Annotated in this window: 55 protein-coding genes and 2 pseudogenes (1 of these 57 cut by a window edge); 31 read left to right on the top strand and 26 right to left on the bottom strand. The window is 66.6% G+C overall.

Going from position 1 to position 55,942, the window contains the following annotated elements; translation table 11 throughout:
* The 8 genes from AC1RS9_RS05105 to AC1RS9_RS05070 form a co-directional block, all read right to left on the bottom strand.
* Positions 1–173, bottom strand: partial view of a 5,10-methylenetetrahydrofolate reductase gene (locus tag AC1RS9_RS05105; RefSeq protein WP_131941890.1) — the 5' end (the start) only. 820 nt of this gene lie to the left of the window's left edge; only the first 173 of its 993 coding nucleotides appear in the window; its start codon is at positions 171–173; the stop codon falls past the left edge of the window.
* Between the two features lie 187 nt (positions 174–360).
* A complete protein-coding gene (locus tag AC1RS9_RS05100; RefSeq protein WP_074040841.1) occupies positions 361–882 on the bottom strand; it encodes a 2'-5' RNA ligase family protein in 522 nt (173 codons plus the stop codon).
* Between the two features lie 116 nt (positions 883–998).
* Positions 999–2,321, bottom strand: a complete 1,323-nt coding sequence (locus AC1RS9_RS05095; protein WP_074040842.1) for a hypothetical protein — start codon at positions 2,319–2,321, stop codon at positions 999–1,001.
* A gap of 260 nt (positions 2,322–2,581) precedes the next feature.
* The gene (locus AC1RS9_RS05090) at positions 2,582–4,327 is read right to left on the bottom strand and encodes a pyruvate dehydrogenase (RefSeq protein ID WP_074040885.1); all 1,746 of its coding nucleotides are present in this window, start codon (positions 4,325–4,327) and stop codon (positions 2,582–2,584) included.
* Between the two features lie 220 nt (positions 4,328–4,547).
* Positions 4,548–5,579, bottom strand: a complete 1,032-nt coding sequence (locus AC1RS9_RS05085; RefSeq protein ID WP_160126269.1) for a Dyp-type peroxidase — start codon at positions 5,577–5,579, stop codon at positions 4,548–4,550.
* 437 nt (positions 5,580–6,016) lie between these two features.
* The gene (locus AC1RS9_RS05080) at positions 6,017–6,604 is read right to left on the bottom strand and encodes a copper resistance CopC family protein (protein ID WP_074040843.1); all 588 of its coding nucleotides are present in this window, start codon (positions 6,602–6,604) and stop codon (positions 6,017–6,019) included.
* Positions 6,605–6,629: 25 nt separating this feature from the next.
* Positions 6,630–7,325, bottom strand: coding sequence for a copper chaperone PCu(A)C (locus AC1RS9_RS05075; protein WP_074040844.1), 696 nt, complete (start codon positions 7,323–7,325; stop codon positions 6,630–6,632).
* Between the two features lie 338 nt (positions 7,326–7,663).
* Positions 7,664–8,221 carry a hypothetical protein gene (locus tag AC1RS9_RS05070; RefSeq protein ID WP_131941892.1) on the bottom strand — a complete coding sequence of 186 codons (558 nt, stop codon included), beginning with the start codon at positions 8,219–8,221 and terminating at the stop codon, positions 7,664–7,666.
* Positions 8,222–8,341: 120 nt separating this feature from the next.
* Here AC1RS9_RS05070 and AC1RS9_RS05065 point away from each other — a divergent pair.
* Positions 8,342–8,566 (top strand): annotated as a pseudogene (locus AC1RS9_RS05065) (ethanolamine utilization protein); the annotation flags it as partial.
* 167 nt (positions 8,567–8,733) lie between these two features.
* Here the strand turns inward: AC1RS9_RS05065 and AC1RS9_RS05060 are convergent.
* The 4 genes from AC1RS9_RS05060 to AC1RS9_RS05045 all read right to left on the bottom strand — a co-directional run bounded on the left by AC1RS9_RS05060 (position 8,734) and on the right by AC1RS9_RS05045 (position 11,236).
* Positions 8,734–9,864, bottom strand: coding sequence for an NAD(P)/FAD-dependent oxidoreductase (locus AC1RS9_RS05060; RefSeq protein WP_171969873.1), 1,131 nt, complete (start codon positions 9,862–9,864; stop codon positions 8,734–8,736).
* A 299-nt stretch (positions 9,865–10,163) separates the two neighbouring features.
* Entirely contained in the window at positions 10,164–10,640 is a 477-nt protein-coding gene (locus tag AC1RS9_RS05055) for a hypothetical protein (RefSeq protein ID WP_144767686.1), read from the bottom strand.
* Positions 10,641–10,694: 54 nt separating this feature from the next.
* Positions 10,695–11,006, bottom strand: coding sequence for a type II toxin-antitoxin system RelE/ParE family toxin (locus AC1RS9_RS05050; RefSeq protein ID WP_074040848.1), 312 nt, complete (start codon positions 11,004–11,006; stop codon positions 10,695–10,697).
* Entirely contained in the window at positions 11,003–11,236 is a 234-nt protein-coding gene (locus AC1RS9_RS05045) for an addiction module protein (RefSeq protein WP_083603968.1), read from the bottom strand. Before AC1RS9_RS05045 ends, AC1RS9_RS05050 begins: the two co-directional genes overlap by 4 nt.
* Before the next feature lie 141 nt (positions 11,237–11,377).
* Here AC1RS9_RS05045 and AC1RS9_RS05040 point away from each other — a divergent pair, with 141 nt between their 5' ends.
* Together AC1RS9_RS05040 and AC1RS9_RS05035 are read left to right on the top strand one after the other, a co-directional pair.
* Complete coding sequence (locus AC1RS9_RS05040; RefSeq protein WP_074040850.1) at positions 11,378–12,148, top strand: hypothetical protein; 771 nt, start codon at positions 11,378–11,380, stop codon at positions 12,146–12,148.
* Between the two features lie 68 nt (positions 12,149–12,216).
* Positions 12,217–12,564 (top strand): histone-like nucleoid-structuring protein Lsr2, encoded by a 348-nt coding sequence (locus AC1RS9_RS05035; protein ID WP_235006243.1) that lies wholly within the window; start codon positions 12,217–12,219, stop codon positions 12,562–12,564.
* A gap of 8 nt (positions 12,565–12,572) precedes the next feature.
* Here AC1RS9_RS05035 and mobF read toward each other — a convergent pair whose 3' ends face one another.
* The gene (gene mobF / locus AC1RS9_RS05030) at positions 12,573–16,094 is read right to left on the bottom strand and encodes a MobF family relaxase (protein WP_074040851.1); all 3,522 of its coding nucleotides are present in this window, start codon (positions 16,092–16,094) and stop codon (positions 12,573–12,575) included.
* A 416-nt stretch (positions 16,095–16,510) separates the two neighbouring features.
* Between mobF and AC1RS9_RS05025 the strand changes: the two genes are divergently transcribed.
* From AC1RS9_RS05025 to drmB, 6 genes are all read left to right on the top strand, one after another.
* The gene (locus AC1RS9_RS05025; protein ID WP_074040852.1) at positions 16,511–17,551 is read left to right on the top strand and encodes a DNA cytosine methyltransferase; all 1,041 of its coding nucleotides are present in this window, start codon (positions 16,511–16,513) and stop codon (positions 17,549–17,551) included.
* A gap of 320 nt (positions 17,552–17,871) precedes the next feature.
* Positions 17,872–18,570 (top strand): hypothetical protein, encoded by a 699-nt coding sequence (locus tag AC1RS9_RS05020; RefSeq protein ID WP_235006245.1) that lies wholly within the window; start codon positions 17,872–17,874, stop codon positions 18,568–18,570.
* Entirely contained in the window at positions 18,567–20,099 is a 1,533-nt protein-coding gene (locus tag AC1RS9_RS05015) for a DISARM anti-phage system protein DrmE domain-containing protein (protein WP_074040853.1), read from the top strand. The genes AC1RS9_RS05020 and AC1RS9_RS05015 overlap by 4 nt, the downstream gene beginning before the upstream one ends.
* Positions 20,087–21,796 (top strand): nuclease-related domain-containing DEAD/DEAH box helicase, encoded by a 1,710-nt coding sequence (locus AC1RS9_RS05010; protein ID WP_239279600.1) that lies wholly within the window; start codon positions 20,087–20,089, stop codon positions 21,794–21,796. Before AC1RS9_RS05015 ends, AC1RS9_RS05010 begins: the two co-directional genes overlap by 13 nt.
* Positions 21,793–25,293: a helicase-related protein gene (locus AC1RS9_RS05005; RefSeq protein WP_074040855.1), complete on the top strand. Its 3,501-nt coding sequence runs from the start codon at positions 21,793–21,795 to the stop codon at positions 25,291–25,293. The genes AC1RS9_RS05010 and AC1RS9_RS05005 overlap by 4 nt, the downstream gene beginning before the upstream one ends.
* Complete coding sequence (drmB, locus tag AC1RS9_RS05000; RefSeq protein WP_074040856.1) at positions 25,290–27,215, top strand: DUF1998 domain-containing protein; 1,926 nt, start codon at positions 25,290–25,292, stop codon at positions 27,213–27,215. Before AC1RS9_RS05005 ends, drmB begins: the two co-directional genes overlap by 4 nt.
* A gap of 184 nt (positions 27,216–27,399) precedes the next feature.
* On the opposite strand, the gene AC1RS9_RS04995 is transcribed toward drmB, so the two are convergent.
* The 3 genes from AC1RS9_RS04995 to AC1RS9_RS04985 all read right to left on the bottom strand — a co-directional run bounded on the left by AC1RS9_RS04995 (position 27,400) and on the right by AC1RS9_RS04985 (position 31,345).
* A complete protein-coding gene (locus AC1RS9_RS04995) occupies positions 27,400–27,837 on the bottom strand; it encodes a hypothetical protein (RefSeq protein WP_074040857.1) in 438 nt (145 codons plus the stop codon).
* 873 nt (positions 27,838–28,710) lie between these two features.
* A complete protein-coding gene (locus AC1RS9_RS04990) occupies positions 28,711–29,595 on the bottom strand; it encodes a DNA-processing protein DprA (protein ID WP_074040858.1) in 885 nt (294 codons plus the stop codon).
* Positions 29,596–29,692: 97 nt separating this feature from the next.
* Positions 29,693–31,345, bottom strand: a complete 1,653-nt coding sequence (locus AC1RS9_RS04985) for a ParB N-terminal domain-containing protein (RefSeq protein ID WP_074040859.1) — start codon at positions 31,343–31,345, stop codon at positions 29,693–29,695.
* A gap of 565 nt (positions 31,346–31,910) precedes the next feature.
* On the opposite strand from AC1RS9_RS04985, the gene AC1RS9_RS04980 reads away from it, so the two are divergent.
* From AC1RS9_RS04980 to argS, 4 genes are all read left to right on the top strand, one after another.
* Positions 31,911–32,999 carry an ArdC-like ssDNA-binding domain-containing protein gene (locus AC1RS9_RS04980; protein ID WP_074040860.1) on the top strand — a complete coding sequence of 363 codons (1,089 nt, stop codon included), beginning with the start codon at positions 31,911–31,913 and terminating at the stop codon, positions 32,997–32,999.
* Between the two features lie 20 nt (positions 33,000–33,019).
* Positions 33,020–33,748: a DUF2637 domain-containing protein gene (locus tag AC1RS9_RS04975; RefSeq protein WP_131941896.1), complete on the top strand. Its 729-nt coding sequence runs from the start codon at positions 33,020–33,022 to the stop codon at positions 33,746–33,748.
* The gene (locus AC1RS9_RS04970) at positions 33,745–34,179 is read left to right on the top strand and encodes a hypothetical protein (RefSeq protein WP_074040861.1); all 435 of its coding nucleotides are present in this window, start codon (positions 33,745–33,747) and stop codon (positions 34,177–34,179) included. Before AC1RS9_RS04975 ends, AC1RS9_RS04970 begins: the two co-directional genes overlap by 4 nt.
* Before the next feature lie 569 nt (positions 34,180–34,748).
* Positions 34,749–36,425, top strand: a complete 1,677-nt coding sequence (gene argS, locus AC1RS9_RS04965; RefSeq protein WP_074040890.1) for an arginine--tRNA ligase — start codon at positions 34,749–34,751, stop codon at positions 36,423–36,425.
* Between the two features lie 91 nt (positions 36,426–36,516).
* Here the strand turns inward: argS and AC1RS9_RS04960 are convergent, their stop codons facing one another.
* The gene (locus tag AC1RS9_RS04960; protein WP_074040862.1) at positions 36,517–37,350 is read right to left on the bottom strand and encodes an SDR family NAD(P)-dependent oxidoreductase; all 834 of its coding nucleotides are present in this window, start codon (positions 37,348–37,350) and stop codon (positions 36,517–36,519) included.
* A gap of 141 nt (positions 37,351–37,491) precedes the next feature.
* Between AC1RS9_RS04960 and AC1RS9_RS04955 the strand changes: the two genes are divergently transcribed.
* The 6 genes from AC1RS9_RS04955 to AC1RS9_RS04930 all read left to right on the top strand — a co-directional run bounded on the left by AC1RS9_RS04955 (position 37,492) and on the right by AC1RS9_RS04930 (position 41,962).
* Complete coding sequence (locus AC1RS9_RS04955; RefSeq protein WP_074040863.1) at positions 37,492–38,049, top strand: TetR family transcriptional regulator; 558 nt, start codon at positions 37,492–37,494, stop codon at positions 38,047–38,049.
* Between the two features lie 105 nt (positions 38,050–38,154).
* Entirely contained in the window at positions 38,155–38,802 is a 648-nt protein-coding gene (acuR, locus tag AC1RS9_RS04950) for an acrylate utilization transcriptional regulator AcuR (RefSeq protein WP_074040864.1), read from the top strand.
* Entirely contained in the window at positions 38,802–39,785 is a 984-nt protein-coding gene (gene acuI / locus AC1RS9_RS04945; RefSeq protein WP_074040892.1) for an acrylyl-CoA reductase (NADPH), read from the top strand. The genes acuR and acuI overlap by 1 nt, the downstream gene beginning before the upstream one ends.
* A gap of 36 nt (positions 39,786–39,821) precedes the next feature.
* The gene (locus AC1RS9_RS04940; protein WP_074040865.1) at positions 39,822–40,463 is read left to right on the top strand and encodes an SDR family oxidoreductase; all 642 of its coding nucleotides are present in this window, start codon (positions 39,822–39,824) and stop codon (positions 40,461–40,463) included.
* 12 nt (positions 40,464–40,475) lie between these two features.
* The gene (locus AC1RS9_RS04935) at positions 40,476–41,429 is read left to right on the top strand and encodes a TIGR03571 family LLM class oxidoreductase (protein ID WP_074040866.1); all 954 of its coding nucleotides are present in this window, start codon (positions 40,476–40,478) and stop codon (positions 41,427–41,429) included.
* Positions 41,430–41,476: 47 nt separating this feature from the next.
* Entirely contained in the window at positions 41,477–41,962 is a 486-nt protein-coding gene (locus tag AC1RS9_RS04930) for a Dps family protein (RefSeq protein WP_074040867.1), read from the top strand.
* A gap of 79 nt (positions 41,963–42,041) precedes the next feature.
* Here the strand turns inward: AC1RS9_RS04930 and AC1RS9_RS04925 are convergent, their stop codons facing one another.
* On the bottom strand, positions 42,042–42,452 hold the full coding sequence (locus AC1RS9_RS04925) for a RidA family protein (RefSeq protein ID WP_074040868.1): 411 nt from the start codon (positions 42,450–42,452) through the stop codon (positions 42,042–42,044).
* A gap of 76 nt (positions 42,453–42,528) precedes the next feature.
* Here AC1RS9_RS04925 and AC1RS9_RS04920 point away from each other — a divergent pair, with 76 nt between their 5' ends.
* Positions 42,529–42,903: a winged helix-turn-helix transcriptional regulator gene (locus tag AC1RS9_RS04920; RefSeq protein ID WP_074040869.1), complete on the top strand. Its 375-nt coding sequence runs from the start codon at positions 42,529–42,531 to the stop codon at positions 42,901–42,903.
* A gap of 43 nt (positions 42,904–42,946) precedes the next feature.
* Here AC1RS9_RS04920 and AC1RS9_RS04915 read toward each other — a convergent pair whose 3' ends face one another.
* The 4 genes from AC1RS9_RS04915 to modA are packed head-to-tail and all read right to left on the bottom strand — an operon-like array spanning position 42,947 to position 45,809.
* Complete coding sequence (locus AC1RS9_RS04915) at positions 42,947–43,525, bottom strand: hypothetical protein (protein ID WP_143181275.1); 579 nt, start codon at positions 43,523–43,525, stop codon at positions 42,947–42,949.
* Positions 43,506–44,234 (bottom strand): ABC transporter ATP-binding protein, encoded by a 729-nt coding sequence (locus AC1RS9_RS04910; RefSeq protein ID WP_160126272.1) that lies wholly within the window; start codon positions 44,232–44,234, stop codon positions 43,506–43,508. The genes AC1RS9_RS04915 and AC1RS9_RS04910 overlap by 20 nt, the downstream gene beginning before the upstream one ends.
* Positions 44,231–45,043: an ABC transporter permease gene (locus tag AC1RS9_RS04905; protein WP_492920680.1), complete on the bottom strand. Its 813-nt coding sequence runs from the start codon at positions 45,041–45,043 to the stop codon at positions 44,231–44,233. Before AC1RS9_RS04905 ends, AC1RS9_RS04910 begins: the two co-directional genes overlap by 4 nt.
* Positions 45,021–45,809, bottom strand: a complete 789-nt coding sequence (gene modA, locus AC1RS9_RS04900) for a molybdate ABC transporter substrate-binding protein (RefSeq protein WP_074040873.1) — start codon at positions 45,807–45,809, stop codon at positions 45,021–45,023. The genes AC1RS9_RS04905 and modA overlap by 23 nt, the downstream gene beginning before the upstream one ends.
* 173 nt (positions 45,810–45,982) lie before the next feature.
* On the opposite strand from modA, the gene AC1RS9_RS04895 reads away from it, so the two are divergent.
* The 6 genes from AC1RS9_RS04895 to AC1RS9_RS04870 all read left to right on the top strand — a co-directional run bounded on the left by AC1RS9_RS04895 (position 45,983) and on the right by AC1RS9_RS04870 (position 50,899).
* Positions 45,983–47,071: a ThiF family adenylyltransferase gene (locus AC1RS9_RS04895; protein WP_074040874.1), complete on the top strand. Its 1,089-nt coding sequence runs from the start codon at positions 45,983–45,985 to the stop codon at positions 47,069–47,071.
* Between the two features lies 1 nt (position 47,072).
* On the top strand, positions 47,073–48,263 hold the full coding sequence (locus AC1RS9_RS04890; RefSeq protein WP_074040875.1) for a molybdopterin molybdotransferase MoeA: 1,191 nt from the start codon (positions 47,073–47,075) through the stop codon (positions 48,261–48,263).
* Entirely contained in the window at positions 48,260–49,216 is a 957-nt protein-coding gene (gene moaCB / locus AC1RS9_RS04885) for a bifunctional molybdenum cofactor biosynthesis protein MoaC/MoaB (protein WP_074040876.1), read from the top strand. Before AC1RS9_RS04890 ends, moaCB begins: the two co-directional genes overlap by 4 nt.
* Positions 49,209–49,622: a molybdenum cofactor biosynthesis protein MoaE gene (locus AC1RS9_RS04880; protein WP_074040893.1), complete on the top strand. Its 414-nt coding sequence runs from the start codon at positions 49,209–49,211 to the stop codon at positions 49,620–49,622. Before moaCB ends, AC1RS9_RS04880 begins: the two co-directional genes overlap by 8 nt.
* A gap of 136 nt (positions 49,623–49,758) precedes the next feature.
* Positions 49,759–50,262, top strand: a complete 504-nt coding sequence (locus AC1RS9_RS04875; RefSeq protein WP_074040877.1) for a peroxiredoxin family protein — start codon at positions 49,759–49,761, stop codon at positions 50,260–50,262.
* 358 nt (positions 50,263–50,620) lie between these two features.
* Positions 50,621–50,899, top strand: coding sequence for a nucleoside/nucleotide kinase family protein (locus AC1RS9_RS04870; RefSeq protein WP_144879737.1), 279 nt, complete (start codon positions 50,621–50,623; stop codon positions 50,897–50,899).
* A gap of 125 nt (positions 50,900–51,024) precedes the next feature.
* Here AC1RS9_RS04870 and AC1RS9_RS04865 read toward each other — a convergent pair whose 3' ends face one another.
* Positions 51,025–51,261, bottom strand: coding sequence for a ubiquitin family protein (locus AC1RS9_RS04865; RefSeq protein ID WP_074040879.1), 237 nt, complete (start codon positions 51,259–51,261; stop codon positions 51,025–51,027).
* Positions 51,262–51,263: 2 nt separating this feature from the next.
* Positions 51,264–52,322 (bottom strand): GTP 3',8-cyclase MoaA, encoded by a 1,059-nt coding sequence (moaA, locus tag AC1RS9_RS04860; protein WP_074040880.1) that lies wholly within the window; start codon positions 52,320–52,322, stop codon positions 51,264–51,266.
* Positions 52,323–52,533: 211 nt separating this feature from the next.
* Between moaA and AC1RS9_RS04855 the strand changes: the two genes are divergently transcribed.
* From AC1RS9_RS04855 to AC1RS9_RS04845, 3 genes are read left to right on the top strand one after another with little or no spacing between them, the layout of a single operon-like run.
* Entirely contained in the window at positions 52,534–53,127 is a 594-nt protein-coding gene (locus AC1RS9_RS04855; RefSeq protein WP_046454460.1) for a molybdopterin-dependent oxidoreductase, read from the top strand.
* Positions 53,127–53,885 (top strand): FAD-binding oxidoreductase, encoded by a 759-nt coding sequence (locus AC1RS9_RS04850; RefSeq protein WP_074040881.1) that lies wholly within the window; start codon positions 53,127–53,129, stop codon positions 53,883–53,885. Before AC1RS9_RS04855 ends, AC1RS9_RS04850 begins: the two co-directional genes overlap by 1 nt.
* Positions 53,882–54,172 carry a DUF6510 family protein gene (locus AC1RS9_RS04845; RefSeq protein WP_239279598.1) on the top strand — a complete coding sequence of 97 codons (291 nt, stop codon included), beginning with the start codon at positions 53,882–53,884 and terminating at the stop codon, positions 54,170–54,172. The genes AC1RS9_RS04850 and AC1RS9_RS04845 overlap by 4 nt, the downstream gene beginning before the upstream one ends.
* Here AC1RS9_RS04845 and AC1RS9_RS04840 read toward each other — a convergent pair.
* Both AC1RS9_RS04840 and AC1RS9_RS04835 read right to left on the bottom strand, forming a co-directional pair.
* On the bottom strand, positions 54,142–54,522 hold the full coding sequence (locus AC1RS9_RS04840) for an LmrA/YxaF family transcription factor (protein ID WP_235006249.1): 381 nt from the start codon (positions 54,520–54,522) through the stop codon (positions 54,142–54,144). The genes AC1RS9_RS04845 and AC1RS9_RS04840 overlap by 31 nt on opposite strands.
* A 73-nt stretch (positions 54,523–54,595) precedes the next feature.
* A pseudogene (locus tag AC1RS9_RS04835) lies at positions 54,596–54,781 on the bottom strand (TetR family transcriptional regulator); the annotation flags it as partial.
* Positions 54,782–55,185: 404 nt separating this feature from the next.
* Here AC1RS9_RS04835 and AC1RS9_RS04830 point away from each other — a divergent pair.
* The gene (locus AC1RS9_RS04830; RefSeq protein ID WP_074040882.1) at positions 55,186–55,677 is read left to right on the top strand and encodes a hypothetical protein; all 492 of its coding nucleotides are present in this window, start codon (positions 55,186–55,188) and stop codon (positions 55,675–55,677) included.
* The coding region (locus AC1RS9_RS04825) for a hypothetical protein (RefSeq protein WP_144658406.1) at positions 55,677–55,942 on the top strand (266 nt) is incomplete at its 3' end. The genes AC1RS9_RS04830 and AC1RS9_RS04825, both read left to right, overlap by 1 nt.

Here is a 55,942-nt window from a genome sequence, read left to right as displayed (position 1 = left end):
TAGAGGATGAGCGCGTCGACGTCGAGGCCGTCGAGACGCGTGAGGGTCGCGTCGGCGATCTCCTGCGCACGTTCGGCACTCGTCGTCGCACGCGGGGGCGTCATGGCGAACAGCAGCAGTTCACGTTCGTCGGTGACGAGGTCGGCGAAGGTGCGTTCGGCATGGGCGCTCATGACGATCGAGGCTAGGCCCGCACCTCATGAACCCCCGATTCGCGCGCCGACCCGTGAGACGAGCAGCCGTCTGCCGCGGACCGAAAGCAGCGGATCATGACCCGGAAACGCGTCACGGATGACGCGCTTCCGGGCGATGACGGCGGCTCTGAGGGGTGCCGCGGGGCTCCGCACGGCCGGGGCAACGTCAGGCTTGGGCGAGGACGTCGATCGTCGCGGTCGCGGGATCCCACCACCGCAGACGGTCGGCAACGAGGACGTCAGGCGCCGGCTCACCACCGCGGGCGTCGACGGCGGCCATGGCCTCCCCGAGTCGATCGCGCGGGATGCGCCGACCGAGCGTCACGTGCGGCGTCCACACCGGGTGGCGGACGAGCGGTGACGCCTGACGCAGCGCCGCCACCTCATCGGCGACGACACGGGGCGGCTCGGCGAGGTGCGCGAGCGTCACCCGTGAGCCCGCGCCGAACGCGATGAGGCCGCGCACGTCGAGACGGATCGGCAACGCGGCGGCGAAGAAGTCGCGGGCGCGTGCGATCACGTCGTCGGGAATCGCCGATGCGACGACGAGCGACAGGTGCGGCGCGTTCGTCATGCCACGGTGGTCGAGTTGTGACGGCAGGCCGAAGAATCGCAGCGCCCGCCACTGTTCCTCGACGGCGGTGGCGCTGCGCTCGTCGAAACTCAACTCGAGCGCACAGTCGGCCATGACTTGACGCTACCGAGGTCAGAGGATGAAGAACCACCCCTAGGTGCTCGGTTGAGCCCCAGGGGTGGTTTCCATGCGGATGCTCCGGCCGTCGTCAGGCCGCCGCGCGGCGTCCGTCAGGCCAGCGCGTCGCCGTCGCCGGAATGGTCGGCGGTGTCGTGACGCTCGCGGCGGTCGCGCCGCAGGGGAAGCTCGGCGGTGCGGTCGCCGCCGTCGCCGCGGCCGTCGACGTCATCGTTCGAGGCGGTCTCAGACGCCCGCTCCCGCGACTCGCGCTCGTAGCCGGGCCCCCGCCCGCCCTCCTGCCTGTGCGGCGGGTGGTGGCCGAGTTGATGCTCGACGAACTCGCCGACGGCGCCGACGCCGTCGTCGTCACTCGCGTCGACGCCGCCCGGGGCGAAGCGGTAGGTGTTGTTGCCGATCATGAACAGGATCCACAGGCCGATGACGCCCCAGACCGCCACGACCCACAGGGGGCGGGTGAGGTCGACGCCGCCGAAGTAGGCGATCGAGCGCACGGCGTCGACCCCCGCGCCGTTCGGCAGGTACGGGCCGACCGAGCGCCACGGCTCGGGCAGCACGTCGTAGGCGAACGCACCGCCGGCGGAGGGGTTGCCGAGGATGACGAACAGCAGGATCGCGAGGCCCACGCCGAGCGAACCGAATGCCGACGTCAGGCCGAACGTGAACGTGCTGACGGCGAAGACGAGCGCCATGCCCATGGCGGAGATCTTCCAGAACGGGCCGGGCAGCGCGTCGAGCATGTGCTGCGCCACCAGGGTGCCGACGATGCCCGAGAGCACCGCGTACCCGGCGAACAGCAGCAGACGCATGCGCGCCCCGACGGCGGTGTGCGAGCGGTTGCCGACGACGGTCGTCATCGACGCGGGAAGCAGGTAGGCGCCGACCATCCAGGCGAGGACGAGATAGAACGCGGCGGTTCCGCGGGCGTCGTCGGGCGCAGCCTTGACGACGTCATGCGTGACGAGGCCGCGCTTCGCGTTCTGTGACGTCTTCGTCGCGACGGTCTGCGCCACCTGAGCGCGCGAGGCGCCTTGAGCCGAGGCGTAGTAGAGCGTGTCCTTCGGGTTCTTCTCCGTCTTGCTCGGGTTGAAGACGTAGACGCCGACGGCCTCGTCCTTCTTCACCTGCTCGATGGCGGCCTTCTCGTCGGTGCTGATCGTCGCGAGCACGGGCTGACCGTCGATGGCGTTGAGCTTGTTCGCGATGTAGCCGGCGTTGCCCTCGGTGTGGCTGACGACGATGAACGGCGCCTTCTTCGCCTCCGGCTTGCCGAAGGCACCCATGTACGACAGCCCCATGAGGCCCTGCACGATCACGCACATGAGCGCGAGCACGATGAGGCGGGGGGCGAACTGACGGATCTGCTCGCGAGCGGTGGTCTGTGCAGGAGCAGACTCGTCGAGACGCTGCGCCATGGGCTTCCTCCGAAGGACGGGATGCGGGCGGTTTCGTGGGGGCCGGCCGCTCGCGTCGCGGCAAGCTGCCGGGCCGTGGTTCAACCGTACTTCCCCAGGCCCCATCCGGTCACACTACACCTGTAGTAACGCCTGGAGGAAATCGCAGGACCCAGACAGATTTCGCCTGGCACTCACACCGTGCGGCTCGCCACACCAGGACGAGACCGCTTTCATTCCTCGGCCTCGGCGCCCGCCTCAGCGGGCGGCGAGGAGCGCCGTCACCAGCTGCGCGGGATGTTGCGCAGGTTGGAGCGGCCCATCGCGACGGCTTCGCCGGCACCGCCGTTGAGCACGATGCGCGACATGGCCGTCGCGAACCCGAACACCTGGTCGCTCGTGATCTTCGGCGGGATCGACAGCGCCATCGGGTCGGTGACGATGTCGACGAGGCTCGGGCCCTTGTGCGAGAGCGCCTCGGCGTACGCCTTCTCGAGGTCCTTCGGGTTCTCGACGCGGATGGCGTGCCACCCCATCGCCTGAGCGATGGCGGCGTAGTTGACCTCGGGTACGTCAACGCCGAAGTCGGGCAGCTTGTCGACGAGCATCTCGAGCTTGACCATGCCGAGCGTCGAGTTGTTGAACACGGTGAGCGTCAGCGGCAGGTCGTAGGCGCGTGCCGTCAGCATGTCGCCCATGAGCATCGACAGGCCGCCGTCACCGCACATCGCGACGACCTGGCGGTCGGGGTGCGCGAACTGGGCGCCGATGGCCTGCGGCAGCGCGTTGGCCATCGAGCCGTGCAGCATCGAGCCGATGAGGCGGCTGCGGCCCGTCGGCTGGATGTAGCGCGCGGACCACACGTTGCACATGCCCGTGTCGGCGGTGACGATCGCGTCGTCCGCGAGGGCCTCGTTGAGCAGCGACGCGGCGTACTCGGGGTGGATGGGGGTGTGCTTCTCCACCTTGCGGGTGTAGGCGCCCACTGCCTTGTCCATGAGCTTCTCGTGCTTCTTGAGCGTCTTGTCGAGGAACTTCGAGTTCTTCTTCTCCTCGATGAGCGGCAGCACGGCGTCGAGAGTCGCCTTGACGTCGCCCTGGATCGGCAGGTCGACGGCCGTGCGGCGGCCGAGCACCTCGGCGCGCGCATCGATCTGCACGGTGCGCGTGTCGGGCAGGAACTGGTCGTACGGGAAGTCGGTGCCGACCATGATCATGAGGTCGGCGTCCTCGATGCCCTCGGCGGCGGCGCCGTAGCCGAGCAGGCCCGTCATGCCGACGTCGAACGGGTTGTCGTACTGCACGAAGTCCTTGCCGCGCAGCGAGTGCCCGACGGGCGCCTTGGCCTTGCTCGCGAGCCGCATGAGCTCGTCGTGTGCCCCGGCGGCACCGGCGCCGGCGAAGATGGCGACCTTCTCCGCCGCGTTGATCTCAGCGGCAAGCTTCTCGACGACTCCGGTCGGCGGCACGAGCACGCCCGGCTCGGGCACGGCGACGGGCGTCACGTCCGAGGTGGCGGGCTCGTCGGCGATGTCACCGGGCAGCGTGATGACGGAGACACCCTTGAGCGTGACGGCGTGCTGGATCGCCGCCTGCACGACGCGGGGGCTCTGCACGGGCGTCGAGATGAGCTCGGAGTAGACGCTGCACTCGGTGAAGAGACGGTCGGGGTGGGTCTCCTGGAAGTAGTCCTGCCCGATCTGCGCGCTCGGGATGTGGCTCGCGATGGCGAGCACGGGCGCGCCGGAGCGGTTCGCGTCGTAGAGGCCGTTGATGAGGTGCAGGTTGCCCGGGCCGCAGGAGCCCGCGCAGACGGCGAGTTCGCCCGTCACCTGCGCGTCGGCGGAGGCGGCGAAGGCGGCGACCTCCTCGTGGCGCACGTGGATCCAGTCGATGCCGCCCTTCGCGCTGCCGCCGGTGCGGCGCACGGCGTCGACGATGGGGTTGAGGCTGTCTCCGACGATGCCGTAGATGCGGCGCACACCGGCGGCCTGGAGCTGGGAGACGATCTGTTCGGCGAGCTTCATCGAGCTGACTCCTCCGGCGGCACCCGCCGCCTCGTTCGTGAACACGTTTTGATTTCAGTCAAGTACGCGCGGCAGATCCCGTCAACGAGGCTGCGATGTGAACTCTGGCATCCGCCACCGACAACCCCGTCATTCCGCGGTTTTCGACACCTCGCGGCACCCGTCAACGTGACGAAAGAGGCATTCGCAGGCACCCTGCCGACAAGGTGCACGCAACGCGTCACGCCTCGACGATGTTCTGGCCCAGGTATTTTCCGGGCCGCGGGGCGCTCGGCAGCAGGTACACACCGGAGCCGATGGGCGTCGTCCAGGTATTGAGGAGGTCGGCCTCGGCGAGGCGGCGCTGGATCGGCACGAACTGCGCGGCCACGTCGGCGCAGAACGCGACGAAGATCAACCCGCGGTCGCTCGTGCCGTCGGCGCGCGCGTCCTCGTAGTTGTAGGGGCGGCGCAGGATGCGCTCCCCCGTCTTCGCCGGCCGCGCCCGCGGCACGTGGGCCGCCGGGTTGATGACGCTGAGGCCCAGCTCGTCCGTCTTGTCCAGGTCGATCGGGTCGTGCGCTGACGTGCCCGTCAGCGGGGCGCCGTTCGTCAGCCGCCTGCCGATCGCGTTCTCCTGAGAGGTGCGATCGAGCGTCTGCCACACGTCGACGTCCATGCGGATACGGCGGATCACCATACCGGTGACGCCCTCCATCCACGGCGCGTCGGTGGTGGCGGCGTTCCACACGCGGTCGGCCTCGTTGCCGTCGACGTTCGGCTGCTCCTGCCCGTCGAGCTGGCCGAACAGGTTGCGCGTGACACCTGCATCGCTCGGGCGCGCGCCGGCGTGGAAACCGCGCTGCTGCCAGCGCGGCGTCGCGATGCCCTTGAGCGCACTGACGAGTTGCGTCGCCGCGTGGCTCACCCCGACCGGGTTGGCCGCGTCGATCTGGATGACGAGATCCGTCTGATCCCAAGGCTCCTCGAACCGATCGATCGGCATCGTGGGGATCGGCGCGAGCCACGACGGAGCCTTCGCCCGCACGCCGCGCAGCGTGAACACGCGCGGCCCGAGGCCGACGGCGATCGCGACGCCGCCGGCATCGAACGCGAGTTCATGCGCGATGTCGGGCAGCGGCGTCGACCCCGCGACGAAGCGCGACGCGGCGTCGTCGACGACGACGAGCGCACGACGCAGGTCGTCCTTGGTCGCATCGCGCGCGAGGTCGAGGCCGAGCCAGTGCGCGTGCGTGCCAGGCTGCGTCGTCACACCCGACTGACGCGGCGCACCGCTCGGCACGTGCCAGCGCGCCGGATGGGCCGACGCGCTGGCACGCGCGCCCTGAGTGGTCGAGGCATTCGAGGATCCCGAACCTACCGCCCCGGAACCTGGCCCAGCCCCTGGCGCCGACGCTCCCGACCCCGCGCGATCACACGCCGCGAGCGCAACGGCACCGAGGCTCGCGAACGACCCGGCGATCAGTCCCCGCCGCGAGGCCCCGCCCCCATCGGCTATTCCTGTACCCTTCTGCGATTTTCGTCCACCTTCGCGCGCCACCCCGGCCGTCGCCGCCGATGGGCCGGCTGGGCACTGCGGATCCACGCGAGACGGACCATCACCTGAACCCTCCTCGTCCTGACCGCGGCCCGCGCGGGGCACCTCCGTCGAGGCACCCCGCGCATCGTCACGACGCTGACGGCGAAGGCTCACTGGCCGCGACGGCGCCGCGCCATGAGCGCGACTCCGATGCCGACCACCACGACGACACCCGCCACCGCGGCGACGACGCTCCACGCGGCGCTGCCGTCAGCGTCCTCGTGCGCTTCCGCCGCAGGTGACGGAGCGGGCGAGTCGAACGTCGTCGTGGCCGTCGCGCGCGGCGACGACGACGCGGCGCCGACCGAGGACGACGCTGCCGTCGACGGCGCCGCAGTGCTTGCAGTGCCACCCTTCAGCGTGAACGTGTACGACCCGCTGATGGGGTGACCGTCGCTGGAGACGACGCGCCACGTCACGGTGTACGCGCCGTCACCGTGGCCCGCGAACGGGGCGCTGACGGTGCTGCCGTCGACCTTCGGCGTGGCCTTCGACGTCGATCCGTCCGGTGCCTTGACGGAGATCTGGTTGCCGACGGCGAGCGGCTTCTCGGCGAACGTCAGCTCGAGCGATGACGGCGCGCTCTTCACCGTCGCGCCATTCTTCGGCGTCGTGCCGGTCAGTTCGTCGTGGGCGGATGCGGCGGGCGCGAACGCGATCGTCGTGGCGAGCGCGAGGGCGGCATAAATCTTCTTCATCGTGGGAGCCTTTCGGGCCGTCAGGTCAGTGGGAGGGGGTGGTCGACATGCCTGGCATGGTCGAGCCGGCCGAGTGCGAACCCATGCCGCTCGAGTGGGCGTCGCCGGAGTGGGTCGCCTCCGACGAGTGCTGCGCGTGGCCGGAGCCCGCGTACTTCTCCTTCGCACCGTCATAGGCGCGTACGGGGAAGCTGACGTCGGTGTGCGAGCCGTCCTCGAACGTCACGGTCAGCTTCTGCGTCTCGCCTGCCTTGAGCGCGTGCGAGAGATTCATGAACATGAGGTGGCTGCTGCCCGGCTTGAGTTCGAGCGAGCCGCCGGCGGGCACCGTGAAGGACTTCGTCTCCTTCATCTCCATGCCCGTCGCGGTCTTCTGCGTGACGTGCAACTGCACCGGCCCGGCGTCACCGCGAGCGCCGGTGACGACGATGGGCTTCGTCCCGGTGTTCTTCAGCGTGCCGAACGCGGCGCTCATGCCCGAATCGGCGGCCTTCGCCCAGGTGTCTGACGGCCTGATGCGCGACGCCATCGTGGCGTCGGCGCTCGACGTGGCTGACGTCGACGTGGCCGGCGCCGACGATGCGGCGCTCTTGGAGTCGCCCGAGGTGCCTGAATCTTCCGACGAGCAGGCGGTGAGCGCTGCCGGCGCGGCGAGCGTCAGGAGGGCGACGGCCGTCAGACGGCGGGTGCGGCGGGTGGCGGACGTGATGGTGATGCTCATGGTGAGGTCTTTCGTTCTGGGTGCGACGTGGCGTCGCGGCGGCTCTCACGGCCAGGGGCATCGGTGGCGTCGCCGATGGATGCGACGAACGCTGCGGCGATTTCACGGCTGCCGGGCAACGCAGGACGCGCGGGGCGCCCGGGCCGCTCGATGCGCGACGGGGGTGACGCCGACATGGCGCGCGGCCACGGGCGGTTCATGCCGTCGTGCGCTCGTCAGGCCCCCCTGACACCAGGGGGCACCGCACCGGCACGATGCGGACGCTCGGTCGACAGCCGTGAGGCGCATGTCGACAGCCCTGATGGCCAGGCCCGTGAGAGAGGGAAAAGATCCGAGGATCAGTGCGAGAGAACGAAACTCACCGGTGGGGCGCGGCTGGCCCGCGGGGCGTGCAGCGTCACCAGGCGGGGCGCACGAATGTCGTCGAACACCGTGCAGGCCGTCGGAAATTCACCGAACGGCGCGAGCTGAATCTGCGGTACGAGGACGCGGATCGTCCAGGCGAGCGCCCTCTCGCCGTACGCGAGGAGCGCGGCGAACAGCCATGTCATGCCGATATGGCTCGCGGCCATCGTCGCGCTCGTGCCGTCGGCGCTGACGTCGGCGGCGCTCGCGTGGTGCGGCATCGTCATCGAGGCGGGCATGAGCGTCGACATCGCCGCGTGCAGCGCGAGCTGCGCGACTGCCATGACGCCGACGAGCTGCGCGAAACTCCAGCGTCGCCTGCTCACCGCGTGCATGATCGGCGTGCCGATCACCGCCAGGCAGATGAGGAGCAGCACCGGTGCGCGATGCCCGCCACCGGCGACGTGCGCGGCGCCCGCCGAGCACGCCGTCAGGGCAGCGACGAGCAGGCTGCGCACCCAGCGCACTTGCTGTTTCTGCCCGAGCTCCACCCAGTTAGTCTACGAGCAGCACCCAGCGCGCCCGCCCAGCCACGCTGTGAGGCCGGGTACACCGCGTCCTCGGCGAGCGTGCATGCGAGCCGCGAAACCGGTGCTCCTACAAGCCAGGACGAACCGCTGCTCGATGCGCGCAACACGCTCGTCGCCGCGGAGCTGGACATGCGCGTTGTCGCGGTGGCCGATCACGTGATCGATCTTGGACCCGGCGCGGGCGACGCCGGCGGGACCGTGGTTGCAGGTGGTACGCCCGCCTACGTCGCGGACAAGGGCGTCGGTGCTTCCGCGGGCTACCTTGCCGCCGCACTGCAGGCAGCCACCAACGTGACCCCATTGTGACGAGTGTGTCGCTGTGCGATCTGAACATCGCACAGCGACACACTCGACGAGGTCGTAGTCTCAGGCGGGGAGCTTAGAGGCCCAGGACGTCCACCTTCTCGATCGTGGGTTCGCTGAACAGTTTGCCGGCCAGAATCGCGGGTCCCCCGCGATTGGGGGGACACGCCCTAGCTCTGGGCCTCGCCGAGGCGCGCTTCGGGCGTGAGCTCGGCGCGGACACCGCCGCCGGTCGCAGCCTGGGCAAGAGCGCGACCCAGCGCAGGTGCCTGCTTGAACAGATTGTGACCAGCCACAAACAGGACAGAGTCTGCCTCCCACACGGCCACGCCGTCCTCACTCCACGGGAGGTCGGTCACCCAGCAGTGAAGGAAGTCGCGCGGCTCTGGGTGGAGACCGGGCAGCGCCCGTGTGACGTATTCGCGTGCGCGTTCGTCCAGCGATCGAATCGCCGCCGGGTCGATGAAAGTTCCGTCGTCGCGGACGCCGACGGTGTCGCTGAGTCCGACCGAATAGTTTCTGTTACCCGGTAGCGGCGTCGCGTAGACGCCGACTTCGCCGAAGACGCCGCTGCCGTCCTGCAGGCACGCGACTCGTGCCGGGGCGGCGGCTTTCACGTCGAAGGTCAGCCTGACGTGTGCGGCAAGGCGAACCGGCAGCGACAGGCCGACGCTGCGTGCCAGGCGGGCGGTTTCGCGGCCGGCGCACACGACCACCTTGGAGTAGACAGCCCGGTCGGTGACGCTGCGCACCTCGACCGTCCCGTCGGCGCGGGGATCGATGGAGATGACCTCACCGGTGGTGACCGCATCGGCGAGGGCACCCGTGAGTGCCTTGATCGCGGCTCGGGTGCGGATCGCGCCGCCCGACTCGTCGAGCACCGCTGGCCCCGAGTACCCAGCGAGCAGCGGCATCCGCTGGGCGACCTCGGCCGCGTCGATCTCGCGCGCTTCCACGCCGCCGACCTGGTCGAGCACCCGCAGCCGCGCCAGGGCGCTGTCTCCGATCGCCAGGACACCGTCTGATGAGACCAGCTCGACGTCGAAGTGTTCGGCCCACTCATCCCATATGCCGCGGCTTTCGCGCGCGAAGGCGACGAGTCGCGGGTCGTCGTGGGCATGCCGGAAGATCCGCGACTCGCCTGCGGATTGACCCGTCCCGGGCACACCAGCCTCGTACAAGCGCACCGACACGCCCTGCTCCCGCAGCGCGTACGCCGTCGACAGACCGACGATCCCGCCCCCGATCACCGCTACCTCGGGTGAACGCGTCGTGGCAACGCCGTCGTCAGTTCCTGTCATCGCGGTTCCCCGATCTGTTGGTGATTAGCGATAGGCCGCAAGAGAAGGGGTCGCTGTCACAACGTCAGCGGGCTGCGTAAGCCCGAAGTCACCGTGCGCAGCGACCCCTCCTCTCTGGGCCAGTACTCCCGGTTCTCGTCGGGAAGCACGTGATCTCGCGGTCTCTGCGTCTCCGCAGACCGGCCGTGCCACCTGCGTGCCACTCGTACCAAAAGGCTTGTTGCACTCGCCGAAACGGGTCGTGACACAGTACAAATTGTACTCGTCCCAGCTGGCGTCTGCACGTGCCCGTCGCGGATCTATCGCCGTTTCGGGAGGAAGGGCAGGTGCTGCACGTCGGGATCACCGGCGGCGAGGCCATCGACGGTGACCTCGTATCCGACGAGGTCCTGACTCGGCCACGATTCCCCGCTGAACAGCGAACGCACGGCGGCCAGGCGCTGCTCGAACTCGGCTCGGTTGTCGGCGCGGATCTCGAGCGAGTCGGTCTCGTCGGTGGCGCCGATGGGCCTGATCGTGAAGAGCGACTTCGTAATGCTCGATGCGTCCGTCCCGCTACCGATCAGGTCGTATTGGAGGCCGTGTTCTGTCAACGCCGTAGCGACACGGTGACGCACCCGCTGTTCGGCGGCGCCTTCGTCCGTTGCGTCGTCGATGGTCATCGTCTCGACCAGCACGAGAGTGCTGCGGCGCCTGCCGCCGATCGGACGCGCCTCGTATCCGAGGCCGCTCGCAACGCGGAGCGCCTCATCCACGTCATCGAGCGCGACCCGCACGGTGAGGAAGATCGTCGCCATGCTTTCAGGGTAGTTGCGGTCGCCGTCGGCGTGTCAGTCTCTTCCGCTCCAGTACAGCGGCATGCGCCGTTCGTGGGCAATGGCGACGATCTTCAGGGCCTCGTCGGTGAGGTAGTAGACGAGGCGGTAGTGCGAGTGAGGAACCTTGGCATGGCGAAAGACACGGCCAGCCGGCGTGTCGAGGATGGTCTCGGCTGACTCCGGCCATTCGAGGAGACGATCGATGACCCGGTCGACGTCGGTGCGGAACCTCGCGCCGCGGTGCTGTCCACCCTGGTCGTACCACTGGATCGCGTCGTCCAGCTCACGCACGGCATCGGGGTGAAACCCGACGCGGAGCGTCAAACGCTTCTCTCGGCAGCGCGGGCGTCGAGGTAGGCGTTCGCTTCCTCGCGAGAGAGCATCGTGACCGTGCCGTTCTCGAGTTCGTCAGCCCTGCGTGAAGCGACGGATGCCCAGGCTGCGTCGATGACCGCCTGGTCGGGGGCGTCGGCGTCGTAGAGGACGTCGGCGACCCGCGATCGCTCCTCGGGCGTGAGCGCCATCGCGGCTTGGATCACCTCAGCCACCGTCATGCCCCAATTCTACCGTGGCACCGTCCGGTTCAGCGAGGTTGACCCGGCCACGAGCGTGAGAGGAGTCGTCAGCCCTGCGTGGGGTGGTCGTCTCGTACCTCTTTACGCAAGTGAGCGGATAGATAGATGCGAGGACTGGTCATGGCTTCGGAGTTGGATCGTAAGGCATCGACGGTGGTCGGCGGCATGTCGCTGCGGGTCGAGAAGACAGGCCGCGCGCCCGAGGAGGCCGGCGGGAGTCGGATGCAGTTCTTGTACGAGGTGCGTGCCGGCGAGCATGTCTATCGAGGTACGGATCTGTATGCGGGTGTCGGGATGGATGTGTCGGCGTCGCGAATGGTCGGGGTGCTGGCGGGGTTCCTCTCTAAGGCAGGCGAGAGATACCGCTCGGGCATGTGCCCGCCGGATGACGCCTACCCGGAGTGGGTCTATGAGCAGGCGTATCTGAATGAGGACGAGCTGGCGATGGCGTCGTTCGAGCTCGAAGAGCCGGAGGTGTTCACCGGGCGGTTCGGTGAGCAGGAAGGGCCGTGGGCGTCGGTGGTGTTTTTGCAGGGCGAGGACGCGGACGCCGCGCTCTCGGTTCTTGAAGAGCGCGGTCCGGAGGCAGCGATCGCGCATTTGGCGCAGTGGGACTTTGGAGATGAGACGGAGCAGGCTGCAGCCGCGAACGGTCACGTCTACAAGGCGCCACCGGTCGGGACGTGGGATAGGGAGTTCCGCAGCGGCGCATATCACCTGTCGTGGAATCACTCGCTGGGACACGTGGGCTTGACCCGCAGTATCGCTGGCGCGGCCGAGGCGGCGACACCATCGGAGCGTGCCCGGCAGCTGGGCCCAGCGTCGCCGACGGTCACCGCCGGGGTGACTGGTCACAGCATCGACGCCCGCCCGGAGCCACTGGGCAGATGACCGCATATGGATAGGAACCCACTGGGGTGAGGTGCCGGGGCGTCGCAGAGATGCGACGCCCTTGTGGTGTGTCACGATCAACGCATGGCACGCAAAATGGTGTTCAGCTCGTTGATGACCTTGATGGCGCCGAGCTCGACGGGACCGGTGAGAGCATCACCTTCGGGCTGGATGGCCGCACGTATGAGATCGACCTGTCGACGGCACACGCGGATGAACTTCGGCAGGTGCTCACCCCGTACCTGACGGCCGCACGCCTGACGGGGCGTCGCCCAGCCGGGCGCCCGGCATCTTCTGTCGCGCAGGCTCGGAACTTGGGGGCGATCCGGGAATGGGCACGGGATCACGGATACACGGTGAGCGATCGGGGACGTGTCTCGGCGGCCATCGTCGCCGCCTACGACGCCACGTCCTGACGGAACGCTCACCGTCCGATTCCCTCTCGCGTGACCTCGGGCGTGGCCGGAGGCGTGCCACGGCGGCGGAGGCTGGTAAGGAAGCCGTCGATGCGTTCGTGATCGAGGCGCTGCTGCGTGGCATCCGGTTTCGCCCCGAGCGGGGTGTGGTCGGTGATCCCGTAGCGTTCCCGATAGGCGACGACCATGCGCAATACCGTCCCCCACGGCTCTCTCGCAGCTGAATCGGGACGAGGTTCGGGGCCGAGCGCCTTCAGCCAGGGAGGCTTCTCCGTGAGGGCGTCGTCCGCGAGGGCTTGGGCGCGCTGTTCGATGAGCGATCGTAGTTCGGTCAGCGCGCGGGTCATGTCCTCGGGCATGCTGCCGGATGCTTCGGGGATGAACCCGGCGATGAACCGTCGCCGGGTGCCGCGCCCGCGTCCGGGGCTGGTGCGCGTGGCGAGTTGCTGCACGCGGTGGCGCAGCAGGCTCGCCGGGTCATCGGCGTCAGTGAGCGGCCCGGCCTTCAGTGCGCGGTCGATCAGCCGTTCCGGTCGGTGCCCGGCGGCCTCTGCCCGGCGCAGCGTGGCGACGATGGACCCGAACGTTTCCGACTCTGTCAGCTCGTCGACGAGGCCGTGGTCAAGGCCCGCTCGCGCAAACAGTTCCGTGATGTGCTCCGCCTGGGCTTCCTGCGCGACGGTCTCGTACTGATCGGCGAGGTGCGCGATCGAGGACCAGGCTTGCTGCTCGGCCTCGATCGTCTCGTGCGCGGACCTCTCCGCCCCTTCATGCTGCAAGACCCCGTAGAGGATCGAGTGGGCGGTGGGCTCGGTGTCGGGGAGCTGGTGTTCTTCAAGGTGGGCCTGGTCGATGGCGACGTAGGCGGTGTTGGACGCCCGGCCGCGGGTCATCGCGACGTAGAAGTTCTCCCGCGTCATTGAAGACGAGTGCACGATCGCGTGCGCAGTGTCCACGGTTGCGCCCTGTGCGCGGTGGGCAGTGACCGCATATCCGAGGTCGACGTTGTCTGCCACGTAGCCAGCGGGGAGCACGACGGTGGTGGCGTGGCGGGCGTCGGCACGTGCGATGGTGAGGGAACCGTCGTCGTGGTGTTCGGCGACGCGCCACCGGTCGCCGTTCTTCACCCACGCCCCTCCGCCGGTGGTCAGGCGCCGGTCGTTCTTCCTGGTGATGATGATGTCTCCTGTCCCGGCGCGGGTGCCGTCTCGCAGACGGATGCCGTCGGGTGAGACGTGGCCGTCGAGGATGCGGTCGTCGCGGGCGCGGCTGTTCAGCTCGGTGACGGTCTCGTTGGTCTCCGCGATCAGGAGGCTGCTCTTGCCGTCGGCGATGTCCATGTACCAGGACCGGTAGGCGGCGTCGAGGATGTCTTCAAAGTCACCGCCGACGATCCGACCCTGATCGTCGTAGGTGTCGATCACGTCGGTCCGGCCCAGGCGGAGGTGCAGGGACGCCGTCTTCTCCCACTCGGCGTGGAATCGGCGCACGTCGGCCAGCTCGGGGGCATCACCGCGGTCCCGGACGAGCAACCCGAATGCCCCACCGGCATCGACCGCGGTCAGCTGCGCCCAGTCCCCGACGAGGACGACCTTCGCGCCGGCCTCGGCGGCGTGGGTGGCGATGCGTTCCAGGGCGAGGGTGCCAGCGAGGGAGGACTCGTCAATGATGACCAGCTGGCCGGGCTGCAGGTCCCATCGGCCGTGGTCATGTTCATGAAGCCACTTCGCAGTGTTGTCGGTTTCGATGCCCAGGTCCTCTGCAAGCACTTCCGCCGCAGCGGCCGAGGGGGCAAGTCCGATGACGGTGCCGGCGCCGTGCTTCTTCTCCCATGCGCGGCGCAGCGCTCCGAGGGTCGTGGTCTTCCCGGTTCCGGCAGGGCCGACGAGCACGTCGATGCTCCGCCCGGAGACGGCGATCTTCTCCACCGCGGCCTGCTGCTCCACCGACAGCCGGATGCCTCGGGCGTCTCGCCGGGAGACGACTGCGCTTACGGTGCGCAGCGGCACGGCGGGGGCGTTCGTGGCCTGTGAGAGTGCGAGGAGGGTGTCTTCGGCTTCCAGGATGCGGGTCGAGGAGAAGACCGTGTGATGCTTCGGACGGAACATGCTCGACCCGTCCGGACGAGTGAACTCCGCTGGCGGGACGACGAGCTCAGGCGGGGTCAGCCGCAGCGACGCAGTCTCGGCGGCGTCGACGATCATGCCGATGATCGTTTCCCGGTCGGTGGTGGACGCGAAGCGCAGTCCCATCGTCTGCCGGGATGCCTCGGCATGCAGATTCCAGCGCCGCCACGTCGACCGCTTCACCCCGACTTGCGCGACGACGACTTCACCGATCGCGGTGGCCTGGTCCAGCGGAAGATCATCTGCGCGCAGGGTTCCCCGGGCGGTGCCGGATTCGAGAAGATGCGTCGCCCACGTGGTGCATTCCTCGTCCAGCACGTGGGTCGCCCGTCCACGCCATTCCTCGGTCAGGTCAGCGAGGGAGCGGACTTCTTTCGCGGGACGGGTGGCGAGGGTCGCCTGCTGGCGCAACCGGATGATCGTCGTCTCTGACGGGTACTTCCCGTGACGCGTGACGTACTCGTCGATGAGCCGGTTCTTCTCCGTGTCGATCGCGGCCGACCGGGACGAGAACTCATCGATCAACGCGTCGCCCACCCCGGTGATCTCCCACGAGGGGTTGCGGTCCCGGCCGCGATCGCGAGCTTCCCACCCCAGCCCGAGGACACGGGTGAGGTGGTCGGCGAGCACCGCGTTGTAGTGCTCAGACAACGCGACCACGGCCGCGTGCATGGGCCGGCCATCCAGCGTCCGCCACTTCCCGTCCGCTGCCTGCACCCGGTTCGCGATCACGACATGCGTGTGCAGCTGAGGGTCGCCCGCGCGGGAATCGAAGTGATCGAACGCGGTCGCCACCGCGCCCCGCACGTCGACCTGCGCGACACCGTTCGTGCCTGTCCTGCTCGCCGCGACGTCACGCTCGATCAGATCGATGACTTCCCGGATTGCCGCGTGATGGGCCTGTCCGATCAGTGCCTGTGTGCCGCCGTCTGCAACGGCCCAGAGTACGGAGACCGATTTCGGGACGGAGAAGGTGTAGTCATACCCGGCGACGGTGCGCGGGCGCTTGCGTTCCTTCTCCTCACGGACGATGTTCTCCACCGCGGCTTCCCGCTTCTCAGCGTTCAGATCCTCGGACAACCTGCCAGTGCGGATCTTCACCCGCTCCCGCAACGGCTTGAACGCGAAGTACGCCCGCCCGAGCTGCTCACCCGTCGTCGGATGCTCACCCCGTCCCAGCAGATGACGAAGCTGGGCCTCCGTCACCACCTCACCGTCCGCGACGGCCGCATCCTCGAGACCGGTCAAACCAGTACCAAGCCAGAATCCCGGCGGGGTTCCCGCCTCCGCGTAATAGCGGGTCAGTGACGTCGCAAGGTCCCGCCCGGTGTCACCGGCCGCGATGCTCTTGAGGAGATACCGATACCCCTCCCCCGCACTGAGCACACGCATCGACACCGTCACACAAGACAGGTACGTGACCCGATCCCTTCGAGGGCCCCTTGAGGCGGCGGCCGGGGAGAGGGCCCGACGAGGTCTTCATGCGGAAGGTGAATCGGGGAACTGATCGGAGGTGCTCCTCGGAGTGTCCGACTGGTCGAGTAGGGAAGCGCGCAGGAATCGAAATTCACCACAGCTTTCCTGCCGCTAGCGCCCTGGCTTCCACCGGACAGTCCGAACAGCCCCGTTCCGTCTGTTCGCGTTAAGCTGCCCCATCCGGACCATTCCGGCGCGCTCTGGTAGGGGGCGAGGAAGCAATAGCCGACACAAGCAGAAGGAGCCTCACGACACGCCGACAGCGGTCTGATCTGAGTCGGCGATGCCGGTACGCTAGGCCGGAAAGGCCCAGTCGGGTGCCTGCGTAGCCGAAGGAGCGCCCGATGGTCTTGCCCCGCATCGTGAGCCTCTTCTCGGGTGCAGGAGGACTTGATCTTGGCTTCCATCTGGAGGGCTACGAAATCGCCTTTGCTGTCGATCGGATGGTGGCCGCGGTGCAGACGCATAAGCGCAACTTCCCAGCGACCATGTCAGTTGCGGCGGACATCACGATCCGGAACGAGGCGTCCGGCAGCCTCGCCGTCTTGGATGAGATCGCGAAGGCGCTGACGGATGGCGAGGCCATCGGAATCATCGGCGGGCCCCCGTGTCAGGGATTCTCACGCGCGAACTCGAACTCTCGCGCTGATGACCCCCGAAATCAAATGCCAACCTTCTACCTTGAGATCGTTCAGGCGCTGCAAACACGCTACGACGTGCAGTTCGTGCTCTTCGAGAACGTCATGGGCATCCGCGATGCGAAGCACTCGGTGACATTCCGTGGGATCCTGGCTCGCCTCAAAGAGTTGGAACTCACGGCGGGTGTCGCCGACCACTCGGCCCTCGACTACGGCGTGCCCCAGACACGGAACCGTGTGATCATTTCAGGATTCAAGAACGAGGCAGCCGCTAGCGCCTTCAAGCCGAAGACAATCTCCCGCGAGGGAGTCGACTTGACCGTGCGCGGCGCAATTGGTCACCTGCCTCAGCCAGTTTTCTTCTCGCGAAGCCTCTCAGCGGACGACATCCCGACACATCCGAACCATTGGACGATGACTCCGCGGTCCAAGAGATTCAAGGGCGAGACCGCTGCGCCCGCGCCCACTAGGAGCTTCCGACGCCTGTCGTGGGACAAGCCAAGTCCCACGGTCGCCTACGGACATCGCGAGATTCATGTTCATCCGGACGGAGCGCGTCGGCTCAGCATCTATGAGGCGATGCTCCTGCAGGGCTTCCCGAGGTCATTCGTCCTCGAAGGCACTCTCTCACAGCAGGTGGAGCAGGTCTCGAACGCTGTGCCACCGCCCGTGGCTCGTTCGCTCGCGGCGGCCACCTCGACTGCGCTAACCACGTCGGCGAGCGCTACCCAGACGGTCACAGCGTAGTCAGCTCAGCCGCTGCCTGCGTCCAATGTCGGCCGTCATCCCTACAGTGGAGGGGGGAGGAAACGATGAGTAAGGCGGAGAGTCGGCCTGGGCCGAACGTGCTCCTCAGTCTTGCTGAAAACCCTGACTCCGCCTCGGTTTGCTCGTCTTGGATTGGTCCCATCCTCGCGTTGGGAACGCGGCTTGCGCGGAAGGTTGATGATTTCAGAGGTCGACAGCTGATCATTGCAATCTCGGTTCCGAGTCGCGAGTATGCAGCGGCGCTCATTGGTTCCGGTTGGACTCTCGGAAGGCCGCCCACTCAGGTGGCGACTGATCCGTTGACGGTTCTGCGCGCGGCACTGCCGCAGGGCAACTATCGTGCCGTCAACGCGAACCACGTGATTTCAGGTAGGTTCCAGGGGTTGTCCGAGAAGGTCGTGCGAGACAAGCTGCGCGTTGATGTCACACTCGCAGGGCAGTGGGTCGTCGACATGCTGGAAGCAGTCGCGGCCACTGCCGAGGGCGACCCGGCCGAGCGGATGCCGCGACCGCGCATCGGGAGCATCGGTCGGATGACAGGTGTTGACCGAAACTGGGCGCGGCGTCTTGTCGCTCCTGCGGCGGACCTCGCAATCGTGGGCACGAAAAGCTGGATCAGCGACGACCTCGAAGCTGTTCTTGCCCGGGGTGATGATCCCGATGGCGACTCGCTGGCTACCCTGCTTCTGCCGAGGACCGAGAAATCGGCAACTTGGTTCTCGCGCATCTACTCGTCTTCGGGCCTTGCTGACCAGCTTCCGCTTTCGGATGACGTATCCCTCACGATTCTGGACGGCCAAGGTGCGATCAGATATCTCAATGACGTCCTAAGCCCGATCGTCGTGTGCGTCTTCGATCGATCCGTTGCTGACGAGAGTGCAGCGGAACAGGTCGTGCAGCTCAGAAACTCGCGCGGAGAGCCGATTGCGCTGTCGACACAGCTCGGTTGGGCTCCTCCTGCCGGTGTCGAGGCACTCGGATTCACGGTGGCACTATGACGTCGCGGATCATCGGACTCGATCAGCGATATACAGCCTCGGCTTCGCTGGTGCGGCATGGCGTCGAGATCATTGCTGTTCGGGACGAACTCGGTGCAAGGTTCGATTCGGCCACCCGCGGCCTTTTCCGACTGATCCAGCGGGATGGGCCCGGCGTCTGGGATCATCTTGCCGGTGCCGCGAAAGCACTGCGCTGGCGCCTCATCACCGACCCGATGCCGATAGAGCGCAATGCTCAGCTCACGGCTGCTGCGGGCGAGGTGGGTCGTCAGGCTCGGCAGCTGATCGGAGCCGTCGACGAAGATGCGCTCCTGCGAGAGATCGCTGACGCCGCGGCGGCACTCTGCACCCGCGACCCACTCGTAGGCGCCGTACTGCTTGAGTCGCTGACTGAGGTCGGAGTGGACTCGGCAATTGTCGTGACTGCGAGCAGTCGATCGCGAGAAGCCCTGGGCGAATGGCTCGGCTCGCTTGGGGCACGAGTTCTCACGCTCGGCGATCTTGAGCGCGCCGATGTTTCCGAGGACATCGCCTACTTCGTGGGTCCCCCGCGATTCTTCAAACCGACGGCGGTCACTGCGCCCCGCACGCTGGAAGTGACGTTTATCCTTCCGGCGTGGTTCGGCGATCGAAACGTCCCAAGGTCGGCGATCGCACAGTACGCCGAAGGCGGTATCCAGGTCGCCGCGCGCATCGTCGAGGTCGGCGATGCGCTGCCTGCGCCGCCGGAGCCTGCGATGTCGGAGACCGAGCCGATCCAGGAGGAGGACCTCCTTCCGCAGCCGGTCTGGGGGAGCCGGGTGAGTGAGGACCGTGCGCCGCACGCGGACGAGGTGGAAGCGCGCAAGATTCTTCTTTCGGGGAATCGCGCAATCTGGCTTGATGACGATGGTGAGCGCATCCGTGCGCTTGATCCGACACAGCCGCCTGGCGAGCGCGTCGGCTATTCGGAGGTGTCCGCGGTCGCTCCGGGCACGTACCTGCTTCTGCGTGAAGGTGAGGCTGAGCGGGAGTCCCTCCATGCGCGAGCATATACGCGAATCGGCCCTCGCGCGTCAGCAACCCAGGAGTCGCAGGCGTCCTGGAAGTCTGCACTGATTGAGCAACTTAGGGCGAGAGGCATCCGCGACTCCGAACGCGCCTTGCGTGCACTCGGTGTTCGCGCGGCCGGCCAGGTTCGCGCCTGGGCATCGCCGCACGTTATCCGTCCGCAGAGTGATGGCGATTTCGAGCGGCTCCTCGGATGGCTGGGGCTACCGATCCAGCCGCACTTCGGGCACGCCTCATTGCTAAGACATGAGGTGCATCGAGCCACCCGGGAGCTGCGTGACCGGCTGGAAGCAGCGGCGGATGCCGCGGACCTTCACGAGCTCGAGCGCGTCGGTCATATGACTCTCGACATTGCTGAGCCAGGCTTTCGGGGCATGTTCGTCACCCGCGTCCTTGCGATCGCGCCATTTACGGAACTGGTCGCCCGCTACGACGCTCGCGTGCCCTTTGCCGACGAGGGTGCTCAATGGCTCGAATGATCCCGGCCTACTGCACCGAGTCCGCGCCTCCAGGCGAGAAGGCCGTCTTTGTGGCACTGCGGGACGCAGCTGGGACTGAACACTGGACTGTGCTGCACTCACTTGGGATCGCGCAGCATGAGCGACAGGTCGAAGGAGAGGCGGACTTCGTCGTCGTCGCGCCCGACGCTGGCCTGCTGGTGGTAGAGGTGAAGTCGCACCTGTCGGTCGCGCGTAGCTCCGATGGCACCTGGCGCCTCGGTCAGGACCCTCCGACCGTGCGAGGACCTTTTCAGCAGGCGCAGGAGGCGATGCACAGCATCCGGGGCTACCTCCGGAGCAAACGGGTCGAGCTGCGGGACGTCCCGGTCCTGCACGCGGTGTGGTTCACGGGAGTGCGTGCGCGAGCGACGCTGCCCGACTCACCTGAGTGGCACTCGTGGCAGGTGCTTGATTCGAGCGACCTCCCGACCACAGCTCAAGCGGTTGAACGAGTCATGAGAGAGGGAGCGCAGCACCTCGCCTCGATGATCAAGTACTTCGGGTTTGGTGGATATGGCCCGGACCGGGCCACCACTGAACGGATCGTGGCTACGCTTCGTCCGCGGTTCGAGGTTGTGATGACTGCTGGGGACCGCCGACAAGCGCGAGAGGGTCAGCTCGCACAGTTCGTCGAGGAGCAGTACCGCGCACTGGACTCAGCCGCCGACAACAGAGGCGTCTTGTTCACAGGCCCCGCCGGCACAGGCAAGACCTTCCTCGCCGCTGAGTCGGCTCAGCGGGAGGTCGCTCAGGGGCGAGCAGGTCGACTTCTGTGTTTCAACCGCCTACTTGGGCGTAGTCTCCGCGAGAAGCTCATGGATGTCGTGGGGCTCCGCGTGGGCACATTGCACCAGGAGATGTTGCGACTCGCCGGCATGAGCGGCCCGCCGGCAGACGCCGATAGCGACTTCTGGGAGCGAGTGCTGCCCGAGAAGGCCCTTGAGGGCCTTGCTGAGCGGAGTGCGGAGGAGGTCGGGGACTTCCTCATCGTCGATGAGATTCAGGACATCGCGACTGGCACCTACCTCGACTTGCTCGATCTGCTCGTCAAGGGCGGGCTGCGCGACGGTCGCGTTCTCATGTTCGGTGACTTTGAACGCCAGGCGATCTATGGCAGCGAGGGGGCACGCGAGGTACTTCGCGCCCGATCGCCGCATCTGGCGTCGTTCCGGCTGTCCGAGAACTGTCGGAACCTGCCCCGCATCGGATATCAGGTGAATCTCCTCGGTCACTTGACGCCGGGGTTCAGAGAGTTCCGCCGAACCGACGACGGTATCGATCCGACGATCATCAAGTACGTCCGCGGCGAGGACCAGGCCGCCATATTGCGGAAGGTCGTAGGCGATCTGCGTGACGAAGGCTTCGATCTGACAGAGATCGTCGTGCTCAGCCCGCTTGGCGATAGTTCTGTCGCTGCGAGCACATCTGAGCCCTGGCTTCGTCAAGTGCTGAGTCCCGCAGACGGTTCGAAGCCGATCAAGGGGCGGCTCCGCTACGGCACCATCCACTCGTTCAAGGGACTGGACGCGCCGGCCGTCATCGTCACTGACCTTGATGACTCCGGTGGGCCGCACTTCGATGCCCTCGTCTACGTCGGGCTGACACGCGCGACGGATCGCCTGACCGCCCTGGTAGAAACGAAGACGCTACGGCGACTGGTTGGAGGAGAGGCATGAGCGGAATCGAAGCCCGTGAGACCGTTGAGGCGGCCCTACGGCGCGAGCTCTTCGGGCCTCTCGACGGTGATCCCGTGCGGGGGCAGCCGCTGACGATTAACGCTGGAGTCGTGCATTTCGAGACGACGGAGGCATCCCGGGGCCAGTTCCACGATGCGGACAGCGGCCAGGAGATTCTCACGAGCGGCACCCCGCTCAAGCGCTACGGCGTCGGAGTCTTATTCGCGGGCGCCACCGTCGGCGGCTCGCCGGTGGAAAGCGCCGTCGAGGAGGTTTCCGACGCCCTCGACGGAATCACCGGTATCGCGCTCTCCGAAGACGACCAGATTGGGCCGCCTGTCGAGATTCAGGGCCACGTCCGTCACGATGTCGCTGACTCGGATGACTTCGATCTCACGGATGCCAACACGTTCAAGCCGTCGGCGATGGCCGTCTCGTTTGAGACTCGCATGGCTGACTCGGGAACCCTCACAGTTGAGGTAGTCGGCGCGAGATACGAGAAGCTGACCGTGCACATCCCAGGTGTCGCCAAACCAGTCGATTGGTGGGTCAGACGCCCCTTCGAGGCGGTCGGCACGATCTCGGGTCGTACGGTTCTGCGGGAGACGAATCGGCTCAAAGTTATCGACGTCGTGCTCCTGAGCGGCGAAGGCGTTGTCCCTCTTGCGGTGCGAGTGTTCAGTCGTCCGGTCCCCGGGGCTGACGACCCGGCTCTCAGGATCGTGACCCTCGCAGTCGTCAACGATGCCCCTGGTTCCGGCCCGTCTGCGGCGGTCTTTCAGGTTGGCTTCAAGGTGTCGACTGTCGGCGACGCTGACATCGTCCCCTATCCGGAGGTCGAGCTGCCCGACCGGGACGAGGAGGAGCGATCACTTGACCTCCTCTACCGGAACCAGCGCACCTATGCGATCGGGCATGGCTGTGCAGCCGAATGGGGGGCAGTCAACGCCGATGGAGTTGTGCCGTTCGTGCAGGCCGCGGCTCTGCCTGCATATGAGGTCGTCAGCCTCTCACCGAACGTGTACCTGTCTGACGACAACGGGAATCCTGCCTTCGATGCCGATGGCAAGCGGCAGCCGGTGGCTGTCAGTATGGCGGCCCTGGCAAGCGGTAGCGAGGACGGCGCCGCCCAAGTGGAGCTTGTCCTCAGTCAGTACGAGAAGTGGATCGACCGGCGGGAGGCCGAGATCCCCGAGTTGCTTCCGCGCTATCAGGACGCCGCGAGTGAGCACATGCGTCGAGCACGAGCGGCGCTGACGCGGATGCGAACAGGCTGGAGCCTCGTGGCAGCGAACGATCGAGCTGCGCGAGCGTTTCGCTGGGCAAACGAGGCGATGCTGCTCCAGCAGGTCCGATCCGGATTCGAGCTGCGCGAGGCCAAGCAGAGCGGCGATGGTCGCTGGAGAGTCGAGGGAGCGCACCCCGCACTCACCGTGCCGACTGGCCGGGGATACTGGCGTCCATTCCAGATCGCGTTCCTACTTGCAGTGCTGCCCGAACTCGTAGAGCCAGAACGCCAGACTCGCAGCGACGTCGATCTGATCTTCTTCCCCACTGGTGGTGGCAAGACAGAGGCGTACCTTGGCGCGGCCGCCGTCAGTTTGCTCTCCCGGCGGCTCCGTAACCCCGAGGACGCCGGAACAGACACGCTCATGCGATACACCCTGCGTCTCCTCACGGCGCAGCAGTTCCTCCGTGCTGCATCGCTGGTCTGCGTGCTCGAAGACATTCGGGAGCAGAACTCTGACACCCTCGGTGCTGCTCCCTTTGGAATTGGGATTTGGCTGGGTGGCAGCTCAACGCCGAATACGTGGAAGCAAGCACTTGACAACTTGCGGGCTCTGCGTAGACGACCTCACGAGCAGAACCTTTTCCTTCTGCTGAGGTGTCCCTGGTGCGGTGCACAGATGGGCCCGCAGCCTAAGAAGGGCGGTGGACAGGAACCGATCGGGTACGAGGAAGCAGCGGGCAGGGTCGTGCTCCGCTGCATTGACGGCGAGTGCAAGTATTCACGCCGCGCTGGTCTGCCGGTCCATGTTGTCGATGACGATATCTATGAAGCTCGGCCCTCGATTGTCATCGGGACTGTCGACAAGTTCGCGATGATGGCGTGGCGCCCCAGGGCGAGGAATCTCTTCGGGCTTGACGGGAGTGGCGCGCGAAAGGTGTCTCCGCCCAGCTTGATCATTCAGGACGAGCTGCACTTGATCTCCGGCCCGCTCGGCTCAATGGTCGGAATCTACGAGCCCGTGATCGACGAACTCTGTACCGATCGCCGCGGCGCGAGTCCTGTGCTCCCCAAGATCATTGCCTCCACGGCGACGGTCAGACGATATGAGGACCAGATCAAGGGGCTTTTCGGCAGGGAGACCGTCGCGCTCTTTCCGCCGCACGGTCTTGAGGAGGGGCGATCCTTCTTCGCTGAACCCGCGACTTCGGCCGACGGAACCCCGGAACCAGGGCGGCGCTACATCGGTGTGATGAGCGCATCGCTCGGCTCGACACAGACGGTCCAGGTCCGCGTCGCCGCCGCAACCCTCCAGGCCGCGGTGGACATCCCGGAAGAGGACCGGGACGGCTACTGGACCAACCTCAACTTCCTCAACTCGCTCCGGGAACTCGGGAATACCGTCTCGCTCCTCCAGGCTGACATTCCCGACTATCTCACCGGGCTCCGCCGACGGGACGGGATCGTGCCACGGTGGCCTCACCGACAGATGGAACTCACATCGAGGCGGCGGTCAGACGAGATTCCAAAAGCGATCGAACAGCTCCAGGTGAGGTACGCCCCTGGGAAGGAGCGACAAGAGGCTATCGATATCTGTCTCGCCTCGAACATCATCGAGGTAGGTGTGGACATCGATCGGCTCGCGCTGATGACGATCGTCGGGCAACCGAAGACCACGGCGCAGTACATCCAGGTGAGCGGTCGGGTCGGCCGGAAGCAGGAAGTCAGCCCTGGACTGGTCATCACCATCTACGGGGCCGCGAAGCCGCGTGACCGCAGCCACTACGAGCGTTTCCGCACCTACCATCAACAGCTTTACGCGCAGGTGGAGCCTACTTCCGTCACTCCATTTGCCATGCCGGTCCTTCGCAGAGCGCTTCACGCTGCCGCGGTCGCCTATGTTCGGCAGACCGCTCCCGAGACACTCGGACCCGACCCGTTCCCTTCGACTGCCTACGACGAGGCCATTCGCCTGCTGCGTGAGCGAGCAGAAATCGCGGAACCCGACGAGCTCCCGGTCCTCGATCGTTTTGCGCGTGATCGCGCCCGTCAGTGGGGTGGTTGGGAGCGTACCGAGTGGGACGCCAACCCCCGTACTGGTGATCCGCTGCAGGGGCTCATGCGGTTCGCGGGAACCCTCCCTGATCTCGATAGGCGCGCGACGATCTGGGATGTGCCGACAAGCATGCGGAACGTCGATGCCGAATGCCGCCTGGAGATCAGTCAGGCGTACCTGTTCGAGGACACGGCCGCGGAGGAGCCAGCATGAGCACTGGAGCAATGCGCCGAGCGCAGCTAGTGACTCCATTCGGCGTGGGGGCCATGAGCGTGCTTGTGAATGGGACCTCAGTGATCACTGCTGGTCTTGATCACTGGTACGAGGTCGTCGACCAAAGCGCTCTCGCGATGGAGGAGTACCAGGAACACGACTGGCGGCTTGAGTCCCGCCTCAAAGTCTCCGAGTTCCGACTGCCACCGGACTACAGGCCGTCAGGCCAGGGCAGCGACTTGCGAAACGTCCGACTTACCGTGCCCGTGTTGCGCTTCCCCCGATGGTCGTTCTGCATCTATTGCAAGCGTCTGGAACTCAGCAAGCTCACGATGAAGACGCTCGTTGAGTGCCAGGACAAGGAGCATGCCGACAAGAAGTACAAGCCGAAGATGTCGCAGGTTCCGTTCGTGGCGATCTGCGCCCGAGGACACCTGGATGACTTTCCCTTTGACAAGTGGGTGCATCGATCGGCCAACCCATCATGTACGGGCACCTTGCGCCTCGTATCACGCGGAGGCGGCGGGCTCGAAGGGCAGGTCGTAACCTGCGATACCTGCAAGCAGGAGCGCTCGCTTCGAGGGGTCACCGAGGCCCGATTCGACAAGAACGGCGAGGAGCACACCAATCTCAGCGATCAGCTCGTTTCGCCCGAACAGCCCTATCTCTGCGGTGGGGCTCGGCCCTGGTTAGCGCAGCTTGACGGTGTTTGCGATCAACCGATTCGAGGCGCCCTGCGCGCTGCTGGAAACGTCTACTTCCCCAAGGTGGAGTCCTCGATCTATCTCCCTCGACGTGAGGGAGCCGTCAGCGAGGAGGTCCATCAGCTGCTCCGACACCCTGCTGTCAGCACGACCTTCAACAACGTGTTTCAGTTGAGTCTTGATGAGGTGTCGGGCGGGCAGCTACGGAAGCTGCTGGAGCGAAACGTCCCGCCCGAACTCTTCGCTCCCATTTCGGACGACGAGTTACTGGCGGCATACCAAGATCAGTTCGGCATCGGCGAGAGCAGCGGGGAGGAGCCAGTCGAGACTCCGGTCGACGCGGAGAGCCTGACGAGCGACGACATCTGGCGGCATCCGGAATACGTGAAGATTCGCGAGACACCGAAAGATGACTTCCTCGCGGCATCCGACCCCGGTCTTCACGCTGATCTAGCAAGCCACCTCTCTCGCGTGAGGTCGATCGATGTGCTTCGGGAGACGCGCGCGTTGCGGGGGTTTACGCGAGTTCGCGACGGCGAGCTGAAGCTGACGGAGGGGAAGGCGATGCTCAGGCGTGCCAGCTTGACCCCTGCACAGGATTGGCTGCCGGCCTATGTGGTCAAGGGTGAAGGAATCTACTTCGAACTCGATGGGACACGCCTTGCAGCCTGGGAGGGGCGTGCGGAGGTTCAGGCACGCGCCCAGCGGATCACCGATCACTACGGATCAGTGGCAAGCCAGCGCGGGTTGCAGGGGCGGACGATTAGCCCAAGGTTCGTGCTGCTGCATACGCTGTCGCATCTCTTGATCAACGAGTTCATCTTCGCCTGCGGCTACAGCTCGGCTTCGCTCCGGGAGCGTCTCTACGTCTCTGACTCGGCCGATCGGAACATGGCCGGCGTACTGATCTACACAGCGGCGGGCGACTCAGAAGGGACGATGGGCGGACTTGTTCGCATGGCACGCCCGGACAACCTGCGGCAAGTTTTTGCCTCTGCACTGGCGGACGCTCACTGGTGCTCGACTGATCCGGTGTGTATGGATGCAGGCGAGAAGGGGCAGGGACCGGACTCCTGCAACCTTGCGGCGTGTCACGCCTGTGGGCTCCTCCCCGAGACCAGCTGTGAGGAGTTCAATCGATTCCTCGATCGAGGTCTCGTAATCGGCACTCTGGACGACCCGAAGCTGGGCTACTTCTCCGACGCGTTCTCAGACTGAAGCGTTTCCGAAGGAAGATACCATCTGACGACCAGTCCCATCGCCACTCGGGGGCGGTGCTCATGCGCAAACTATGGGGCATCGAGTACGAGTCTGGTCGTATCGGCCCGCCCAGAAGTTGCATACTCGGAGTTATGGCTCTGGGCGGCCGTCAGAGTTAAGGAGGGCTGTCGGCCGGTGTCTCTCACTGCGCGAGCAAGGTGTGCCTTACGTCACCGGTAATGCGGCGGCGTTCGGCGACGGTGTGGGTCGGCGCCGTTCGACCTTCTGCGACGGCGATGCGGCGTTCGTTGCGGATGGCGGCGCGGACGGCGAGGTTCTCGTGGCCGCGGGCGATGAGGAGACGGATGGTCGCCGTCACGCCGTGGACGGCGAGTTTGAGGGCGGTCCACCAGAAGACGAGCATGCCGAGGTAGAGCCATTCGGTATGTCCGAGGCGGACAGCACCGTAGCAGCCGATCCCGACGACGAAGTACAGGGCGCCGAGGAGCACGGCGGGCACGCCCCAACGGTAGCCTCGCCGCGTGCGTAGGAGCGTGACGAGTCGATTGCTGGGGAGCCACCGCTGGCACCAGTTGTAGACGGCGGCGGCGGGGCGCATGGCGAGTGAGATGAGGAACATCAGGGGCCTCCTTCAACGGTCGAGCACATTCGTGCTCGGTTGTGTTGTTGGTGGCTGGGCCCCTTCGCACCGATGGTGCGTCCTGAATCCTGAAGCATGTAATTGCCCGCCGGGTGCTGTCGATGGTACCGGGTGTTGCATGGTGCCGCTAGGGCTTCCTTCTTGCGGTGCATCGGGTCCGTGCAGGGATGTTACAGGTCGCGGATGTGCGGGCGCGAGGCGTGCAGCACGCTTGGAGCTGCCGGGGCCTTTGCTGTGTGCAACATGCTGCGGGGGCTTCGTGTTGCGGGTGTGATGTGCGGGCTGTTGTGCGCGTGCGTGTTGCGGAGCACGTTCGCCTCGCCATCGCGTATGGCGGGCGCGGTGCCGGGGTGTTTCGGCTCCGGTCGCCGTTGTCGGCGGTGTGAGCGCCGGTGGTGGTGAGGCTCGATCCCTGTTCGGCCGTAGCGCGAGCTGTGGAGTTGCGCGCGTGGTGATTTCTCGGGCCCGGGTCGATGTCTCGGCAAGTTTCAGGCGCGGGCGCGCGTGCGGTGTCGGCTGTTTTATCGAGCGAGAGCGGGATCGCTGCGTAGCGGCGGCGAGGTCGCATCGACGCGGGCGCGGAAGAGGCTTCTGCCGCAATAATGCTCGATCGGCGTGTAAATGCAAGACGTGTATCCGACTGTGAGAAGAGCGGGTGCGGAGCGTGGTGGAGGAGGTCCGCGGGGCCGGTTTCGGGTCGAGCGGAGGCGGAGCTGGCGCCGGGTGCTGGGTGCGTGGGCTGGTCATGGTGCTGGCGGCGAGGGTCGGGCGCAGGGTGCGGTGTGAGAGGGGTTCGGGCGGTGCCGACCGTGGCTTGGTAACGCGGTCGGCGCCGTCCGGGGGTGCTGGCGGTTACTCGTCCACGGTGGGGGCGAGGTCGTCGGCGCTGGTGATGAGGCGGGCGATGCCCGCTTGGATGAGGAGGTGGCATCCCGTGCTGGTGGTGCTCGTGATCGGGCCGGGCACTGCTCCCACGGTGCGCGCGAGGCGGTGCGCGGTGTGCGCGACCTGGGGTGCGCCCGAGCGCGCTCCGGCTTCCACGATCACGGTTGCAGCGGCGAGCGCTGCAAGGATGCGGGTGCGTGCAACGAACCGGGAGCGGGTCGGTGCAACACTCGGCGGGGTCTCGGTGAGCACGAGGCCCTGCTCGGTGACCTGATGTAGCAGGCCGGTGTTGCCTGCCGGGTAGGGGCGGTCGATGCCGGATGCGAGGACGACGATGGGGTGTCCGGATGCGGCGAGGGTTGCGCGGGTGGCGACGGCGTCGATCCCGTACGCGCCTCCGGTGATGATGCTGCGCCCGGTACTGGTGAGGTCGTGGGCGAGTTCGGCGGCGGCGTGGTCGCCGTAGCTCGTGGCGGCTCTGGCTCCGGTGATCGTCACGGCTCGGGCGGGGGTGCCGGTGAGGAGGTCGAGGTCTCCGGATGCCCAGAGAGCGACGGGGCGTTCCGTGCCGAGGTCGTCGAGCCCGGTGGGCCATTCCGGGTCCGTGGGGATGAGTACCCGGTGGGTGCCGTCTGCGGCGCTGTCGAGGGCGTCGATCACGGTCTGTTCTGCGATGGCGGGCGGGAGCGTATCGAGGGTGTGCTGGACGACGGCGGGGCCGTTGGTGCCGGTGAGACGGACGGCGGGCGGGTTCGGTTCGCCGGGGATGGTCAGACAGGCCAGCGCGATGCGTGCGTAGCGTTCCTGCTGGTCGGGGTCGGCGGTGATGCGGTCGAGAATCTGGGTGCTCATGATGTCTGCTCCTGTGAGGTCGCGAAACGGAAAGAGGGAGCGGGGCCGGTCACCGACGGCGATGCGATGGCCGGCCCCTGTGGTTATTGACGGCGGGTCAGGCGGCGTCTGCGACCTCGGCCCCAGCGTCGGTCGCGTTGTCCTCGTCTGTGCCGCGTGCCTCGGTGGCGTCGGCGGCGTCCGTCTCGGTGGACGGCTCCTCGTCGTCGGCGGGGTTCTCGAGCGCGGTCACGTCCTCCGGCCCGTTCTCCTCGTCGTCGGCGTCACTGGTTGCCTCGTCCTCGTCCGTGCCGCTCTCCTCGTCGGCGGCATCCGTTTCCTCGGTGGGGGTCGGAGCGTCCTCGCCGGGGGTGGCGCTGTCGGGGTCGGTGATGAGGGTTTCGACGTCGGAGAGGGTGTATCCCCATGCGGCGAGCTGGTCGAGGTACTGGCGGATGGACTCGTTGGGGTTGCGCCAACTGTTCTTGTCGGTTGCCGCTTCCATAGCGCCGAGTGCGACGGCGAGCAGTGCGTGTCCGGCCTTGGTCGGGGTGGCCTGGGTCATCGCGGCGATGGGGTGCGGCTGCCCGTAGTGGCGCTGACCGTCGAGGCCCAGGAGGGTCGCGGCCATGTCGTGCCCGTCGTTTGCGGCGCGGGCGACCTCGTAACGGCTGTCCGCGATCACGGTTGCCGCGAACGCGAGCGCCTGAGAGGGCAGACGCTTCCGGCCGAGCAACTTGGTCACCCATGCGCGGCGCACCTTCTCCGCGCTGACCCATGCCTTGTTGTTCGCGACGACGCGGCGACGTTCGGCCTTCTCCTCCTCGGTCATCGCCCCGGATCGGGTGGTGGGCTGGCTGTGCCGGATGGAGGTCAGGCCGTGCTCACGCCAGTTCACAACGACGTGCGCGACGTCGATGCTCCCCCACCGCTCCCCGATAGCGACGGCGTGCCCGTCCTTCCCGGCGTAGTTCTCCTCGGTGACGCGCTCGCCGTCGGCGGTGAGGAGGTCATGGAAGAACGCCACGTCCTCGTCGCCCCATGCCGGGTAGTCCACGACGATGTATCCGTCTGCTTCGTACTGGGCGCGCAGGGCCGCGATTTCCTCCTTGGTGGCCTTGTCGTCCAGGTGCCGCTGGGCGTAGTGGTCGAACGATTCCGGGTCGCGTGCGGCGATGCTGGTGAGTTCGGCCAGCGCGTCCGGGTCGTCCTCGAACTCGGTGAGTATGAGTGCCTGGTCGAGGGTGAGGGCGTGCTGGGTGACGGCGGTCTTGGCGATGTCGCTTTCGGCGACGGCAAGACCGGTCTTGACGGTGGTGCGCTTGGTGCCGGTCTGCTTGGCGATCGCGGTGACGCTCATCCCGTCCAGCGCCAACTGCCGCCATGCCTCGGCCCGGTCGGTGTCGGTGAGGCCTGCGCGGTGTTCATTGGTGATGTACTGCTGGATGATGCGGATGCGCTTCTCGTCGGAGGCGTCCACGACGTAGACGGGCACGTCCTCGGCGTCTGCCTCGCGGGCGGCGAGGGTGCGGCGCTGGCCGTCGCGGACGATGATGTTTCCGTCCTGGTCGGGGTGAGCGAGGATGGGCACGATCACGCCGTGGAGCTTGATCGAGTTGACGAATGCCCGGTCGAGGTCGACCTGTGAGCGGATGTTGTCCTCCACGACGAGGGCGTGGGGGCTGATCCGGCGAACCTCCGGTCCTTGCACGGCCTCCTGGGCGGGGGTGAGGTCTGCGGCCTGGGTCGGGGTGGTGTCGATGATGGTCATGGCTTTCGGTTCCTTTCCTGAATCCCGGAGGGCCGTCACACCCGGTGGTGTGGCTGTTCCCTCCCTGCCATTGCCTTTCGGCACATGCCGAGAAAAGGGGCCAGGAATGAATGCGCAAGGCCGAAGAGTCAAAAAATCTCCTCCCCCACGCCAGGGGAAGGAGATCTACTATCGGGGAGATTTTTTGCGTGCCTTGCGCAGAAGGGAATGGTCCCGCACAATCAAGCAGCCGAAAGGCAATCCGCAGGATTGCCCAACCAGTGCTGCCACCGCGTCAGCGGTGACCGCCTGACTTTCCGTGCAGAAGCGGCGACAGCGCCAGCCCGCAACTCGGGAGGAATCTGGACACGCGACGGCGAACAGGATGAGCGGCGGAGAGTAGCGAGAGGGCGATGGCGGCTCGGGAGTGCCGGGCACCCGGGATGGTTACTCGCGGGACAGCAGCAGGTTCCCGAGGTCACCTCCAGCACGGACTTGTGGGGTGTGACGCGCGCACCTGTCCTCACGAATAGCCGATCCGAGCGTGGTCGGTGCGGACGTGAAGGCGGTGGTCTGAGTGGCCCGAATGAGACGTTCACCGGCCGAGGTGCAGGCGGCGCGTGAAGCCAAGCTCGACGAGATGGCGGAGAAGCTCGAGACTGCCGTCGCGGGGCTGACGACGGGTGAGGATTGGAAGAGGGCAATCGAGTTCGCGGCCCGGTTCAGATCTCGGAGTTTTCGGAACACACTGCTGATCTACGCCCAGCACACCGACGCATACGAACAGGGACGAGTATCGACGCCGGTGCCGACGTACGTAGCGGGGTTCAACCAGTGGAAACAACTCGACCGGTCGGTCGACAAGGGCCAATCCGGGTACATGATCTACGCCCCGGTGATGGGGCGATTCGCGTCGAAAGATCCCTCCGATCCGATGTCGTGGCGCAGACTGCAAGCCCGGGAGAAACCTGCAGCAGGCGAGGTGGTGCGTTCGAGGATCGTCAACGTGAAGCCCGCCTACGTGTGGGATGTGACGCAGACCAGCGGGTCGGAGATCCCGGAGCGGCCAATGCCGCGGCTGCTCGAAGGAGAGGCGCCGGCCGGGCTGTGGGCGGGGCTCGCCGCCCAGGTCGCGACGGAGGGATTCGAGTTGCAGGACGCGGTGGATGCGACTTCCATCTGGGGAGCGAATGGCGTGACGATCTACGACACGAAGGTTGTCGCAGTTCGCGCGGACATGGACGATGCAGCGCGGGTGAAGACGCTGGCGCACGAACTCGGGCACGTCCGCATGCACGACCCGGCTGAGGCCGTCACCCATCATCGAGGCATCCGAGAGGTAGAAGCGGAGTCGGTGGCGATGATGATCGGCGCGGCGCACGGCATGGACACCAGCGACTACACGATTCCCTACGTCGCGACGTGGGCGCAGTCGGTGGCGGACAAGGAACCGGTGGACGTGGTGCGCGAGACCGGCGAGCGGGTGCGTCGCGTGGCACTGGAAATCCTCGACAAGCTGCCGGATGCGGGCATCGGCGATGGGTACCCGCCCGGGCTTGACCGCACCGGCCCCGACGCTGAACGGGAGACGTCGCGGGCCCGGACGGTGGAGTTGGGTACGGCGACTCCGGTGCGCACGACGGCGACGGTCGACGTCTCCGTGCCGGCGCTGTGACGGGTATGCCGCAGCGTCGGATGGGTGCCTGGGTCGTCGGTGCCTCGATCATCGGCACGGTGCTGCTGGGAGTCGGCGCGTTCTGGCTATCGTTCACCGCGCTCGCGGACCTCGCGTCCCGCGCGGGCACCGCGGTGGGGCTCGCGTGGGTATGGCCGTTGATCGTGGACGGGGTAATCGTCATCGCGACGATGTCGGTGGTCGCCTTGTCACCGTATGGGCGGGCGGCGACCCGGTATCCATGGCTGCTGTTGGCCGGGGCGGCGCTGGTGTCGATCACGGCGAACATCACGCACGCACTGGTCGCCGCTGACGACACCGTGCCCGGCATAGTGGCGGCACTCGTGGCATCGGTGCCACCGATCGTACTGCTTGCGGCCACGCACTTGACCGTGGAGCTGGGCCGCTACCGCCGCGCCGTGCCGACCGTCGGTGAGGATGCCGATGTCGTCCCGGCCACGACCCTGATGCAGGAAGGGAGGTTGGAGCGTACGCCGGTTCGAGCGTTGGCGTCCGGAACAGTGAGCACAGCAGTCACAGCGGAAGACACGCACGCGGCATCATCTACGCCGAGCCGGGCGCCCGCGGATATGGGCGGGCCTGAAGAGGCGATCCGATTGAGCAAGCGGGGTCTGTCGAACCGACAGATCGCGTTCGAGCTCGGTGTCCATCCGACGACCGTCGGACGGTGGCTGAAATCAGTCGAGAAGCGGTCCGAGACCGCAGTGGAGAAAGAGGAGGAATCATGAACACGGCTGACGACGAGCGGTACATCCCGCTGAAGCAGGATGGCAGGGATTCAGTAGTGACTGTGGCGTCTGAACGAACGGCCGGGCCGGAGCATGTGGAGACGGCGCAAAGGGATTCGGACGCGCTGGCTCGCTTGTCGGACCCGGCGTTGGCGGCGCGTCGGGAGCGCATCGCCGCTCAGGTGAAGGATCGTTCGCGGCTGACGTGGATGCCCGCATCGGAACTGATGCGACACAGCAGCCAACGTGCCGCGGACGCGATCAGTCACGGGCAGGAGAGACTGCACCGGGCTGTGCGGGACGCCACGGTAGCCGGTACAAGGAAGGTGGCGCAGGCCGTCGGCGAGCGGGTACGAGAGTTGGGCACGCCCCGCCCCGTCATCGGGCGACCGCAGCAGAGCGAACCTGTGGTGACTCGTCAGAGCATCTGAGCGGCACCGCGTCGGAGACCGACGCCTTGTGCACTGCGCAGCGGAGGGCCAGTCGATCCGGCGGGCGCGTCGAGTTCGCTGATGTGCGGGAGGTCAGACGCGACATACGCAACTTTTGGTCTTTGGGGTCCAGTCTGCGTCTAGGGTGGTCTACAGGGCGGCCCTACGCTGTCCGGCGAGGCCGTGAGGACGGTGGACACATTGAACGTGACTAGCCCGGGCCACGTAACCGGGAATCTGAATTCGCAAAGCAGGCGAAGCCCCAGCGAGCGAAGCAACACGGATGCTCTCACTCGACCACAGCGCGGCGAGCGTTGCAGTGAGCCCCTTTCCACGCTGCTCGACCGGGTGCCAATAGGCTGGACCCGTGTTGTCTACAACGGACGTCCCTACGGACTAGCTCGAACGGAGCACGCAGGCGGACGAAGCGTCAGCATCTACGCCGAGGAACTAGGGGGAAATGATCTAGTCAGCGCCAATGTGTACCGGACTCAGGACGCTGACTGCCTCCGGGCCTGTGAGATGCCTGACGCAAAGGTTCTCGCATTCCTACGCGGGTGGTCCCCGGGGTGACAAAGGGTCTCGCCGCCGCTCTCCTCGCCGTCGTCGCGCCGATCGCCGCGCGGCGATGCCCGGAGAAAGCGCTCGTTCTCAGCGCCACCGACATTGTGCTGGAACGTCCACGGAACCGCGATCATGGTGACTGGGCCAGCAGCATCGCCATGAAGATCGCCAAGCGTCTCGGTGCGGACCCGTACGAGCTGGCGCGGGAGATCGCCGAGGAGCTCGCCTCGGCCGACGGCATCGCGTCGGTCCAGGTGGCGGGACCTGGCTTCATCAACATCCGCGTCGAGGCGGGAGCCGCGGGCGCTCTCGCGAAGACGATCGTCGAGGCGGGCGTCGACTACGGCCGCAACGACACGCAGATCGGCAACACGATCAACCTCGAGTTCGTGAGCGCGAACCCCACGGGCCCGCTGCACATCGGCCACACCCGCTGGGCCGCGCTGGGCGACAGCATCGGCCGGGTGCTGCAGTTCTCGGGCGCGACGCTGGCGCGCGAGTTCTACATCAACGATGCCGGCGTGCAGATGGACCGCTTCGGCGCCTCCGTGCTGGCCGCGATAAAGGGCGAGTCCACGCCCGAGGGCGGTTACCCGGGCGAGTACGTGACGGAGCTCGGTCGTCGCGTGCTCGAGGCGCGTCCGGACATCCTGAGCCTGCCGGCCGACGAGCAGCTCGTCGCCGCGCGCGATGACGCGTACGCGCTGCAGCTGACGGAGATCGAAGGCTCGCTCGCGAAATTCAACGTGCACTTCGACGTGTGGTTCTCGGAGCGCGTGCTGCATGCCGCGGGCGAGGCGGGAGGGCCGGGCCTCGTCGACCGCGCCGTGGACCGGCTGCGCGCGCAGGGCTACGTCTTCGACCGGGACGGCGCGGTGTGGGTGCGCACGACGGACTTCGGCGACGACAAGGATCGCGTCATCCGCCGCTCCAGCGGCGAGTACACCTACTTCGCCGCCGACGCCGCGTACTACCTGAACAAGGGCGACCGGGGGTTCGCGCACAAGATCTACCTGCTCGGCGCCGATCACCACGGCTATGTGCACCGCCTCAAGGCGCTCGCGGGTGCGGTGGGCGAGGACCCCGAGAAGGACGTCGAGATCCTGATCGGCCAGCTCGTCTCGATCGGCGGTGCCAAGCTCTCGAAGCGCGCGGGCAACATCATCGAGCTCGATGACCTGCGCGAGTGGCTCGGCACCGACGCGCTGCGCTACTCGCTCGCGCGCTACCCGGCCGACTCGCCGCTGTCGCTCGACCCCGACCTGCTGCGCAAGCGCACGAACGACAACCCCGTGTTCTACGTGCAGTACGCGCACGCCCGCACGCACAACGTGGCCCGCAACGCCGCCGACGCGGGCGTCGACCGCTCCAAGTTCGCCCCCGAGCTGCTCACGCACGAGACCGAGTCGGCGCTGCTCGGCGCTCTGCAGGAGTTCCCGCGCGTCGTGGCGTTCGCCGCCGAGGTGCGCGAGCCGCACCGCGTTGCCCGCTACCTGGAGGAGCTCGCCGGCCTGTACCACCGCTGGTACGACAACTGCCGCATCACTCCGCTCGGCGATGACCCGATCGAGAGCGTGCACCGCACGCGTCTGTGGCTGAACGACGCCACCGGACAGGTGCTGCGCAACGGCCTCGGCCTGCTGGGTGTTTCGGCGCCCGAGCGGATGTGGCCGACTACCTGAGTGCTTGCGCGGAAGATGCCCGCCCAGAGGGGCCGCCGGGTGATCGATCAGCTCCCTCTGACGTGAGGCCGCGCTCTCCTGCACCCCTCCTCTATCGGGAGTGAAGGAGGCGCTCGCTCGCCGCCCAGAGGTCGCGCGCGAGTGTCTCGTCGTAGGCCTGGCGGTTGGCTCGGCGGACGCGACGCCGTACGAAGTACTCGCCGGATGGGTAGTCGGTTCCGGCTTCAGCGTCTGCGAGCCAGACGAGCGTGTCGGCGCCTTTGTCCGGGGTCTGGAGGATGCGCCGTCCGATCCAGGTCTGGTAGACGAGACGGAGGCCGGCGCCGGCCTCGGTGGAGAAACTGGTCGCGATGTTGCCTGGGTGGAACGCGGCACTGGCCAGGCCGCGGTCTGCGTAGCGGTGGTGCAGTTCCCTGGTGAACAGGATCTGCGCGAGCTTTGCGTTGCCGTACGCGGTAACGGGGCTGTACCGCTTCTGACCGTTCAGGTTCGCGAGGTCGATGCGCCCATAAGCGCGGTTCGCGACGCTCGAGGTGTTGATGACCGAAGCGCGGGATTCGATCAGCCTCTCCATGAGCAGGCTCGTCAAAAGGAATGGTGCGAGATAGTTCACCTGGAAGGTAACTTCATGCCCGTCGATGGTCAGTTGCCGGTTCCTGCCGAACACGCCACCGGCGTTGTTGGCCAGGACATCGATGCGCGGGTGACGTTCGAGGAGCAGGTGCGCAAGCGCGCGCACCTGCTCGAGTTCTGCGAAGTCTGCCACGTGGAACTCCTGCTCGAGCTCTTGCGCAATCCGCTGCGTCTTCTCGCGGCTGCGTCCCACGAGAACGATCCGATGGCCCCGTGCGGAGAGGGCGCGGGCCGCTGCCGCGCCGATGCCGTCACTGGCTCCCGTGATGACGATGACTTTTCGTGTGGGCATCCTGCAGCCCGCCTTCCCGGGACTGTAGTCCCCTACATGACACTGTAGTTTCAGTTTCGGGATGACAGTAGCATGAGTGGCATGCTTGAGGATCCTCGCCCACCTGTTCGACCGACCGCTCGGGCTCTTGCGCGAAGCGCGGTGGCGAACCATGTCGCGGAGACAGCCTTCGAGCTCTTCGCGGACCGCGGATACGAGAGCACGACAGTTGACGACATCTGCATTGCTGCAGGAGTCTCCCGCAGCTCGTTCTTCCGCTACTTCCCGACGAAGGAACAGGCACTGCTCAGGCGAGTAATCGGCTTCGGCGAGGAGATGCGCGAGGCACTGGAGAAGCGCCCCGAGGTTGAGACGCCGTGGACCGCACTGCGCCGTTCGCTCGATCCACTGCTCGCGATCTACAGCACGGACCCCGACCGCGCGATGCGCGTCGCACAGATGCTCACCGGCACGCAGGCTCTCGCCGTGCACCACGCGACAAAGGTCGCGAGTTGGCGCGACACGCTCGGCCCCGAGGTCTCACGCCGACTGGGCAACCAGTCGGACGACCCCCGCGACCCCCGCCCGGGGGCTTTGATCGCCGCGACGTTCGGATATCTCGACGCCGCGATCGCCGCGTGGGCTCAAGGAGACGGAGCCCTGCCACTCGCAGCCGTCCTCGATCACGCCATGGCGGCCATCGGCAGCGATCCCACCTGACGCGCCCCGCCAGCCAGTGGCCGATCCCTGCCCCGATTAGCCGATCTCTGCATGCTCTGCGCTCACTCGTAGATATTTAGAGACGGTCGGTCTAAATTCGCTGTCATGACCGACATCGCAGCTCGACCCCGCCGGGGACGCCCCCCGAAGATCCCTCGCGAGCACGGGGACACGCGCGAGGCGCTGCTGCGTTGCGGCATGGCGGTGCTGACGATGCAGGGCATCAGCGCGACCGGCATCGACACGGTCCTGAAGCGCGTCGGCGTGCCGAAGGGCTCCTTCTACCACTACTTCGACAGCAAGGACGCGTTCGGGTTCGAGGTGCTGCACCGGTATGCGGGCTACTTCGCCCGCAAGCTCGACCGATGGCTGCTCGAAGAGGGCCCATCTCCGCTGGAACGCCTGGCGCGGTTTGTGAACGACGCCAAGGCCGGCATGGTGCGACATGACTTCGAACGAGGTTGCCTGGTCGGCAATCTCGGCCAAGAGGTCTCCACCCTTCCCGAGGGCTACCGTGAAGCGCTCGAAGACGTGCTGCGCGACTGGGAGCGTCGCGTCGCGGCGTGCCTGCGACTGGCCGCAGACGCAGACGAGATCCCGCCCGGCTCCGACTGCGACGAGCTGGCGTCCTTCTTCTGGGTGGGCTGGGAAGGCGCGATCCTTCGCGCCCGCCTGACCCGCGACGTCCGACCGATGGGCGTCTTCTTCGCCGGCTTCCTCGCATCCATCCGTTTCCGTCCCGAGGGAGCATGATGTTCAGCGCAATCTCCATCGCCAAGGCCGACGCCGGATACCAGGCAACGCTGCGCGAACTCGACGACAGCGAGCTACCCGACGGGGACGTCACGGTTCGCGTGTCGTACAGCGGTCTGAACTACAAGGATGCCCTCGCGATCACGGGGAAGGCGCCGGTCGTGCGTCGCTTCCCGATGGTGCCCGGGATCGACCTCGCCGGGGTCGTGGAACACAGCGACAGTCCCTCCTATGCGCCTGGTGACCGGGTGCTGGTGAATGGGTGGGGCATCGGCGAGACGCACTGGGGCGGCCTCGCCCAGCGAGCTCGCGTGAGTGCGGACTGGCTCGTGCCGGTTCCTGATGCGATCTCGGAGCGGCAGGCGATGTCGATCGGCACGGCCGGATACACGGCGATGCTCTCCCTCATGACCCTCGAATCGCATGGCCTCACCACTGATTCGGGTGACGTCCTCGTCACGGGCGCGAACGGTGGGGTCGGCGGGTTCGCGATCGCGCTGCTGGCATGCGGCGGCTACTCGGTCGTCGCGTCGACCGGCCGTCCCGCTGAAGCCGACTACCTGCGCCGCCTCGGCGCTACGACGATCATCGACCGGACAGAGCTATCCGAGCCCGGCCGGCCGCTCGGCAAAGAGCGCTGGGCGGCTGCGATCGACTCCGTCGGCAGCCATACCCTCGCCAATGCCTGTGCCGGGACGAAGGCGGGCGGCGCCGTCGCCGCATGCGGGAACGCACAGGGCATGGATCTACCCGCCACCGTCGCGCCGTTCATTCTACGCGGGGTGCGTCTGCTCGGCATCAACAGCGTCACCCAACCTCACGACAAGCGCGTCGCAGCGTGGAACCGCCTGGCCGCAGAGCTTGACCTGGACCTGCTGCCCGCTATGAGCCGCGAGGTTGGCCTGAGCGAGGCCCTCTCCGTTGCCGATGACCTTCTGGACGGGCGCGTCCGCGGCCGGATCGTCGTCGACGTGAACCGCTGACCATCCCCAAGACCACACAAACGAAAGAAGAAGATCATGACGAAGATCACCGTGCTCGGAGCCGGCGGACGTATCGCAAGACACGCCATCGCCGCACTGCTGGAAGAGCCTGCCAACGAGCTGACCCTGTACCTGCGTCGCCCGGGGAGCCTGGCTGACGTGCCCGCCGACCGCGTCCAGGTGATCGAGGGCGACGTCCTCGATGAAGACCTCCTCACGCGTACCGTCACGGGGCAAGACATCGTGTACGCGAACCTCGGCGGGGGCGACATCGAAGCTCAGGCCCGCGCCGTCGTCGCAGCGCTGACCGCCGCGGGAACGCGACGGTTGATCTGGATATCCACCCTCGGCATCTACGACGAGGTGCCCGGCGAGTACGGCAAGTGGAACCACCGGATGCTCGACGGCGGATACCTGCAGACCTACAGCGCCGCCGCGAAAGTGATCGAGGAGTCCGACCTCGACTACACGATCATCCGTCCCGCCTGGCTGTCAGATGACGACGAGGTCGACTACGAGCTGACCCAGAAGGATGAGCCCTTCCAGGGCACCGAGGTGTCCCGCAAGAGCGTCGGCGCGCTCGTCGCCGAACTCGCCAAGAACCCGGCCGACAGCGTCGGCGCCTCGCTCGGCGTGAACAAGCCCGGCACCGACGGCGACAAGCCCTCCTGGTACTGAACGGACCATGCCATGACCGCTCTAGACTCACTCACCAAGGACGGCTTGTCCCTCGGGATCGAGCTGCCCCTGGACAACGACCTCGCTCGACGAGATGTCTCGGGTCAGGGTCTCTTCCCTGATCTGACCCGGCATCAGGAGAGGGCACAGCTCGCCGACCGGCTCGGATTCCAGGCCCTTTGGCTCCGGGACGTGCCGATGTGGCGACCGCGTGACTTCGGCGATGCCGGACAGATCTTCGACCCCATCCCCTACCTCGGCTACCTCGCCGCATCGACCGAGCGCATATTGCTCGGCACGGCAGGGATTGTGCTCCCGCTGCGGCACCCTGTGACGCTGGCAAAGGAGGCCGCCACCGTCGACGCTCTCTCCGGTGGGCGGCTGCTGCTCGGCCTCGCCTCGGGCGACAGGCCGGGCGAGTACCCGTTCTTCGGAGCCGATTTCGATCGCCGTGGAGAGACCTACCGCGAAGGCGTGCGTGTCATGCGTGAGATCTGGGAGCAGGCGGCGCAGGGCCGGATCGATCAGGACTCGTTCCTGCCCGCCCCTGTGGACGGGACGATTCCACTGATCGGGATCGGTGGCGCGCAGCAGTCCCCGGCGTGGGCGGCCGAGAATCTCGACGCGCACATGACCTACCACCGTGCAGGCCCGCAGATGCGCGCCGTCGCCGCGCAGTGGCGGGCGATATCGCTCAAGCCGTTCATGACGAACCTCTACCTCGACCTCGCTGAGAACCCGGATGCACCCTTCGAGCCCATCCGCCTCGGCGCACGGGTCGGCACCACCGGTCTCACCGATTACCTCACGGGACTGGCCTCGGCAGGGATCGCGCACATCAACCTGGTGCTGCGGCCGGGACGCAGAGATGTCGAGGACGTCATGGAAGAGATCGGACAAGACGTCATCCCCGCCCTCCGAGCCCGAACCGCATCAGAGCCAGCCGGCGCAGACATCCGATCGTGACCGAGTCCACCGAATCAAGAAACCAACGAGCAGGGAGAACGATTGATATGAGCAGCACAGACACCATCGCCACGACCGCGAGCGACCCGACGGCGGTTGTCGCGACCGCGCAGTTCCTCACGCCCGTCGTGCTCGGCCTTCAGGCACTGACGATCAACGCCAAGCAGGCGCACTGGCACGTGCGCGGCGCGAACTTCGTCGGCGTCCACGAGTTGCTGGACACCATCGCGAGCAACGCGGGCGATTTCGCCGACGCGGCGGCGGAACGCATCGTCGCGCTCGGGCTCCCGCTCGACGCCCGTGTGAGCGCTGTCGCCGAGAAGGGCGCCGTCACAAGCGTCCCGGCGGGATTCGCGAGCTCAGACGACCTCGTGCATGCCGTGATCGCGGACATCGACAGTCTCCTCGCCGATGTCCGCGCAGCGGTCGATGGCCTCGACGGCATCGACCTGACCAGCCAGGACGTCGCGATCGAGATCCAGCGCGGACTCGACAAGGACCGCTGGTTCCTCGTGTCACACGTCGCCGCCTGACCGATGTCCCGAGGGGCGCCTCTCACCGATCCGGTGAGAGGCGCCCCGAGTGTTACGCCGTGCCAGCGAACGAGACGAGCTAGTCGAGAATCGCGGTGACTTCGAGCTCGACGAGAACGTCGGGCTCGAAGAGGTAGTCGACCCCGATGAGGGACGCAGGCGGCAGGGGCTGCGGCAGTTCCAGCTCCTCAGCGACGCGCGCGATCCCGTCCATGAAGGGCGCGATCCTCTCAGGTGCCCAGTCGGTGACGTAGAACGTCATCCGAAGCACATCCTCGAAGGACGCGCCCGCGCCGGTGAGCGCGCGAGCGGTGTTGCGCAGCACCTCCGCGACCTGGCCTGCGAGGTCCCCGGCCGCGAGGGGCTCTCCCTCTGCGCTGCGGGCGACCTGCCCGCTGATGTGCAGATGGCGCGTACCGGTGCCGACGGCGACATGATCGTAGGGCGTGCCGGGCTGAAGGCCGGCAGGGCTGAAGCGTGCAACTGACATGGAAGGTCCTGTTCGTCCGTAGTGGTTTACCATTGATACCTGGTAGGCGAAAGACACTTCAAGGAGACCTGGTTACATGGGCGATACCGCCGTGCGCGAGGACGAGCTGCGTATCGCAGCGCCGCACCGCGAGTTGCTCGACCAGGTGCTCGATAAGTGGTCGCTCAGCGTCCTCAACGAATTGTGCGAACGGCCGTCTCGATTCAACGCTTTACGACGTGCCATACCCGGCGTGACGCAGAAATCCCTCACGGCGACGTTGCGAAGGCTGGAGCGGAACGGTGTCGTGCAACGTCGGGTCATCAGCACACGTCCGGTGTCCGTCGAGTACCGGATCACGACGCTGGGCAAGACGTTACGGGCGCCAGTTGACGCGCTCATCGCCTGGGCGGATGAGCAACTGCCGGCCATCGAACGAGCACGCATAGCCTTCGACGAAGACGAGCAGTAGACGTCAGAACACCTCTCCCATCGAGGCTCGGCAGTAATCCGACTCAGCGATCTGCCGGATCGTCCGGTTCTGCGCCGTCCCTGTCTCTCATCCCGGCGTCAACCATGCCCATCGTCGCATCGAACTGCGTCATGACCAGCGCCGCGGTGCTCGCGAAACCGCATGCGAGAAGGATGAGCAGTGAGGGCACGAAGTCATCCGGTGCGGGCACCCAGCCGCCCAGTGTCCACGGCAGGACCATGGCGATGACGATGCCGAAGCTCGAGGCCCATTCGTTCACTACGAGAGAGCGAGAGGAGCCGGCCCCGCCTCTCGCGAGGATGCGCCGCCCCGTTTCGACGGTCATCGCGACCAAGAGGATGCCGAGGGCGATGAAGCTCAGCGCGCCCCAGAGAGCATCAAGTGACGCGAGCGCGAGCGGGACGAGCAGAGGGATGGAGTACGCCGTGAACACCCAGCGAATCGATGAGCGAAAGTACCGGTCCGCGGCCTCCGATGCCGCCAGCCGACGATGCATCTCCGAGTCGATGTAGAAGAACACGCCCACGATGAACGTGCCGAGCATCGTGCCCGATACTCCGGCCAGCCCCAAGAGGAAGTCGTTATCCGCGTTCGGCATCATCTGCGTCCCTCTTTCCCACGAATCGAGCAGCCCATGCTGTGGCAGGTTTTCGAGTCACGTCGGCGAGAGCTCCTTGCTGCACGATGCGCCCTGCATCGAGGACGACGATCTCGTCGGCAAGCGCATCGACGTCTTCGCGGTCATGAGTGACGAGGATCGTCGGTCCGCCGAACTCACGCAGATGCACGCCGAGGTCGGCACGCACCTCGTCGCGGAACTCCACGTCCAGAGCCGCGAGCGGTTCGTCGAGGAGCAGTGCTTTCGGTTCGGATGCGAGGGCACGAGCCAGCGCTACGCGCTGTGCCTGCCCGCCGGAGAGTGCGCCCGGGTATCTCTCCGCCAGGTCGATCAAGCCGAAGCGGGACAGCCAACGATCTGCGCTGCGCCGGGCCGCGGGCCACCTGCTGCCGCGGGCTCTGGCGGAGAAGGCGACGTTCTCGCGCACCGTCAGGTGCGGGAAGAGGAGCAGGTCTTGGAACATGACGCCGATTCCACGCTGCGCGGCGGGAAGGGATGCCAGGTCCCTGTCTCCGAGCCGCACTGCCCCGTCCACCTCCGTGAAACCCGCGATCGCTGCGAGGATGCTGGTTTTTCCGGCCCCGTTCGGACCGACAACCGCGAGTACACGGCCGGGCTCTGCTCTGAGTTCGATGATCACGTCGAAAGCGGGGCGTCGAATACGTGCGGAGATCGTCAGCTGTGCAGTCATACGGTTCCTGGCAGCCATCGGTCGCGGAGCGCGAGGAGAACGCTCAGCGATACGGCAAGCAGCACGAGGGCGAGTGCGATCGCGGTGTCGGGGTCGGGGTCGGAGTTCATCGCGAGATAGGAAGCAATCGGGAGTGTGCGCGTCACACCCGGGAAGGAGCCCGCGAACGTGATGGTCGCGCCGAACTCGCCAAGCGCGCGGGCGAAGCAGAGCACGGCACCGGCCGCGATCCCGGGTGCCGTCAGCGGTACGGTCACGAGACGAAAGATCTGCCACGGGCTGGCACCCAGCGAAGCAGCCGCAGTCTCGCTGCGACGGTCTGCCGATCGCAGCGCGCCTTCGACGGCGAAAACGAGGAAGGGCATAGCCACGAACGTCTGCGCGAGCACGACGGCGCCGGTGGTGAAAGGGATGGTGACGCCAACCTGCGTGAGCCATTGCCCGAGGAGTCCGCGCCGACCCAGCAGGAGAAGCAAAGCGATGCCGCCGACGACGGGAGGCAGCACCAGCGGGACGGTGATCGCCGCACGCAAGAGGCGCCGCGGCAACACCCGCCAGCGAACGGAACGGCTCAGCAGCACCGCCAGCGGGATACCGAGGACGAGGCTGAGGCCGGTCGACAACGTCGCCGTGAGCAACGACAGCCCCAGAGCCTGCAGAACCTCCTGTCGGACGAACAGCCCGGCGAGATCACCCCAGGGTGCGCGCAGGATCAGTCCGAGCAGCGGCAGAACGAGCAGCGCGAGACCGACTACGCCGAGAGCGAGGACGACCGGCTGCAGCCGTTCACGGGGCCGCGAAGCCGGCATCCTCGAAGACCTGACGTGCCTCATCCGAGCGGAGGAAGTCGATGAATGCCTGCGCGGCGTCCGGGTTCGTCGCCTCGGCGAGAAGGGTGAGCGGGTACTTGTTGATCACCTGCTGCGCCTCGGGCACGTCGATGCCCTCTACGGCACTTCCTGCTGCGACGACGTCGGTCACGTAGACCAGCGCGGCGTCGACCTCACCGAGAGAGACTTTCGTCAGAGCGGCGCGGACATCCTCCTCGAGAGTGTCCGGTTGGGCCTGGACTCCGGATAGGTCGAGCAGCGACTGCGCTGCAGACCCGCACGGCACTGCGGTATCGCACAATGCGATCGTCAGTTCGGGCCGGGCGAAGTCGGCGAGACCGGTGATCCCGGCGGGATTTCCCACGGGAACCGCGATCTGCAGTGTGTTGGTGACCAGCACTCCCGGGTCGACCGCCAAGCCAGCATCAACGACGGACTGCATCGTCGCCTCATTCGCCGAGAAGAACACGTCAGTCGGAGCACCAGAGATGATCTGCTCGGCAAGCGCCGACGACCCGCCGTAGCTAGCGGCGATGTCGACATCCGCGTTCGCATCCTCGAATCTCTCCGCGAGGACGTCCATCACGTCGGTCAAGGACGCGGCGGCCAACACCGTCACCGTTCCGGAGATCATGTCATCATCGCCCGCTCCGGCATCGGACTCATCGTCTATTGCGCCGGGCGATGAGCAGCCGGCGAGCAGAAGGATGGCGGCGAACGCGGCAAGAAGAGAAGGGGCGCGCAAGACAGGAACTCCTCTGGGAATCGGCTGGTCAGGCGAACGAAGTCCGCGACCTGTCTCAACCCTCCCGCAGCCGAGCTCGTGGGAATGGTCTGCGACTGCGGGAGTTTGTCTGCTCCCTGCTGTCTCGACGCTCCCGGCCTCGTCTGCTGGGGCCGGCTCCCTAGCCTGAGGACATGCCAGTCGATCCGCTCTCGCCGATCTTTCAGAGGCAGCGCGTCCTCGCGGAGTTCGGTGTGCCCGCTCAGGAGCGCCTGGCGAGAGCGCATGTGCTCGTGATAGGCGCGGGCGGCTTGGCGAGCACCCTATTGCCGGTCCTTGCTGCTGCCGGCGTCGGCACGCTCACGATCGTCGATGACGACACTGTTGCCGAATCCAATCTGCACCGGCAGACGATGCACACGCCGGGTGACGTCGGCCGCGGCAAAGCTGCCTCGGCCGCCACGAGGCTCGCGGCGCTTGCTCCTGATGCTGAGGTGCGCGCCGTTGATAGGCGTTTCGACGCTGTGACAGCTGAGGATCTGCTGCACGGTGTGGATGTCCTCGTCGATGCCAGCGACAATCCCGCGACGGTGCTGCTGGCAGACCGTGTTGCCGCTGAATGCGGCATCCCGCTGGTGTGGGGATCGGCGCTGGGATACGCCGGTCAGGCCGGAGTGGCGTGGGATGCCAGGGGCACCGATTACCGCGACTTGTTCCCGCACGGCTCCGATTCCGATGCGGACACCTGCGACGTGATCGGCGTGCTGCCGAGCGTCTGCGCCGTCATCGGGGCCTTCATGGCGACCGAGGCGCTCAAGCTGCTCACCGGCATCGGAGACCCGTTGATCGGTCGGGTCGCTGCGTACGACGCCCGCACCGGTCGCACCCGCGAGATCGTCTACCGGCGTGACGAATCCACGCGCGCCGCAGTGCAGACCGCGACGCCCGCTCCGCAGCCCTCGGATCAGAATGATGTCTCCCCCGAAGAACTGCGCGACCTGCTCATGACGTCCGAACCGCCGCTGCTCGTCGATGTGCGAGAACCGTGGGAAGCCGAGATCACGTCGATCCCGGGGAGCGTGCTGATCCCCCTGGGCGAGCTTGCCAGTCGGACTCGAGAACTCGGCACCGGTAATCCGGTGGTGCTGTACTGTCACCGCGGCGGACGCTCGCGTCAGGCGCTCGATCTGCTTCTCCAACTCGGATTCTCTGATGTGCGGCATCTCACCGGAGGAGTCGACGCCTGGGCAGTCCGCGTCGATCCCACGGCGAGCAGGTATTGACATGCTCCGCACACCGGTCGCCGCACACACAGCCCGAGTCCGCGCGCTCCTGAGCGCCGTGAGTCAGCGCACCGTCGAGCAGGTCGCCCTGACTCGTGCACTGGATCGGGTGCTCGCCCACCCCGTACGGACTCCGATAGCTCTGCCCCCGTTCCGGAACTCACAGATGGACGGCTTCGCCGTCCGTGTGACCGACCTTGCGCGGACACCACGCAGTCTGCCGCTGCGGGGTGAGATCCCCGCCGCCCCCGGAACACCTGCGCCGCTTGACCCCGGCCATGCCGTCCGGGTCATGACCGGTGCGCCGATCCCGGACGATGCCGACGCGGTCGTCCCTGTCGAACATGCCACCGTCCACGACGCGACAGTGACGTTCACGCGGAAACCGGACGCCGGAGAGTTCGTACGAGAAGCCGGCTCTGACCTCGCCGCCGGTGATCCTCTACTGCCTTCCGGCCTCCGGCTCGCTCCCCGCCACCTCGCGGCACTCGCAGCCGCCGGACTGGACTCCATCCCCGTTCGCTCGCAAGTTCGTGTCGCGGTGATCTCGACAGGAAGCGAACTGGCCACCCCCGGTGAACCTCTGGCTCCCGGCCAGATCTACGACGCCAACGGCCCCGCGCTCGCCGCAGCGGTGCGGTCCGCCGGTGCCTTCCTGGCCGATGAGCATCGTGTCGTCGACGACACGGCCGCCTTCGCGCGCGCCCTGGACGCCTCGTACGCGGCGGGAGCCGAGATCGTGCTCACCAGCGGAGGCATCTCGGCAGGCAGCTACGAAGTTGTGAGGGAGTTCCTGGAGCCCCTCGGGGCACACATCGATACCCTCGCAATGCAGCCCGGAGGCCCGCAGGCCACCGCCCTCTACAAAGACGTTCCCGTGGTGTGCTTCCCCGGCAACCCCGTGTCCGCGCAGCTGTCATTCATGCTCTTCATCGAGCCGATCCTCCGCGAGACAGCAGGCTTGCCTGCACGCCGACCCGAGCCACGGACCCTGGCCGAACCTCTCACCTCTGTCACCGGCAAACGGCAGTTCCGCCGCGGCGTGGCGTTGCCTGAAGGCCGGGTCGCACCGCTGGGCGGAGCCTCCTCGCACCTTGTCGCCGCCATGGCGGCATCCGACGTGCTCATCGATGTCCCGATCGATGCCGTCACCCTCGACATCGGGACACGCGTGGAGACCTGGAATCTATGAACGAACTGCCGCACCTCGACGATCAAGGCCGGTCGCGGATGATCGACATCGGCGGGAAGGCGATCACTCGTCGCACGGCGATCGCGACCGGCCGTCTCGACACGACACCGGCAGTGCTGGAGCTGCTCGCCACCAACCAACTAAGCAAAGCAGACGCGCTCCCGACAGCGCGGATCGCGGGCATCCAGGGCGCCAAACGCACCAGCGAGCTCGTGCCCCTCGCGCACACGCTGCCCCTGGAGTCCGTCACCGTCGATTTCGAGCTCAGCACCTCATCGGTGCAGATTCGGGCCGCGGTCGCAGCTACGGCGAAGACCGGCGCCGAGATGGAAGCCCTCACCGCTGTCGCCGTCGCCGGTCTCGCCCTGCACGACATGATCAAATCCGTCGATCCGGCCGCAGTACTCGGAGACATCCGCCTCATCGAGAAGACCGGGGGCAAGCGCGGGCATTGGGTTGCAGACGCACCTGAGCCCACAGAGCGCGGACACGCGGTCGTGATCGTCTCGTCCACGAGCACCGCGGCCGGATCGCGCGATGACCTCACCGGGCCGGCGATCTCAGGTTGGCTTCGCGACCGCGGGTATGAGGCAGACGAACCCGTGGTCGTCGCTGACGCGGATATCCATCGGGCGCTCGCGGATGCTCTCACCCGCGAGCCGGCATTGATCATCACGACCGGCGGCACCGGTGTGCATCCCGAGGACCGCACGCCCGAGGCAACGAGCGCGGTGATCCAGAGAGCACTTCCCGGCGTCGCCGAGGCCATTCGGGCAGCGGGCCGTACGACGACTCCGACAGCCTCGCTCAGCAGAGCGCTTGCGGGGATCGCCGGACGCACAATCGTCATCAATCTGCCCGGATCGCCACGCGGCGTACAAGACGGCCTCCTCGCGCTGGAACCGCTCCTGCCGCACCTGCACGACCAGCTGGCCGGTGGCGGACATGCCTGAGCCGATCGGTTCCGTCACCACCGCACCACTGGACAAGACGTGGCTGGAGACACGGATACGCAGCAGGAAGAACGGGGCGGTGGTCACCTTCGAAGGCATCGTGCGCGACCATGACCACGGAGAGGATGTCGGGTCTCTCGACTACGAGGCGCACCCCGACGCAGAACGAGTCCTCATCGACGTGTGCGCGAGGATCGCGCAAGCCACGAACTGCGATGTCGTCGCCGCTCACCGCATCGGGCACCTCGAGATCGGCGACGTCGCACTGGTCGCGGTCGTCGCCGCTCCACACCGGGCGGAGGCCTTCGCCGCGTGCGGGAAGCTCGTCGACGCGATCAAGGCAGAGGTTCCGATCTGGAAGCACCAGCACTTCACCGACGGCAGATCGGAGTGGGTGGGGTTGTAGATACGCAAGAAGCACTCAAGCGCGAAACGCTGAAGACGCAATCACCGACGAAAAGAGGCCGCCAGATGACCGGCATTGAGATTGAACCAGACAGCTTCCATGGCAACGGACTGGCCCCGTCAGGAGTCGTCCGCTGATGTCATTGCTGCGTGGCGGTGATGCGTTCCCCCCTCTTGAACTGGTCGAGGTGGGAGGACCACGCCGAACGATCCCTGCCGAATTCGCCGGGCAGTACAGCGTGGTCCTCTTCTCACGCGGGGCAAGCTGCAGGTCCTGCGTAGAGCAGCTGCGTGCGTTCCAGCGCGGCCTACGGCGCCTGTCCGCCGTGGATATCGCCGTCGTCGCGCTGACTGCGGACGAGGAGCCAATGATCACGGAGCTCGTGTCGCGCTATGGCCTGACCTTTCCGATCGGACACAGCACCGATGTGGGGCAGATCGCCGCCACGACCGGAGCGTTCGTCACCATGGACCCGCCCCAGCTGCAGACAACCGGATTCGTGCTGGATCCCGACGGGAAGGTCGTGATCAGCGTGTACTCCTGTGGAACGTTAGGACAGCTCCTTCCCGACGACGTCCTCGAACTCGTCCGGGAGTTGCCCCAGCATGCGGATGCGACTCGGCAAGAGGCGGAGAGATGAAACCGATCGATGGCGTCTCGAGAGCGCGAACGCAACCCACAGCGAGCGCCGACGGCAAGGATGAGCGTGGCCAGAACGGCATTCCAGAGCGCCCCCTCTTGACCATTCCACGGCAGGAGTGACGATGGCCACGTCTCCCAACGCCTCAGGTGCCGCTGGTACCGCCGTCTGGGAGGAGCTCGCTCAGGAGGTGCTTCACAGAAACCCACGCGGCCGAATACTCGTCGCCATCGACGGCGTGGACGCTGCAGCCCGCACGCACTTCGCCAACACGCTAGCGGCAGCGCTGCGCGCAGTGGGACGTAACGCGACTCGTCTCACCGCAGCACCGTTCACGGACGACGATACGGTCCGAACCATGCTGCGCATGTTCCGCCTCAACGGACCTGAGAGCGGGTTCACTGACGCGTCTGAGCACACGGTGCTGATTGTCGACGGCTGGTCGCTGCTGCGCTCCAGTCTGCGTTCGGCGTGGCACTTCACCGTCTTCCTCGACGGCGGCGGGCCGGCCCATCCAGACACCCGTGAACGGCATCTGCGCTACATGCGCGAGGACACTCCACGCGAAGCGTCCGATGCCGTGTACGACGTGAGCGACGGTATGCATCCCCAGCGCTTGTACTTCGACTCCTGCTGACGCGAGGATCGGGGCAATACGGCACGATCGTCTCACGCAGAAAGATGACGGCGCACGAGACGAACGCGGTCCTCGATACGCGGAAGCCTCGCTATGGATCGAGTCTCAACCGTCCACCGTATCGCTCAGCCGCCGGAGAACGGGGGCAGCACGTCCACCTGCGCGGAGACCGGTCGCGCGGGATCGCGTGAGGCGATGCCGTCGACGAGGAATGTCCCCTTTGCGACGACCGCTTCGAGTGCCGGGTGAGCTGTGAGGAGCGCGTCCTTCGCCTCTCCGAGGGACCTCGCCTCGACGTGTTCTTCTTCGCAGCCGGCCGCTTCAGCGGCGGCTGCGAAGTATCGGACGAGTATGCACGGCATCGTCAGCCTCCGATCGCTCCCATAGAACGGGCCGGTCGACGGAAGCTCTTCTCATCCATCCCGTGCCCAGCCTGTTTATCCCACATCGTCGCCCGCCACGCGTCGGCGATGGCGGCATCGTCTGCTCCACTGCGCAGCATCGTGCGCAGGTCCGTCTCGTCGTCACCGAATAGACATGAACGTACCGAGCCTTCGGCTGTCAGCCGTGTACGGTCGCACGCTTCGCAGAAGCTGCGCGTCACGGATCCGATGATGCCGACGGTCGCCGGGCCACCCTCGACGAGCCACTCCTCTGCAGGAGCGGACGGGTCTTCACGGCCGGCCGGGGTCAGTCGATAACGGCGTCCGAGCACGGAGAGAAGCTCTTCGGCGGAGACGAGGTGGTCTCTGCGCCAGGTCTGATCAGCATCCAGCGGCATCTGTTCGATGAACCGCAACCGCACACCGTTGGCAAGCGCCCACGCCAGCAGGTCGGGAGCATCCGCGAGGGTCTCGCGCAGCGCCACCGCGTTGATCTTGATCGGGCTGAGCCCTGCGTGCTGTGCCGACTCGATCCCCCTGAGCACGGCTGGCAGGCGATCGCGTCGGGTGACGGCGGCGAAATGCTCGCGGTCGATCGTGTCCAGCGACACGTTGATCCGCGTCAGTCCGGCCTCCACAAGCTGCGGCGCCTTGCGATCGAGGCCGATCCCATTGGTCGTCATCGACACGGGCACGCCCGGCACGACTGTGGTCGTCCGGCGCACGATCTCGACCAGATCCGGTCGCGTAAGCGGCTCGCCGCCGGTGAAACGCACCTCGCGTACTCCGAGATCGTGGACGGCTATTGTGACCAGGCGCGCGATCTCTTCCGGAGTCAGCAACTCCCCGCGAGGGACTACGGGCAGGCCTTCCGCCGGCATGCAGTATGTGCAACGCAGTGAGCAGGCGCTGGTGATCGATACACGCAGGTCTCGCGCGATGCGCCCGAACCTGTCTACGAGAAGAGGTGTCTCGGGTCGGCCGATCGTTGAGCGCGCGCGATTGCGAACGGTCGGCATGCCGAGCGCAACAGGGCACATGGTCACAGACTTCTTCTCGATGTTTGCGGGAACCGAGGCCGCCTAGTGGGGCGTCCTGTTCCACAGTGTGGTCGGCGCAATCGCCTGTTTTCACCCCTGGGCTCATCACCTGCAGTCATGGGCAAGTTCCGCGCAGGACTAGGCGATCAGCGAGAGAGCTCCCGCAATATCGTCGGTTGTGTACAGCCAGACGACACGGAAGGGGCGATGTATGTCGTTCACTACTCGCGGATTCGCGGGACGTCGGCGTGGTCCCGATGATCAGCTCCCTCCGGGACAGACGCTGTTCGAGAACTGGCCGGTGCTCACTGCCGGTCCCACGCCCTATGTCGATACCGAGACGTGGGATTTCGCGATCCTCGATGAAACCGGTACCGAGCATCACTGGAACTGGGAGCAGTTTCTGGCGCTCGGTGCCGAGGACATCACGGTCGACATCCACTGCGTCACGCACTGGTCCAAGCTCGACATGGCCTGGCGCGGGGTGAGCCTGGACAAGCTGTTCGAGAACGTCGAGACGTCCCATGATTACGTCATGGCGCACTCCTACGGCGGGTACACCACGAATGTGCCGCTCGAGGATCTCCTGGACGGCAAAGCCTGGATCGCGACCGAGGCCGAAGGCGCTCCCCTCGACGCGGAGCACGGCGGGCCGGCACGTCTTCTCATCCCGCATCTGTACTTCTGGAAGAGCGCGAAATGGGTCCGTGCGCTGACGATGATGCCGACGAACGACCCTGGGTTCTGGGAGCAGAGCGGCTATCACATCTACGGTGATCCGTGGAAGGAAGAACGCTACTGGTGATGGAGCAGACCCGGCTCGCTCCGCCTCGCCCCCGCGTGAGGCCGGCGTGGTTCGTCGCCACGGTTTCAGAGGTCCGCCCGGAGACGCCGACCGCGGTGCGGCTGGTGCTCGATGTTCCGGGCTGGCCAGGGAGCGAGGCGGGAAGTCATCTCGATCTACGCCTGACCGCTCCGGACGGCTACCAAGCGACGCGGTCGTACTCGATCGCATCCTCAGAGCCGGGCGGAACGATCGTCCTCGCGGTCGATGAGCTGCCCGATGGCGAGGTGTCACCGTTCCTCGTCCGCGAACTGCGCGCCGGTGATCAGATCGAGGTCCACGGACCGCTGGGATCGTTCTTCCTCTGGCGCCCGGGACAGAGCCAGCGCCCCGTGCAGCTCATCGCCGGCGGGTCAGGCGTCGTTCCCCTCTACGCGATGGCAGCCTCCCATGCGGCCGCGTCCGATCCCGTTCCGTTCCGGCTGCTGTACTCGGTGCGTACGCCCGAAGACATCTATTTCCACCATGAGCTCCTCGAACTGTCGGACGGGTCGTTCGCCATGGACCTCGTGTATACGCGACGAGCGCCAGCCGGATGGCAGGAGCCCGTCGGACGGCTCACAGAGTCGACTGTCGCCGCGCGGACGCTCCCCCCGGAAGACCGTCCGCGCATTTTCGTGTGCGGTTCGACAGGCTTCGTCGAAGCCGTCGCGCCGTGGCTCGTGAAGCTCGGTCATGCGCCGCAAGACATCCTCACCGAACGATTCGGAGGCCTATGATGACCAGCCATCTTGACGGCAACATCCTCTCCGGGACTCTCGCCGAGTTCCTCGTTCCAGACGCAACGATGATCGAGGGACGCTGCGGAGGTTGCGGGCATATCGCGCCCCTTGGCGAATCAGTCGTGTATCCGGACGCTCCGGGGCTGGTCGTACGCTGCAACACGTGCAGCCATGTGCTGGCGACGATCATCGACGCCGGTGAACGACTCTTCCTCAGCTTTGCGGGGCTGACCGCGTTCGCGATGAAGAGGGATCAGGTTGAGGAGCCGGTCTCTGTCGCGTAGGCCCTGAGCTGTGCGATAGCCATGTCGAGAGCAGCACGCATCGGATAGATGTCTCGGCTCGCCTTCGCCAGAAGATAGCCTCCCTGGAGTGCCGACAGCAGCCCACTGGCAAGCGCTCGCGAGTCCGCATCGCTGCGCAACACGCCGCGTGTCTTCAGCCTCTCCACGGCATCGATCAGCATCTCCAGCCACTCATCGAAGTGGGCAGCGATCGCGCGGCGGGCATCCTCGTTGTGGTCTGCGATCTCGTTCGCCAGAGACCCGAGCGGGCACCCGTATGCGCCGTTGCGTAGCGCGTTCCGTTCGACGAGCTCGTCCCGCCACAGCTCGAACCCGCGCAGGGACTCCACTCGTCGAAGGCGTCGGCGCTGCTGCGTCAGGACGTCCTCTGCCCGGGTCTCGATGACTTCCTTTCACGAGTGCGTCCTTGTCGGCGAAGTGCTGATAAACCTGAGACTTCGATGTCGCACTGGCGGCTCGGACGTCGGCGAGGGTCGTCGCGGCGACACCTCGCTCATACATCAGCTGGTTCGCTGCGTCGACGATACGTGCCCTCGTTGCCGCCCCTTTCGGCGTCAACCGGCGTGCACTCGTTCCGTCGGCAGTCACGCCTCCAGGGTAGTCTCCCCCGTCCGCAGGGATCGAAGTCGTCCGTCACGCGATGCCAGCCCGGCCGGTCCAGTCAAGCCCCGCGGAGCGGGAGGCTCGCATCGCATGCCCTCATAATAATGGACCTTTGAGTCCTTCTCCAAGTCGACCCGGATCATGTGAAGCAATCCGCGCCGCCTGCGTTTTCATGCTTCTAGAACCTCTCCTCGTTCGACACTCGGTTCGCGCTTTGGTCTGGCGAGTCCTTTTCTGTCGTCGTAGGCTGGTGGTCATGATGTGCGGGAAGCCACGCGGTTCACGGATCTTCCGTGTGCGCGAGAACGTCCGAGCCAAGGGCTCGATGCCGGCGCCCGCGCGCGCCCGTCCGCGAGAACGTTGCGTGCTCCGCAGGAGAGGGGCGTTCGGTGGACCTGCCTGTCAAGCTCGGTGACGCACAAGAGTTTCTGATGCTCGTTCCTTCCCCTCTTGCGGAGCGGGTGGCTGAGGACGAGCGTCTGGTCGTGGCGGCCTATCGGTTTCGTCGGGGCCTGGGCATCCGGGCCCGCCGGGCGCTGGCTTCACGGATCGAGCATGAGGTGACCGCCGCGCTGCACATCGTTCGGCCTGGAACGGTGGTGGTGGCCTTCGACGGTGCCGGCACGATGTCTCGGGCCCGTGTACACAGGTTGGCGAGCGGTGTGGTCGGTGAGGTGAGCAGGAGCGCCACCAATCTCGTCGGCGTGGACACGACTGTGATTGGAGTCGTGGTGATGTCGCCGGCCGAGCGAGATCTCGCCGCCGCGTGCGTGCGGCATGTCGCAGCGCAGCCACCGCACCGGGGCGACGGGCTCGTCTTTCACGCCAGCGATCTCCGCCGGGCAAACATCTACGAACTGATCGAGGAAGCAGTCCTGTGATGTCGGTCAGCTCTCCGCGTGGTCACGGCGAAGACTACCTGTTAGTCATCTACCAGCGTCGGAATGCCTCGGTCCTGTCGCTGCAGGGGCGGGACACCGAGCTGACTCCGGGGAGCATCGTCGTTGTCCCCCGCTCAACGGTGGGGAGTGCAATGCCCGCCGAGGACGCCGATCGCATGATCGTCGAGCTGCCGTTGGGTGTGGTGGGGTTGACGGCGGATCAGATCGGCGAGGTCTCTGGGGTGGATCTGCGTGAGCGGACCTC

The sequence above is a fragment of the Dermacoccus sp. MPR-E5 genome (genome assembly GCF_058809565.1).
Note: the sequence above shows the minus strand (reverse complement) of the source record. Positions and strands in the feature narration are given on the sequence as shown.

Bases quoted from the DNA above. Each gene is read 5' to 3' on its own strand.
- AC1RS9_RS04975 (WP_131941896.1), top strand. From the start codon at position 33,020: ATGGGTGCCTGGGTCGTCGGTGCCTCGATCATCGGCACGGTGCTGCTG.
- AC1RS9_RS05100 (WP_074040841.1), bottom strand. From the start codon at position 882: ATGGCCGACTGTGCGCTCGAGTTGAGTTTCGACGAGCGCAGCGCCACC.
- AC1RS9_RS04855 (WP_046454460.1), top strand. From the start codon at position 52,534: ATGTCGTTCACTACTCGCGGATTCGCGGGACGTCGGCGTGGTCCCGAT.
- AC1RS9_RS04960 (WP_074040862.1), bottom strand. From the start codon at position 37,350: ATGCCCACACGAAAAGTCATCGTCATCACGGGAGCCAGTGACGGCATC.
- AC1RS9_RS04995 (WP_074040857.1), bottom strand. From the start codon at position 27,837: ATGTTCCTCATCTCACTCGCCATGCGCCCCGCCGCCGCCGTCTACAAC.
- AC1RS9_RS04880 (WP_074040893.1), top strand. From the start codon at position 49,209: ATGCCTGAGCCGATCGGTTCCGTCACCACCGCACCACTGGACAAGACG.
- AC1RS9_RS04990 (WP_074040858.1), bottom strand. From the start codon at position 29,595: ATGAGCACCCAGATTCTCGACCGCATCACCGCCGACCCCGACCAGCAG.
- AC1RS9_RS05015 (WP_074040853.1), top strand. From the start codon at position 18,567: ATGACGTCGCGGATCATCGGACTCGATCAGCGATATACAGCCTCGGCT.
- AC1RS9_RS05025 (WP_074040852.1), top strand. From the start codon at position 16,511: ATGGTCTTGCCCCGCATCGTGAGCCTCTTCTCGGGTGCAGGAGGACTT.
- AC1RS9_RS04940 (WP_074040865.1), top strand. From the start codon at position 39,822: ATGACGAAGATCACCGTGCTCGGAGCCGGCGGACGTATCGCAAGACAC.
- AC1RS9_RS05045 (WP_083603968.1), bottom strand. From the start codon at position 11,236: ATGACGGTGGCTGAGGTGATCCAAGCCGCGATGGCGCTCACGCCCGAG.
- AC1RS9_RS05040 (WP_074040850.1), top strand. From the start codon at position 11,378: ATGGCTTCGGAGTTGGATCGTAAGGCATCGACGGTGGTCGGCGGCATG.
- moaA (WP_074040880.1), bottom strand. From the start codon at position 52,322: ATGTGCCCTGTTGCGCTCGGCATGCCGACCGTTCGCAATCGCGCGCGC.
- AC1RS9_RS05080 (WP_074040843.1), bottom strand. From the start codon at position 6,604: ATGAAGAAGATTTATGCCGCCCTCGCGCTCGCCACGACGATCGCGTTC.
- AC1RS9_RS04925 (WP_074040868.1), bottom strand. From the start codon at position 42,452: ATGTCAGTTGCACGCTTCAGCCCTGCCGGCCTTCAGCCCGGCACGCCC.
- AC1RS9_RS04850 (WP_074040881.1), top strand. From the start codon at position 53,127: ATGGAGCAGACCCGGCTCGCTCCGCCTCGCCCCCGCGTGAGGCCGGCG.
- AC1RS9_RS04875 (WP_074040877.1), top strand. From the start codon at position 49,759: ATGTCATTGCTGCGTGGCGGTGATGCGTTCCCCCCTCTTGAACTGGTC.
- AC1RS9_RS05095 (WP_074040842.1), bottom strand. From the start codon at position 2,321: ATGGCGCAGCGTCTCGACGAGTCTGCTCCTGCACAGACCACCGCTCGC.
- AC1RS9_RS04890 (WP_074040875.1), top strand. From the start codon at position 47,073: ATGCTCCGCACACCGGTCGCCGCACACACAGCCCGAGTCCGCGCGCTC.
- AC1RS9_RS04895 (WP_074040874.1), top strand. From the start codon at position 45,983: ATGCCAGTCGATCCGCTCTCGCCGATCTTTCAGAGGCAGCGCGTCCTC.
- AC1RS9_RS04915 (WP_143181275.1), bottom strand. From the start codon at position 43,525: ATGATGCCGAACGCGGATAACGACTTCCTCTTGGGGCTGGCCGGAGTA.
- moaCB (WP_074040876.1), top strand. From the start codon at position 48,260: ATGAACGAACTGCCGCACCTCGACGATCAAGGCCGGTCGCGGATGATC.
- AC1RS9_RS04985 (WP_074040859.1), bottom strand. From the start codon at position 31,345: ATGACCATCATCGACACCACCCCGACCCAGGCCGCAGACCTCACCCCC.
- AC1RS9_RS04980 (WP_074040860.1), top strand. From the start codon at position 31,911: ATGAGACGTTCACCGGCCGAGGTGCAGGCGGCGCGTGAAGCCAAGCTC.
- AC1RS9_RS04905 (WP_492920680.1), bottom strand. From the start codon at position 45,043: ATGCCGGCTTCGCGGCCCCGTGAACGGCTGCAGCCGGTCGTCCTCGCT.
- AC1RS9_RS05060 (WP_171969873.1), bottom strand. From the start codon at position 9,864: ATGACAGGAACTGACGACGGCGTTGCCACGACGCGTTCACCCGAGGTA.
- AC1RS9_RS04865 (WP_074040879.1), bottom strand. From the start codon at position 51,261: ATGCCGTGCATACTCGTCCGATACTTCGCAGCCGCCGCTGAAGCGGCC.
- AC1RS9_RS04970 (WP_074040861.1), top strand. From the start codon at position 33,745: ATGAACACGGCTGACGACGAGCGGTACATCCCGCTGAAGCAGGATGGC.
- AC1RS9_RS04920 (WP_074040869.1), top strand. From the start codon at position 42,529: ATGGGCGATACCGCCGTGCGCGAGGACGAGCTGCGTATCGCAGCGCCG.
- AC1RS9_RS04910 (WP_160126272.1), bottom strand. From the start codon at position 44,234: ATGACTGCACAGCTGACGATCTCCGCACGTATTCGACGCCCCGCTTTC.
- AC1RS9_RS04935 (WP_074040866.1), top strand. From the start codon at position 40,476: ATGACCGCTCTAGACTCACTCACCAAGGACGGCTTGTCCCTCGGGATC.
- acuR (WP_074040864.1), top strand. From the start codon at position 38,155: ATGACCGACATCGCAGCTCGACCCCGCCGGGGACGCCCCCCGAAGATC.
- AC1RS9_RS04845 (WP_239279598.1), top strand. From the start codon at position 53,882: ATGATGACCAGCCATCTTGACGGCAACATCCTCTCCGGGACTCTCGCC.
- AC1RS9_RS05090 (WP_074040885.1), bottom strand. From the start codon at position 4,327: ATGAAGCTCGCCGAACAGATCGTCTCCCAGCTCCAGGCCGCCGGTGTG.
- AC1RS9_RS04870 (WP_144879737.1), top strand. From the start codon at position 50,621: ATGCTGCGCATGTTCCGCCTCAACGGACCTGAGAGCGGGTTCACTGAC.
- acuI (WP_074040892.1), top strand. From the start codon at position 38,802: ATGTTCAGCGCAATCTCCATCGCCAAGGCCGACGCCGGATACCAGGCA.
- AC1RS9_RS05010 (WP_239279600.1), top strand. From the start codon at position 20,087: ATGGCTCGAATGATCCCGGCCTACTGCACCGAGTCCGCGCCTCCAGGC.
- drmB (WP_074040856.1), top strand. From the start codon at position 25,290: ATGAGCACTGGAGCAATGCGCCGAGCGCAGCTAGTGACTCCATTCGGC.
- AC1RS9_RS04930 (WP_074040867.1), top strand. From the start codon at position 41,477: ATGAGCAGCACAGACACCATCGCCACGACCGCGAGCGACCCGACGGCG.
- AC1RS9_RS05075 (WP_074040844.1), bottom strand. From the start codon at position 7,325: ATGAGCATCACCATCACGTCCGCCACCCGCCGCACCCGCCGTCTGACG.
- AC1RS9_RS05005 (WP_074040855.1), top strand. From the start codon at position 21,793: ATGAGCGGAATCGAAGCCCGTGAGACCGTTGAGGCGGCCCTACGGCGC.